55 protein-coding genes and 1 riboswitch (2 of these 56 cut by a window edge) are annotated in these 57,671 nt (G+C 53.5%); of the genes, 28 read left to right on the top strand and 27 right to left on the bottom strand.

What is annotated here, in order from left to right; genetic code table 11:
* Nucleotides 1–69, top strand: the end of a protein-coding gene (gene ldtB, locus C2U41_RS04945) for a L,D-transpeptidase (protein ID WP_103848342.1). It extends 852 nt beyond the left edge of the window; 69 of the gene's 921 nt are visible here — the last part of the coding sequence; its start codon lies beyond the left edge, outside the window; its stop codon occupies nt 67–69.
* A 94-nt stretch (nt 70–163) separates the two neighbouring features.
* On the opposite strand, the gene C2U41_RS04940 is transcribed toward ldtB, so the two are convergent.
* On the bottom strand, nt 164–1,273 hold the full coding sequence (locus tag C2U41_RS04940; RefSeq protein WP_103848335.1) for an anion transporter: 1,110 nt from the start codon (nt 1,271–1,273) through the stop codon (nt 164–166).
* Nucleotides 1,270–1,743 carry a manganese-binding transcriptional regulator MntR gene (mntR, locus tag C2U41_RS04935; RefSeq protein WP_103848334.1) on the bottom strand — a complete coding sequence of 158 codons (474 nt, stop codon included), beginning with the start codon at nt 1,741–1,743 and terminating at the stop codon, nt 1,270–1,272. Before mntR ends, C2U41_RS04940 begins: the two co-directional genes overlap by 4 nt.
* 186 nt (nt 1,744–1,929) lie before the next feature.
* On the opposite strand from mntR, the gene mntS reads away from it, so the two are divergent.
* Both mntS and C2U41_RS04925 read left to right on the top strand, forming a co-directional pair.
* Nucleotides 1,930–2,058, top strand: coding sequence for a manganase accumulation protein MntS (gene mntS / locus C2U41_RS04930; RefSeq protein WP_003035262.1), 129 nt, complete (start codon nt 1,930–1,932; stop codon nt 2,056–2,058).
* A 276-nt stretch (nt 2,059–2,334) separates the two neighbouring features.
* Nucleotides 2,335–3,921, top strand: a complete 1,587-nt coding sequence (locus C2U41_RS04925; RefSeq protein ID WP_103848333.1) for a phosphoethanolamine transferase — start codon at nt 2,335–2,337, stop codon at nt 3,919–3,921.
* Between the two features lie 64 nt (nt 3,922–3,985).
* On the opposite strand, the gene ompX is transcribed toward C2U41_RS04925, so the two are convergent.
* On the bottom strand, nt 3,986–4,501 hold the full coding sequence (ompX, locus tag C2U41_RS04915; protein WP_003035257.1) for an outer membrane protein OmpX: 516 nt from the start codon (nt 4,499–4,501) through the stop codon (nt 3,986–3,988).
* A 353-nt stretch (nt 4,502–4,854) separates the two neighbouring features.
* Here ompX and rhtA point away from each other — a divergent pair, with 353 nt between their 5' ends.
* The 6 genes from rhtA (at nt 4,855) to ybiO (ending at nt 11,532) form a co-directional block, all read left to right on the top strand.
* Nucleotides 4,855–5,742 (top strand): threonine/homoserine exporter RhtA, encoded by an 888-nt coding sequence (gene rhtA / locus C2U41_RS04910; RefSeq protein ID WP_003845428.1) that lies wholly within the window; start codon nt 4,855–4,857, stop codon nt 5,740–5,742.
* Between the two features lie 302 nt (nt 5,743–6,044).
* Complete coding sequence (gene dps / locus C2U41_RS04905) at nt 6,045–6,548, top strand: DNA starvation/stationary phase protection protein Dps (RefSeq protein WP_003035253.1); 504 nt, start codon at nt 6,045–6,047, stop codon at nt 6,546–6,548.
* A 365-nt stretch (nt 6,549–6,913) separates the two neighbouring features.
* A complete protein-coding gene (gene glnH, locus C2U41_RS04900) occupies nt 6,914–7,660 on the top strand; it encodes a glutamine ABC transporter substrate-binding protein GlnH (RefSeq protein WP_003837002.1) in 747 nt (248 codons plus the stop codon).
* A gap of 137 nt (nt 7,661–7,797) precedes the next feature.
* Complete coding sequence (gene glnP, locus C2U41_RS04895; RefSeq protein ID WP_003035248.1) at nt 7,798–8,457, top strand: glutamine ABC transporter permease GlnP; 660 nt, start codon at nt 7,798–7,800, stop codon at nt 8,455–8,457.
* Nucleotides 8,454–9,176, top strand: a complete 723-nt coding sequence (gene glnQ / locus C2U41_RS04890; RefSeq protein ID WP_003035246.1) for a glutamine ABC transporter ATP-binding protein GlnQ — start codon at nt 8,454–8,456, stop codon at nt 9,174–9,176. The genes glnP and glnQ overlap by 4 nt, the downstream gene beginning before the upstream one ends.
* A 118-nt stretch (nt 9,177–9,294) precedes the next feature.
* On the top strand, nt 9,295–11,532 hold the full coding sequence (ybiO, locus tag C2U41_RS04885; RefSeq protein WP_103848332.1) for a mechanosensitive channel protein: 2,238 nt from the start codon (nt 9,295–9,297) through the stop codon (nt 11,530–11,532).
* Here the strand turns inward: ybiO and rlmF are convergent.
* The gene (gene rlmF, locus C2U41_RS04880; protein WP_003035241.1) at nt 11,529–12,455 is read right to left on the bottom strand and encodes a 23S rRNA (adenine(1618)-N(6))-methyltransferase RlmF; all 927 of its coding nucleotides are present in this window, start codon (nt 12,453–12,455) and stop codon (nt 11,529–11,531) included. The genes ybiO and rlmF overlap by 4 nt on opposite strands.
* A 210-nt stretch (nt 12,456–12,665) precedes the next feature.
* Here rlmF and mcbA point away from each other — a divergent pair, with 210 nt between their 5' ends.
* From mcbA to ybiJ, 5 genes are all read left to right on the top strand, one after another.
* Nucleotides 12,666–12,926 carry a DUF1471 family periplasmic protein McbA gene (mcbA, locus tag C2U41_RS04875; protein WP_003035239.1) on the top strand — a complete coding sequence of 87 codons (261 nt, stop codon included), beginning with the start codon at nt 12,666–12,668 and terminating at the stop codon, nt 12,924–12,926.
* 292 nt (nt 12,927–13,218) lie between these two features.
* A complete protein-coding gene (locus C2U41_RS04870; RefSeq protein ID WP_103848341.1) occupies nt 13,219–15,504 on the top strand; it encodes a catecholate siderophore receptor Fiu in 2,286 nt (761 codons plus the stop codon).
* Nucleotides 15,505–15,547: 43 nt separating this feature from the next.
* Nucleotides 15,548–16,225, top strand: a complete 678-nt coding sequence (gene ybiX / locus C2U41_RS04865; RefSeq protein WP_049016245.1) for a PKHD-type hydroxylase YbiX — start codon at nt 15,548–15,550, stop codon at nt 16,223–16,225.
* 75 nt (nt 16,226–16,300) lie between these two features.
* Complete coding sequence (locus C2U41_RS04860; RefSeq protein WP_003035233.1) at nt 16,301–16,567, top strand: DksA/TraR family C4-type zinc finger protein; 267 nt, start codon at nt 16,301–16,303, stop codon at nt 16,565–16,567.
* A 303-nt stretch (nt 16,568–16,870) separates the two neighbouring features.
* Nucleotides 16,871–17,131, top strand: a complete 261-nt coding sequence (gene ybiJ, locus C2U41_RS04855) for a DUF1471 family protein YbiJ (protein WP_003035231.1) — start codon at nt 16,871–16,873, stop codon at nt 17,129–17,131.
* 98 nt (nt 17,132–17,229) lie between these two features.
* Here ybiJ and C2U41_RS04850 read toward each other — a convergent pair whose 3' ends face one another.
* From C2U41_RS04850 to C2U41_RS04830, 5 genes are all read right to left on the bottom strand, one after another.
* Nucleotides 17,230–18,315: a malate/lactate/ureidoglycolate dehydrogenase gene (locus tag C2U41_RS04850; protein WP_103848331.1), complete on the bottom strand. Its 1,086-nt coding sequence runs from the start codon at nt 18,313–18,315 to the stop codon at nt 17,230–17,232.
* 162 nt (nt 18,316–18,477) lie between these two features.
* Nucleotides 18,478–19,446, bottom strand: coding sequence for a DNA-binding protein YbiB (gene ybiB, locus C2U41_RS04845; protein WP_003035227.1), 969 nt, complete (start codon nt 19,444–19,446; stop codon nt 18,478–18,480).
* A 29-nt stretch (nt 19,447–19,475) separates the two neighbouring features.
* Nucleotides 19,476–21,626: an ATP-dependent DNA helicase DinG gene (gene dinG, locus C2U41_RS04840; protein ID WP_103848330.1), complete on the bottom strand. Its 2,151-nt coding sequence runs from the start codon at nt 21,624–21,626 to the stop codon at nt 19,476–19,478.
* A gap of 154 nt (nt 21,627–21,780) precedes the next feature.
* Nucleotides 21,781–23,202 (bottom strand): DASS family sodium-coupled anion symporter, encoded by a 1,422-nt coding sequence (locus C2U41_RS04835; protein WP_003837022.1) that lies wholly within the window; start codon nt 23,200–23,202, stop codon nt 21,781–21,783.
* 33 nt (nt 23,203–23,235) lie between these two features.
* Nucleotides 23,236–24,588: a class-II fumarase/aspartase family protein gene (locus C2U41_RS04830; protein ID WP_103848329.1), complete on the bottom strand. Its 1,353-nt coding sequence runs from the start codon at nt 24,586–24,588 to the stop codon at nt 23,236–23,238.
* Nucleotides 24,589–24,790: 202 nt separating this feature from the next.
* Between C2U41_RS04830 and C2U41_RS04825 the strand changes: the two genes are divergently transcribed.
* Nucleotides 24,791–25,525, top strand: a complete 735-nt coding sequence (locus tag C2U41_RS04825) for a GntR family transcriptional regulator (protein ID WP_032938550.1) — start codon at nt 24,791–24,793, stop codon at nt 25,523–25,525.
* 67 nt (nt 25,526–25,592) lie between these two features.
* Here the strand turns inward: C2U41_RS04825 and rhlE are convergent, their stop codons facing one another.
* Complete coding sequence (gene rhlE, locus C2U41_RS04820) at nt 25,593–26,939, bottom strand: ATP-dependent RNA helicase RhlE (RefSeq protein WP_003845409.1); 1,347 nt, start codon at nt 26,937–26,939, stop codon at nt 25,593–25,595.
* Nucleotides 26,940–27,160: 221 nt separating this feature from the next.
* Here rhlE and cecR point away from each other — a divergent pair, with 221 nt between their 5' ends.
* The 5 genes from cecR to C2U41_RS04795 are packed head-to-tail and all read left to right on the top strand — an operon-like array spanning nt 27,161 to nt 32,802.
* Complete coding sequence (gene cecR / locus C2U41_RS04815) at nt 27,161–27,838, top strand: transcriptional regulator CecR (protein ID WP_003035216.1); 678 nt, start codon at nt 27,161–27,163, stop codon at nt 27,836–27,838.
* Entirely contained in the window at nt 27,835–28,830 is a 996-nt protein-coding gene (gene hlyD, locus C2U41_RS04810; RefSeq protein ID WP_032938552.1) for a secretion protein HlyD, read from the top strand. Before cecR ends, hlyD begins: the two co-directional genes overlap by 4 nt.
* Nucleotides 28,823–30,559 carry an ATP-binding cassette domain-containing protein gene (locus C2U41_RS04805; RefSeq protein WP_003845404.1) on the top strand — a complete coding sequence of 579 codons (1,737 nt, stop codon included), beginning with the start codon at nt 28,823–28,825 and terminating at the stop codon, nt 30,557–30,559. The genes hlyD and C2U41_RS04805 overlap by 8 nt, the downstream gene beginning before the upstream one ends.
* Nucleotides 30,552–31,685, top strand: coding sequence for an ABC transporter permease (locus C2U41_RS04800; RefSeq protein ID WP_103848328.1), 1,134 nt, complete (start codon nt 30,552–30,554; stop codon nt 31,683–31,685). Before C2U41_RS04805 ends, C2U41_RS04800 begins: the two co-directional genes overlap by 8 nt.
* 10 nt (nt 31,686–31,695) lie before the next feature.
* Nucleotides 31,696–32,802 (top strand): ABC transporter permease, encoded by a 1,107-nt coding sequence (locus C2U41_RS04795; RefSeq protein WP_003035205.1) that lies wholly within the window; start codon nt 31,696–31,698, stop codon nt 32,800–32,802.
* Here the strand turns inward: C2U41_RS04795 and C2U41_RS04790 are convergent.
* Nucleotides 32,764–33,174 (bottom strand): YbhQ family protein, encoded by a 411-nt coding sequence (locus C2U41_RS04790; protein ID WP_003035203.1) that lies wholly within the window; start codon nt 33,172–33,174, stop codon nt 32,764–32,766. The two genes, C2U41_RS04795 and C2U41_RS04790, sit on opposite strands and share 39 nt — an antisense overlap.
* 131 nt (nt 33,175–33,305) lie before the next feature.
* Here C2U41_RS04790 and C2U41_RS04785 point away from each other — a divergent pair, with 131 nt between their 5' ends.
* The 3 genes from C2U41_RS04785 to C2U41_RS04775 are packed head-to-tail and all read left to right on the top strand — an operon-like array spanning nt 33,306 to nt 36,267.
* On the top strand, nt 33,306–34,067 hold the full coding sequence (locus tag C2U41_RS04785) for an endonuclease/exonuclease/phosphatase family protein (protein ID WP_003035201.1): 762 nt from the start codon (nt 33,306–33,308) through the stop codon (nt 34,065–34,067).
* Entirely contained in the window at nt 34,064–35,305 is a 1,242-nt protein-coding gene (clsB, locus tag C2U41_RS04780; RefSeq protein ID WP_003845400.1) for a cardiolipin synthase ClsB, read from the top strand. Before C2U41_RS04785 ends, clsB begins: the two co-directional genes overlap by 4 nt.
* Nucleotides 35,305–36,267 (top strand): lysylphosphatidylglycerol synthase domain-containing protein, encoded by a 963-nt coding sequence (locus C2U41_RS04775; RefSeq protein ID WP_046669897.1) that lies wholly within the window; start codon nt 35,305–35,307, stop codon nt 36,265–36,267. The genes clsB and C2U41_RS04775 overlap by 1 nt, the downstream gene beginning before the upstream one ends.
* Nucleotides 36,268–36,306: 39 nt before the next feature.
* Here the strand turns inward: C2U41_RS04775 and C2U41_RS04770 are convergent, their stop codons facing one another.
* From C2U41_RS04770 to moaA, 6 genes are all read right to left on the bottom strand, one after another.
* Complete coding sequence (locus tag C2U41_RS04770) at nt 36,307–37,011, bottom strand: Bax inhibitor-1/YccA family protein (protein ID WP_003831536.1); 705 nt, start codon at nt 37,009–37,011, stop codon at nt 36,307–36,309.
* A 41-nt stretch (nt 37,012–37,052) separates the two neighbouring features.
* A complete protein-coding gene (gene moaE / locus C2U41_RS04765; protein ID WP_032938561.1) occupies nt 37,053–37,505 on the bottom strand; it encodes a molybdopterin synthase catalytic subunit MoaE in 453 nt (150 codons plus the stop codon).
* A 1-nt stretch (nt 37,506) separates the two neighbouring features.
* Nucleotides 37,507–37,752: a molybdopterin synthase sulfur carrier subunit gene (gene moaD, locus C2U41_RS04760; RefSeq protein WP_032948888.1), complete on the bottom strand. Its 246-nt coding sequence runs from the start codon at nt 37,750–37,752 to the stop codon at nt 37,507–37,509.
* Nucleotides 37,745–38,230, bottom strand: a complete 486-nt coding sequence (moaC, locus tag C2U41_RS04755) for a cyclic pyranopterin monophosphate synthase MoaC (protein ID WP_003035188.1) — start codon at nt 38,228–38,230, stop codon at nt 37,745–37,747. Before moaC ends, moaD begins: the two co-directional genes overlap by 8 nt.
* A gap of 2 nt (nt 38,231–38,232) precedes the next feature.
* Nucleotides 38,233–38,745: a molybdenum cofactor biosynthesis protein B gene (gene moaB / locus C2U41_RS04750; protein ID WP_003035187.1), complete on the bottom strand. Its 513-nt coding sequence runs from the start codon at nt 38,743–38,745 to the stop codon at nt 38,233–38,235.
* A 19-nt stretch (nt 38,746–38,764) separates the two neighbouring features.
* A complete protein-coding gene (gene moaA / locus C2U41_RS04745) occupies nt 38,765–39,754 on the bottom strand; it encodes a GTP 3',8-cyclase MoaA (RefSeq protein ID WP_103848327.1) in 990 nt (329 codons plus the stop codon).
* Nucleotides 39,742–39,887, bottom strand: a riboswitch (molybdenum cofactor riboswitch). (Overlaps the previous gene by 13 nt.)
* 329 nt (nt 39,888–40,216) lie before the next feature.
* On the opposite strand from moaA, the gene yvcK reads away from it, so the two are divergent.
* Entirely contained in the window at nt 40,217–41,125 is a 909-nt protein-coding gene (gene yvcK, locus C2U41_RS04735; RefSeq protein WP_103848326.1) for a uridine diphosphate-N-acetylglucosamine-binding protein YvcK, read from the top strand.
* A 122-nt stretch (nt 41,126–41,247) separates the two neighbouring features.
* On the opposite strand, the gene uvrB is transcribed toward yvcK, so the two are convergent.
* On the bottom strand, nt 41,248–43,269 hold the full coding sequence (uvrB, locus tag C2U41_RS04730; RefSeq protein ID WP_003837055.1) for an excinuclease ABC subunit UvrB: 2,022 nt from the start codon (nt 43,267–43,269) through the stop codon (nt 41,248–41,250).
* A 768-nt stretch (nt 43,270–44,037) separates the two neighbouring features.
* On the opposite strand from uvrB, the gene C2U41_RS04715 reads away from it, so the two are divergent.
* Nucleotides 44,038–44,760 carry an ABC transporter ATP-binding protein gene (locus C2U41_RS04715; RefSeq protein WP_003035181.1) on the top strand — a complete coding sequence of 241 codons (723 nt, stop codon included), beginning with the start codon at nt 44,038–44,040 and terminating at the stop codon, nt 44,758–44,760.
* Here the strand turns inward: C2U41_RS04715 and bioD are convergent.
* The 4 genes from bioD to bioB are packed head-to-tail and all read right to left on the bottom strand — an operon-like array spanning nt 44,726 to nt 48,350.
* On the bottom strand, nt 44,726–45,424 hold the full coding sequence (gene bioD, locus C2U41_RS04710; RefSeq protein WP_032948884.1) for a dethiobiotin synthase: 699 nt from the start codon (nt 45,422–45,424) through the stop codon (nt 44,726–44,728). The genes C2U41_RS04715 and bioD overlap by 35 nt on opposite strands.
* Nucleotides 45,417–46,172: a malonyl-ACP O-methyltransferase BioC gene (gene bioC / locus C2U41_RS04705; RefSeq protein WP_103848325.1), complete on the bottom strand. Its 756-nt coding sequence runs from the start codon at nt 46,170–46,172 to the stop codon at nt 45,417–45,419. Before bioC ends, bioD begins: the two co-directional genes overlap by 8 nt.
* Complete coding sequence (gene bioF / locus C2U41_RS04700) at nt 46,156–47,313, bottom strand: 8-amino-7-oxononanoate synthase (protein WP_003845388.1); 1,158 nt, start codon at nt 47,311–47,313, stop codon at nt 46,156–46,158. Before bioF ends, bioC begins: the two co-directional genes overlap by 17 nt.
* Nucleotides 47,310–48,350, bottom strand: a complete 1,041-nt coding sequence (gene bioB, locus C2U41_RS04695) for a biotin synthase BioB (protein WP_103848324.1) — start codon at nt 48,348–48,350, stop codon at nt 47,310–47,312. The genes bioF and bioB overlap by 4 nt, the downstream gene beginning before the upstream one ends.
* Before the next feature lie 76 nt (nt 48,351–48,426).
* Between bioB and bioA the strand changes: the two genes are divergently transcribed.
* Nucleotides 48,427–49,716: an adenosylmethionine--8-amino-7-oxononanoate transaminase gene (gene bioA, locus C2U41_RS04690; RefSeq protein ID WP_003837064.1), complete on the top strand. Its 1,290-nt coding sequence runs from the start codon at nt 48,427–48,429 to the stop codon at nt 49,714–49,716.
* Between the two features lie 57 nt (nt 49,717–49,773).
* Nucleotides 49,774–50,250 (top strand): kinase inhibitor, encoded by a 477-nt coding sequence (locus tag C2U41_RS04685; protein WP_003837066.1) that lies wholly within the window; start codon nt 49,774–49,776, stop codon nt 50,248–50,250.
* Nucleotides 50,251–50,345: 95 nt separating this feature from the next.
* Here the strand turns inward: C2U41_RS04685 and hutH are convergent, their stop codons facing one another.
* From hutH to hutI, 5 genes are all read right to left on the bottom strand, one after another.
* Nucleotides 50,346–51,866, bottom strand: coding sequence for a histidine ammonia-lyase (gene hutH, locus C2U41_RS04680; protein ID WP_003837068.1), 1,521 nt, complete (start codon nt 51,864–51,866; stop codon nt 50,346–50,348).
* A gap of 1 nt (nt 51,867) precedes the next feature.
* Nucleotides 51,868–53,553: a urocanate hydratase gene (gene hutU / locus C2U41_RS04675; RefSeq protein ID WP_003837071.1), complete on the bottom strand. Its 1,686-nt coding sequence runs from the start codon at nt 53,551–53,553 to the stop codon at nt 51,868–51,870.
* 136 nt (nt 53,554–53,689) lie between these two features.
* Complete coding sequence (locus tag C2U41_RS04670; protein WP_003837073.1) at nt 53,690–54,409, bottom strand: histidine utilization repressor; 720 nt, start codon at nt 54,407–54,409, stop codon at nt 53,690–53,692.
* A gap of 87 nt (nt 54,410–54,496) precedes the next feature.
* Complete coding sequence (hutG, locus tag C2U41_RS04665) at nt 54,497–55,438, bottom strand: formimidoylglutamase (RefSeq protein ID WP_003837074.1); 942 nt, start codon at nt 55,436–55,438, stop codon at nt 54,497–54,499.
* Complete coding sequence (gene hutI / locus C2U41_RS04660; RefSeq protein WP_044701082.1) at nt 55,435–56,658, bottom strand: imidazolonepropionase; 1,224 nt, start codon at nt 56,656–56,658, stop codon at nt 55,435–55,437. Before hutI ends, hutG begins: the two co-directional genes overlap by 4 nt.
* Before the next feature lie 224 nt (nt 56,659–56,882).
* On the opposite strand from hutI, the gene C2U41_RS04655 reads away from it, so the two are divergent.
* A protein-coding gene (locus tag C2U41_RS04655) for a putative acyl-CoA thioester hydrolase (protein WP_003837077.1) crosses the window boundary here: on the top strand, nt 56,883–57,671 show its 5' portion. The gene runs 495 nt beyond the window's last position; the window shows 789 of its 1,284 coding nt (coding positions 1–789); the start codon lies at nt 56,883–56,885; the stop codon falls past the right edge of the window.

Raw genomic sequence — 57,671 nt, 5'->3', positions numbered from 1 at the left:
GACGTCGATCAGGCCGTCGTTGAGCAGGCAGTACAGAACCGTTCTGGTATGCCGGTTCGCCTGAACTAATCTGCTATATATGCCCGATGGCGCTACGCTTATCGGGCCTACCAACACTGTAGGCCGGATTAGGCGCCAGCCGCCATCCGGCACACCACATCAATTACATCATTAGCAACAAACCATAACCCACCAGCGCCGCCCATATCAGCATCGGTACCGAATACCAATGAAAACGCCACCAGATCCGGCGGTCGTTTGCCATCCGTAACGCAATGAGATTCGCCAGCGATCCTGGCAACAGCCCAAAGCCGCCCACATTGACCGCCCAGGCCAGAAGCAGCGTTGGCGGGACGTAGTTCAGCAGCAAAATCGTACTGGGCACATTACTTATAAACTGCGACAGGCCAATGGCGGTCAGCCAAAGTCCCGGCGCTGAAAGCGCGCCAATCTGGTGGGTTGTCCCCTGCAGGGCCGGAAGCTGCGTCAGCAAGTGCACATCAATGAACATCGCCATAAACACCAACAGCAGCGTCCAGTCTACGCTGAGGATCACGCGGCGAGCCAGCACCATGAACCCTGCCGCCACAATCGCCAGACCCCACAGCTCTTGTTTTAACTCCAGCGCTGCAAGGAAGATGATATACAACACCAGACAGCCCCACACCAGACGCGGTTGCCAGTCAGGTGCGCGCGTACCGGTATGATAATGCAACGCTTTATTCGGGAAACTGAACCAGCACAGCACCACCAGCGTCAGCATCATGGCCCCCGCAAGCGGCGCCATTTGCCAGGTAAACGCGGTAAACGATAAGCCTGAGCGTCCCCACATCAGAATGTTTTGTGGATTGCCTATTGGCGTTAGCAACGATCCGGCGTTAACCGCCAGCGCCTCAAAGATAATCAGGCGATTCACCGGAATAGCGCACAATTTTTTCAGAGTGATGGTCAGCGGAACAACAATAAACAGCGCAACATCGTTGGTCAGAAACGTCGACAACAACGCCGCTGCCAGCACCATAAATATCGCCAGCTGACGCTCTGTTTTGAAACGGCGGGTCATCTTGCGCCCTAACACATCGAAGTAACCGCTTAGCTCCACGCCTTTGGTCAGTAACATCAGGCCACTGAGCGTGATAATTGTGTGCCAGTCAATCGCTCCCGGCCACGACCGGGGTGTAAATGGCGTGAACAGGCTCAGTACAACCCCAACGATGATTAACAGCTGGAAAAAACGATCGCGCTGTAAGGCGCGTAATAAAGGAAAACTCATTCAGAGCCTGTTCCTTGCTGTTGCGTAAACCGGCTAAAAGCCTCCAGCGTTTCCTCACTGACGTGATGCTCCATCCCCTCCGCGTCGCGACGGGCAATTTCCGGACTGATACCTAACATCAACAGGAAATTCTCCACAATCTGATGACGCTCCCGACTTTCCTGAGCCAGTCGTTCACCTTCTGCGGTTAAAAACACGCCTCGCCAGGGGATCATTTCAATCAATCCGACTGAAGCAAGACGCTTAAGCATTTTAGCAACCGTCGGCTGGGAAACCCCAAGCCGTGCGGCCATATCCACCTGGCGCGCTTCACCTACCTCAATAATGAGATCGGAAATCAGCTCTACGTAGTCATCAATCAGCTCACGGCGATGCGCCTCCCGGACCTGACGAAATCCTTCAACGTGTTCTTCGACATTCACCAATTGCGTCACTTTTTTTGTTGTTGGCGTACCTGCGCGACGACTCATTCTGCTTCCTCGTTACTGTGACGCGTTAACGGCATCTGATTAGAGAGCACTCATTGTAAACCAGAGTTGCGCGGGCACAAAAAATTAACGTTTTAGCAATAGCTATATAATATAGCCTGTGCTATATCTGTATATAATAAAGACATCCCTCAAGGATTGATGGGATCGTGAAGTCAGGAGGTTTACATGAATGAATTTAAGAGGTGTATACGCGTGTTTAGCCACTCTCCCTTTAAAGTACGGTTGATGCTGATCTCTATGCTGTGTGACATGATTAACAGCAAACCAGAGAAGGATAAACCTTCAGAAAAATAATGCGGCGTCGCGGTACGCCGCTTCATTTTCCTGCCGTCATCCGGGTACGGTGGTGGTTTTCGTCCCAATAACCCTTCTTTTTGTCAGTTTTGCCACGTCCCTCGCAAAACAATTTCTTTGTAGTAGTTGACCTTCTCTTGCGCACACTCTATCTTTTCGCAGCCCTGCGTATATTGCGGCTCGCGGATGCGGACCCTATCCCTCTTCTCGCTCTCTCAGGCAGGCAATGACCCTTAGCGCCAGGGTAAGCACATGGCGTTTTTGTAACAGTGGCATATGAATTTAACCCTCAAAGATTCAATCATTGCTCGTAGCCGGGCGATTAGTCCGTGGACTGGCCTCTATTTCTTACAGTCTCTGCTGATCAACCTTGCGCTGGGCTATCCGCTTAGCCTGCTCTATAGCGTTGCTTTCACCTGTATATTGATGCTGCTGTGGCGCAGTGCGCCGCGCGCGCAGAAAGTGCTGATTGGCCTTTGCTCGCTGATTGCGGCAATGTACTTTCCGTTCGGCCAGGCTTACGGCTCACCGAACTTCAATACCTTGCTGGCGCTGCACTCAACCAATATGGAAGAGTCCACCGAAATCCTGACCATCTTCCCCTGGTACAGTTATCTGGTTGGGGTATTTATTTTCGCCCTCGGCGTTATCGCCGTACGTCGTAAAAAAGATGAACAAAAGCGTGGCTGGAACAAGTTCGACAGCGTTTGTTTGCTGTTCAGCGTTGTCGCATTCTTTGTTACCCCGGTACAAAACCTGGCCTGGGGCGGCGTGTTCAAGCTGAAAGACACTGGCTATCCGGTTTTCCGGTTTGCCAAGGACGTGATCGTCAATAACAACGAAGTGCTCGACGAACAAGAGCGTATGGCGAAGCTGTCGAGCGTGAAAGACAGTTGGACCGTAACCGCCGTGAAGCCGAAGTATCACACCTACGTCGTGGTGATCGGCGAAAGCGCCCGCCGCGATGCGTTAGGCGCGTTTGGCGGTCACTGGGATAACACCCCGTTTGCCAGCTCCGTTAACGGCTACATCTTTGCGGATTACATTGCTGCCAGCGGTTCAACGCAAAAATCACTCGGCCTGACGCTGAATCGGGTGGTCGACAATAAGCCCCAGTTCCAGGATAACTTTGTCACCCTGGCCAACCGAGCAGGTTTCCAGACATGGTGGTTTTCCAATCAGGGACAAATTGGTGAATACGACACGGCCATCGCCAGCATTGCAAAACGCGCTGATGAAGTTCAGTTCCTCAAGAACGGTGACTTCGAAGCGGATAAAAATACCCGTGACGAAGCGCTGTTGAAGATGACCGCTCAGGTGCTGGCAACCGAGCGCACTCAGCCGCAGCTTATTGTACTGCATTTAATGGGCTCACATCCGCAGGCCTGCGACCGTACGCAGGGTAGGTACGAGACTTTCGTCCAGTCAAAAGAGACGTCTTGCTACCTGTACACCATGACGCAAACGGATGACCTACTGCGCCAGCTATACGATCAGCTACGTAATAGCGGTACCAGCTTCTCGATGGTCTATTTCTCCGATCATGGCCTCGCGTTTAAAGAGCGTGGAAAAGAGGTGCAGTACCTGGCGCATGACGATCAGTTCCAGCAGAATTTCCAGGTACCTTTCATGGTGCTGTCGAGCGATGATAAAGCGCATCGGGTGATTAAGGCCCGCCGATCCGCCAATGATTTCCTCAGCTTTTTCTCGCAGTGGACAGGGATTAGCGCAAAAGAAATAACCAACAGCTACCGCTTTATCTCAGAGAAAAAAGCCGGGCCGGTGTACATCACCAACTTTAAGCTGCAGAAGGTGGACTACAACCACCTTGGTACCGACATCTTCGAGACCAAATCTCGTTAACAGCTCATGTTGCAGGCAAAAAAAATCCGCCCCGAGAGGCGGATTTTTCATATCACCGAAGTGATTAGAAGCGGTAACCCACGCCAGCGATCCAGGTGCCAACGTCAACGCTACGAATACGGCTCTGCTCGTAGGAGAAGTCCAGAGCAACGTTTTCGATCGGGTTGAACTGCAGACCAGCACCGTAAGAGAAACCGTAGTCGCTGGTGGTGTGGTTGTCAGCCGGGGATGCTGCGTTCTGGAATTTACCGTAACCAACACCCACTACACCGTAGATGCTTGCCCAGTCGTTCAGACGGTAAGCCGGACCAGCAGTGATGCCGTAGTACTGGGTTTTGTTGTAGTCGCCAGAAGCATCGGTACGATCTTTTTCAGTGTAAGTGAAGGAACCGATAACACCCAGCGGGTTGTTGTCCTGCTCGTAGCGATACTTCAGGTTGAAACCGTTCATTTTGTTCGCTGCGCCCTGAGCATCGCTCTGAGCGTAACCACCGGTAACGGTAGAAGTAGCAGCTACAGCAGTACCTGCGGAGAAAGCCAGAACAGCGGCCAGTGCTGAAAGACATGCAATTTTTTTCATAACCACCTCAAATGTGCTTCAAGTAAATCTTAAGTTTTAAATATACCAAAAATTGATGGGAAACTCTTTGCGATTAGCGATGTCTAACGGGGTCTTTCATGTAACAGAACATTTCAGAAATCCGCTATCTCTTTCAATTAACATCACTTTTCTAACGTAAAATGCCATTATTGCGCGCACAATATGGCACATTCATCCAGATTATTCCTAATCACACAGATTATTAATCCATCATTTTCATGCCATTGTACGGAACTGAGCAATTTTTTTTTCAACGAATACTCAACCACATGTGTGTATTTCCATTACACTCGCTGTTTTACTTCTATTGACATAATTTGACAGGAGAAAGGATGCCGGGGTCGTCACGTAAAGCGCCAGTCTGGTTGCCTATTTTGGTTTTGCTAATTGCTATGTCCTCCATTCAAAGCGGAGCATCTCTGGCGAAATCGCTGTTCCCGCTCGTCGGCGCGCCGGGCGTTACCGCGTTGCGCCTTGCGTTGGGCACCCTCATCCTTATCGTCTTCTTTAAACCCTGGCGTTTGCGATTCGCCAAAGAACAGCGCCTGCCCCTTCTGTTTTATGGCCTGTCTCTGGGCGGGATGAACTATCTCTTCTATCTGTCAATCCAGACCGTGCCACTGGGAATTGCCGTGGCGCTGGAATTTACCGGCCCGCTGGCGGTAGCGCTGTTTTCATCCCGGCGCCCGGTGGATTTCATTTGGGTTGCACTGGCTGTACTCGGACTGTGGTTCCTGCTGCCATTAGGTCAGGACGTTTCTCACGTCGATTTAACCGGTGCTGCGCTAGCGCTGGGGGCTGGTGCCTGCTGGGCCATCTATATTCTTACCGGGCAGCGAGCCGGGGCGGAACACGGTCCGGCAACCGTCGCAGTAGGGTCATTAATTGCAGCACTGGTATTTGTGCCAATCGGCGCGATCCAGGCTGGTGATGCCCTGTGGCATTGGTCCATTCTGCCGTTAGGCCTGGCCATTGCAGTCCTCTCTACTGCACTTCCCTATTCACTGGAGATGATTGCATTGACGCGCCTGCCGACGCGTACTTTCGGTACATTGATGAGTATGGAACCTGCCCTGGCAGCGGTTTCCGGAATGATCTTCCTCGGTGAAACGCTGACGCTTATCCAGACACTCGCTCTGGGTGCCATTATCGTCGCATCAATGGGCTCTACGCTCACTATTCGTAAAGAGCCACAAATAAAACAAGTCGACGTGAATTAACCACGTAATATTCTGCATGGTTTGCATAATCATGCAGAATATCCAATTGTAAATCTGCGTGATAATAATTCTAAAAAATATAATTTTCTCATCCGCATATTTCATTTAATCTCAAAATTAACATAAAAATAACACCACGCAAGAAACACAACAATCAATGCATTGATTTTACTAGGTATTTTATATTTATCCTTTCTTCACTATTAAAGTAATAGGCAACACCGGAAAAAAAAATCCAAATTTAGCGCTATACTTAATTCCGTTGAAGAGTTGGGACATAACTATCAAGAGGATATGAAAATATGAGTACCGCGAAACTGGTAAAAACAAAAGCATCCGCTCTCCTTTATACCCGCAACGATGTGTCTGATAGTGAAAAGAAAGCGACCGTAGAACTGCTGAATCAGCAAGTAATCCAGTTTATTGACCTGTCATTGATCACCAAACAGGCTCACTGGAACATGCGCGGCGCAAACTTCATTGCGGTACATGAAATGCTGGATGGCTTCCGTACAGCCCTGACCGATCACCTCGACACAATGGCTGAACGCGCCGTACAGTTGGGCGGTGTGGCACTGGGCACAACTCAGGTTATTAATAGCAAAACGCCTCTGAAAAGTTACCCGCTGGATATCCATAGCGTACAGGACCACTTAAAAGAACTGGCTGAACGTTATGCCGTAGTTGCAAACAGCGTACGTAAGGCTATTAGCGAAGCAAAAGACGAAGATACCGCAGATATCTTTACCGCAGCGTCTCGCGACCTCGATAAATTCCTGTGGTTTATCGAAGCCAACATTGAGTAACAGCAGACATAAGAATTACCTATATAACCCTCGCTCCGGCGGGGGTTTTGCACATCTATGGTGCATAACATTGATCGTTCGTCACTCCAAAGTAAATTATTTGTAATAATCACCTCACACAATCGTTAACGAAAGATTGTTTTATCAACAATTTTTACGCTAAATAGTCATACCGTTTGCACCGTGGCTGGTTCGCACCAAATGAGTGCCCCAAAACAGTGCAAATTACTCGCTTTGCCCTACTTATTGTGCAGAGAAACGAGATACCCTCTTGTTAAAACAATGAGTTGCAAAATTGGCACGATTCTTTCATTAAGCCATATGTTCTCGCAGGGGATCGCCCCGTGGATATAAAAGGAAATCCTATGAAGTCTGTATTAAAAGTTTCACTGGCTGCACTTACCCTGGCTTTTGCGGTGTCCTCCCATGCCGCAGATAAGAAACTGGTTGTCGCAACCGACACCGCGTTTGTACCGTTTGAATTCAAACAGGGTGACAAATACGTTGGTTTTGATGTGGATCTGTGGGCTGCCGTCGCCAAAGAATTGAAACTGGATTATGAACTGAAACCAATGGATTTCAGCGGCATCATCCCGGCACTGCAAACCAAAAACGTCGACCTGGCGCTGGCGGGTATCACCATCACAGATGAGCGTAAAAAAGCGATCGACTTCTCCGATGGCTACTACAAAAGCGGTCTATTAGTGATGGTGAAAGCAAATAACAACGACGTCAAAAGCGTAAAAGATCTGGATGGTAAAGTCGTTGCAGTTAAGAGCGGCACCGGTTCCGTTGATTACGCGAAAGCGAATATCAAAACCAAAGACCTGCGTCAGTTCCCGAACATCGATAACGCCTATATGGAACTGGGCACCAACCGCGCAGACGCCGTGCTGCACGACACACCAAACATTCTTTACTTCATCAAAACAGCTGGCAATGGTCAGTTCAAAGCTGTAGGCGAATCACTGGAAGCCCAGCAGTACGGCATCGCCTTCCCGAAAGGCAGCGACGACCTGCGTGAGAAAGTGAACGGCGCGCTGAAAACGCTGAAAGAGAACGGTACTTACAACGAAATCTACAAAAAATGGTTCGGTACTGAACCTAAATAATAACCGGTAGCGTTGCCCGGTGGCGTGATGCTTACCGGGCCTACGCCTGGATTTTTGAGACCTGTAAGCCGGATAAGCCCAGCGCATCCGGCAAAACGGGCATTTGAATATTTACACCACGGTAACAGGAACGACATATGCAGTTTGACTGGAGTGCCATCTGGCCCGCCATCCCGCTTTTGATTGAAGGCGCCAAAATGACCCTGTGGATCTCGGTCCTCGGTCTGGCTGGCGGTCTGATAATCGGACTTGCAGCAGGGTTTGCGCGCACTTTCGGCGGTTGGATCGCCAACCACGTAGCGCTGGTGTTTATCGAAGTCATTCGCGGTACGCCAATCGTTGTGCAAGTAATGTTTATTTACTTCGCTCTACCAATGGCATTTAACGATTTACGCATTGACCCCTTTAGCGCCGCCGTTGTCACCATCATGATCAACTCCGGTGCCTATATTGCGGAAATCACCCGCGGTGCGGTGCTCTCAATCCATAAAGGATTCAGCGAAGCCGGACTTGCCCTTGGACTTTCACGCACAGAGACTATTCGCCACGTTATTTTGCCTCTCGCGCTGCGTCGTATGCTGCCGCCGCTGGGCAACCAGTGGATCATCAGCATTAAAGATACCTCGCTGTTTATTGTCATTGGCGTCGCTGAACTGACCCGTCAGGGCCAGGAAATCATTGCCGGTAACTTCCGCGCACTGGAAATCTGGAGCGCCGTTGCGGTGTTCTATCTGATCATAACGCTGGTGCTGAGCTTCATTCTGCGTCGTCTGGAAAGAAGGATGAAAATCCTGTGATTGAATTTAAAAACGTTTCTAAGCACTTTGGTCCAACCCAGGTGCTGCACAATATTGACCTGAACATTCAACAGGGTGAAGTAGTGGTGATTATCGGGCCGTCAGGATCCGGTAAATCTACCCTGCTACGCTGCATTAACAAACTGGAAGAGATAACCTCTGGCGATCTGATCGTCGACGGTCTGAAAGTGAACGATCCGAAGGTAGACGAACGGTTAATCCGCCAGGAAGCCGGGATGGTGTTTCAGCAGTTCTATCTGTTCCCGCATCTGACGGCGCTGGAAAACGTCATGTTCGGGCCGCAGCGCGTACGCGGGGCGAATAAAGAACAGGCCGAGAAACTGGCGAAAGAACTGCTGGCGAAAGTGGGTCTGGCCGAGCGCGCCCATCACTACCCTTCTGAGCTGTCCGGTGGTCAACAACAGCGTGTGGCTATCGCCCGAGCGCTGGCGGTGAAGCCGAAAATGATGCTGTTTGATGAGCCAACCTCTGCGCTTGACCCGGAACTGCGTCATGAGGTTTTGAAAGTTATGCAGGATCTGGCGGAAGAAGGGATGACCATGGTGATTGTGACCCACGAAATCGGTTTTGCCGAGAAAGTGGCTTCACGCCTGATTTTCATTGATAAGGGAAGAATTGCCGAAGACGGTAATCCGCAGGCCCTGATTGAAAATCCGCCCAGCCAACGCTTACAGGAATTCTTGCAGCACGTATCCTGATAGCTCTGCCTCCCTTCGCCCGAAGGGAGGTTTTTCACCAGAATCCTCTCATTTCAATTCTCTCCCGCCCTGACATCTATACTTATCCTTTTGAATTTATTTTCTCATGGGAGGAGTCATGCGCGGGATCCTGTTCATTTTTGTTTGTCTGTTGAGTTTCCCGACTCAGGCGGTGACGATACCTGGCGTCACCACGCCAACATCAACCAACGCGCAAACCACAGCGGCGAAAGAGCCGGATATTGAACAGAAAAAAGCGGCTTACGGCGCACTGGCCGATGTGTTGGAAAATGACGCCTCGCGTCAGGAGCTGATCGGTCAGTTACGCAAAGTGGCCACTGCCCCTCCTGCCGAGCCGGTGCCAACCATTGTCCCGCCCACGTTAACGGAAGAAAAAACGGTACTGGAAAACGTCACGGACGTCACCCGCCACTACGGTGAGGCGCTCTCCAGCCACTTTGCCCAGCTTTATCGCAATATTACCGATGCCCCGCATAAGACCTTTAATCCGCAAACGTTCACCAATGCTCTGACGCATTTTTTAATGCTGGCGGTGTCAGTGTTCGGTTTTTTCTGGCTGGTTCGCCTGTGCGCGCTACCGTTGTATCGCAAAATGGGACAATGGGCGCGGCGGAAAAACCGCGAACGCAGCAACTGGCTTCAGCTTCCGGCGATGATCGTTGGCGCATTCATTATTGATTTGCTTCTGCTGGCGCTGACATTATTTGTCGGGCAGATACTGAGCGACAAAATGAACGCTGGCAGTCGCACGATCGCCTTTCAGCAAAGTCTGTTTCTCAATGCCTTCGCCCTGATTGAATTCTTCAAGGCCATTTTGCGCCTGATATTTTGCCCAACGGTGGCCGAGCTGCGCCCGTTTAACATTCAGGATGCTGGCGCACGCTACTGGAATCGCCGTTTGAGTTCATTGAGCAGCCTGATTGGCTACGGGCTTATCGTTGCCGTACCCATTATCTCTAATCAGGTCAACGTGCAGGTCGGCGCGATGGCCAACGTCATCATCATGTTGTGTATCACGCTATGGGCGCTGTACCTGATTTTCAGAAACAAGAAAGAGATAACGCAGCATTTGCTGAATCTGGCGGAAAGATCCCTCGCTTTTTTCAGTCTGTTTATTCGTGCTTTTGCGTTGGTATGGCATTGGCTGGCCAGCGCTTATTTCATTGTGCTGTTTTTCTTTTCGCTGTTTGATCCGGGCAACAGCCTGAAATTCATGATGGGCGCTACGCTGCGCAGCCTGGTAATCATTGGAATTGCCGCCTTTGTTTCCGGCATGTTTTCCCGCTGGATAGCCAAAACTATTACCCTTTCGCCACACACCCAGCGCAGCTATCCGGAACTACAAAAGCGGCTGAATGGCTGGCTGTCGACAGCGTTAAGCATAGCCAGGATCCTGACGGTGTGCGTTGCGGTGATGCTGCTACTGAGTGCTTGGGGACTGTTCGACTTCTGGAACTGGCTGCATTACGGCGCAGGAGAAAAAACAGTGGATATCCTGATCCGTATCGCGCTGATTTTATTCTTCTCCGCCATCGGCTGGACAATCCTTGCCAGTCTGATTGAAAATCGTCTGGCTTCCGATATCCACGGTCGTCCGCTACCCAGCGCGCGTACCCGCACCCTGCTGACACTGTTTCGCAACGCACTGGCGGTGATTATCAGCACGATCACCATCATGATTGTGTTGTCGGAAATCGGCGTCAATATCGCCCCCTTACTGGCCGGGGCCGGGGCGCTGGGGCTGGCTATCTCTTTCGGCTCGCAAACGCTGGTAAAAGATATTATTACCGGGATTTTTATTCAGTTTGAAAATGGCATGAACACCGGCGACCTGGTGACCATTGGCCCACTCACCGGTACGGTTGAACGGATGTCCATCCGTTCTGTGGGCGTGCGTCAGGACACCGGGGCGTACCATATCATTCCCTGGTCATCGATAACGACCTTCGCCAACTTTGTGCGGGGAATTGGATCGGTCGTCGCCAATTACGACGTAGACCGCCATGAGGATGCGGATAAAGCGAATCAGGCGTTGAAAGATGCGGTTGCTGCGGTGATGGAAAAAGATGATATTCGCGGGCTGATTATTGGCGAGCCGTCGTTTGCCGGGATTGTAGGATTAACCAATACGGCATTCACACTACGGGTCTCGTTTACCACCTTGCCGCTGAAGCAGTGGACGGTACGTTTTGCGCTCGACAGCCAGGTGAAGAAATACTTCGATCTGGCCAACATACGCGCCCCGGTACAGACCTATCAAGTGTTGCCTGCACCAGGGTATGGCCCAACGTCTGCGGCAAGCGAACCGCTGCCGCCAACCGAGCCAACGCTTTAGCGTTTACGCGCCATAAAACGACGACGCTGATCGTTATCCATAAAGGTCCAGGCAATAAAGCGACTCTGCTTTTGCCCCTGGGCCATCTCTTTCTTGACCACTTTCACCGCGCCCGCATCCGTTAATGCGTGGTACAGCGGAGGCAAGTTCTCGCCGCGAGAAACCAGCGTGGTAAACCACATAACCTGACGGCCAAAAGCCTGGCTTTCGACGATCATTTTTTTGATGAACGCTACTTCGCCGCCTTCACACCACAGCTCCTGCTGTTGTCCGCCAAAGTTCAGCGCATCATCTTTATCTTGCCCCAGATTACGACGTTTACGCTCGCTTCCTGCGCGGGCTGAGGCCGCAGAATCATGGAATGGCGGGTTACACAATGTGGCTTCATACTGCTCATTTTTGTGAATGATACCGTTGAAGATTGCCGAAGCATCTTTCTGACGACGCAGACGAATAGCACGGGTTAACCCCGGATTGCCGTTTATGATCGCCTGAGCGCTGTTAAACGCTTCGCTACTGCTCTCACTGCCCGTGAATCGCCAGCCGTATTCATGCACGCCGATCAGCGGATAAATACAGTTTGCCCCTACGCCTATGTCCAGGATGCTCGCATTTGCCGGAATGGTTCCGCTGGTTTCCCCCAACAGGTCGGCCAGGTGGTGAATGTAGTCAGCACGACCAGGCACCGGCGGGCACAGAAAACCGTCCGGAATATCCCAGTTTTTCACCGCATAAAAATGCGCCAGCAGTGCTTTATTGAGCGCCTTTACTGCCTGCGGATTGGCGAAATCAACACTCTGCTCCCCGCCGGGCGTGAGGGTGAGAAATTGCGTCAGCTCTGGGGTAACCTGGCATAAAGTCGCAAGATCATAACGGCCATTGTGGCGGTTGCGTGGGTGTAATCCCGGTTTCTGGGCGGACATAGCATTCTCCTTTTAACAGCGGCGTAAGATACCCGCATAACGCCACGCGGTAAACACACACAACAAGGAAATTTGATTTTTTACGCCTGTTTGACGCTTTGCTGATTGTTCGAAAAACAGACAGTTCATCACCAGTTTTTTGCGGTAAATGTCATCCGCTGACGACCTAAACTTATCAGGCACACCTGTTGTTTTTCAGAGGATATCACCATGAAGAAATGCCTCACATTACTTGCCGCTACCGTACTTACCGGCATGACATTTGCCTCCTTTGCTGCACAGCCCTACACCAGCCCAGCTACCGGTCAGCTACAAGCTTCCGGCACAGTATCCGCTACCGGCGCCTCTAACCTGAGCGACCTCGAAGACAAGCTGGCAGAGAAAGCGAAAGAGCAAGGGGCAAAAGGCTTTGTTGTTAATTCTGCTGGCGGTAAAAATCAGATGTACGGCACCGCAACTATCTATAAGTAGCCCCTACCTTCTCCCAACTGCATTCGCCCCGAATGCAGTTTTCTGCGCGCTGTTCACTTCATTTTCGGCTCAATTTGTAATCAATGTGTTGGCATTTTGAATCCAATGTAAATAAATGTATTTATTTTTGAATTAATGAATGCTAAAACGTCGTACTGATTGGAAATGATTATTAAAATCATTATCAATTACACATTCATTTTCGCGAGACCTGCAGGGTACAACATCCACAGAGATGTCCCTTCGCGTGAGTGAAACCGTCTACTCAAAAAATAATAAGTCATTAATTAAAATGGATAAAAATCGCAACTTGCCGTCCAGTAGTTTTCATTCACTGACTTTTTTTGCCGGTCTGTGCATTGGCCTGTCTCCGGTAGCCCAGGCTGTCGCAGCAGGCGATCAGGATAAAAAACAAGAAGATACGTTGGTCGTTGAAGCGGCCAAACCTTCGCTGTACGCCCCAACACAGTCTGCCGACCCTAAATTCTCCCGCCCGGTGGCGGATACCACCCGCACCATGACGGTGATTTCTGAGCAGGTGATTAAGGATCAAGGCGCAACAAATTTGACCGATGCGCTGAAAAACGTACCGGGCGTTGGCGCGTTTTTCGCTGGCGAAAACGGCAACTCCACTACCGGTGATGCGGTTTATATGCGTGGCGCGGATACTTCGAACAGTATTTATATCGACGGTGTTCGTGATATCGGCAGCGTCACGCGCGATACCTTCAATACCGAACAGGTCGAAGTGATTAAAGGTCCTTCCGGTACCGACTATGGACGTAGCGCACCGACTGGCTCTATCAATATGATCAGCAAACAGCCGCGTACCGACTCAGGAATCGATGCGTCGGCCAGCGTCGGTAGCGCCTGGTTCCGCCGTGGTACGCTGGACATCAACCAGGTTATCGGCGAGACCACCGCCGCACGTTTAAACCTGATGGGTGAAAAAACACATGATGCCGGTCGCGATAATGTTAAGAATGAACGTTACGGCGTGGCCCCCTCACTTGCTTTTGGCTTAGGCACCGAGAACCGACTGTATCTGAACTATCTGCACGTTACTCAACACAACACACCGGATGGAGGCATTCCCACCATCGGCCTGCCGGGTTACTCCGCGCCTTCCGCAGGGACGTCTGCACTGAATCATTCAGGAAAAGTTGATACGCAAAACTTCTACGGCACCAACTCGGATTACGACGATTCGACGACCGATACCGCGACGATGCGTTTTGAACATGACCTGAGCGACAGCACCACGATTCGCAACACCACCCGCTGGTCGCGCATTAAACAGGATTATCTGATGACGGCGGTGATGGGCGGTGCGTCTAATATTACGCAACCCACCAGCAGCGTCGACACCTGGACATGGTCACGCCTGGCAAATACCAAAGATGTCAGTAACAAAATCCTGACCAACCAGACCAACCTGACCTCAAAGTTTTACACGGGATCCATCGGTCACGACATCAGCACCGGCGTGGAGTTGACGCGCGAAACACAAACCAACTATGGCGTAGCCCCGATTACCCCGCCGCCGGTTAATATTTATCATCCCAACAGCGACGTGAATATCGGCGGATTATCGCGTAACGGCGCCAACGCTAACGGGCAAACCGATACCTTTGGCATATACGCTTTTGATACGCTACAAATTACCCGTGAGTTTGAGCTGAACGGTGGTATTCGCCTCGACAATTACCGCACTGAATATGACAGCGCCACCGCTTGCGGCGCTTCTGGCCGTGGTGCAGTGGCATGTCCGACAGGCGTCGCCAAAGGTTCCCCGGTCACCACTGTGGATACTGCCAAATCAGGCAATCTGGTGAACTGGAAAGCGGGCGCGCTGTATCACCTGACCGATAACGGCAATGTCTACATTAACTATGCCGTTTCTCAGCAACCGCCGGGCGGCAGCAACTTTGCCCTTGCTCAGGGCGGAAGCGGTAACAGCGCAAACCGTACCGACTTCAAACCGCAGAAAGCGAAAACCAGCGAGATTGGCACCAAATGGGAGGTGCTGGATAAGCGCCTGCTGTTAACCGCCGCAATTTTCCGCACGGATATTGAGAATGAGGTTGAGCAGAACGACGACGGAACCTGGTCCCAGTACGGGAAGAAACGCGTTGAAGGCTACGAGCTCTCGGTAGCAGGCAACATCACCCCCGCATGGCAGATTATTGGGGGTTACACCCAGCAACGCGCCACCATCCACAGCGGTAAAAATGTTGCTCAGGATGGCTCCTCATCCCTGCCGTATACACCGGAACATGCGTTCACGCTGTGGAGCCAGTATCAGGCAACCGACGATGTTTCCGTTGGCGCGGGCGCTCGCTACGTGGGCAGTATGCATCGCGGTTCGGACGGCGCCGTGGGTACGCCATCCTACACTGAAGGTTACTGGGTCGCCGACGCCAAACTGGGCTATCGCGTGAATCGCAATCTCGATTTCCAGCTAAACGTCTATAACCTGTTCGACACCGATTATGTATCCTCCATAAACAAGAGTGGATACCGTTATCATCCAGGCGAGCCAAGAACTTTCCTGCTCACAGCCAATATGCATTTCTGATCCATCGCGTGGGGCGAAAGCCCCACTTTCAGGAGAAACACTGATGATGTACCACATTCCCGGCATTCTGTCGGCGCAGGATGTCGCCTGGTTTCGCGAACAACTGGACGCTGCCGACTGGGTTGATGGCCGCGCAACCACCGGCGCTCAGGGGGCGCAGGTTAAAAACAACCAGCAGGTGAATACGCAAAGTGAACGCTACGACGTTTTACAACAGGCGGTACAGACTGCGGTAAATAACAGCGCGCTTTTCTTCGCCGCAGCACTACCGAAAACGCTCTCCACGCCGCTGTTTAATCGCTACCAGGACAACGAGACCTACGGTTTTCACGTCGACGGTGCGGTGCGTAGCCATCCGGAGAACGGCTGGATGCGCACAGATCTTTCCGCAACCTTATTCCTGAGTAATCCGGATGATTATGAAGGCGGAGAGCTGCTGGTTAATGACACCTACGGCCAGCATGCGGTGAAGCTTCCGGCAGGCGATCTGGTGCTTTACCCTTCCAGCAGCCTGCACTGCGTCACGCCAGTAACCCATGGCGTTCGTGTGGCATCCTTTATGTGGATCCAGTCGATGATCCGTGACGACAAAAATCGCGCCATGCTTTTTGAACTGGATAAAAACATTCAGTCCCTGAAGGCACGTCATGGGGAGAGCAACGAAATCCTGTCATTACTCAATCTCTACCATAACCTGCTGCGCGAATGGTCTGAAATCTGATACTGCTGGCGCATGGTCGTTTTTCAGCCATCATCTTCGCTATACTTAGTCTGTAGACACCTGCAGGAGGTACATATGGCATCTGGATGGGCAAATGACGACGCAGTTAACGAACAGATCAACAATACTATTGAAGATGCTGTTGCCCGCGCCCGCGGTGAGTTACCGACCGGGGAAAGTCTGTATGAATGCGAAGAATGTGGCAATCCTATCCCTCAGGCCAGACGTGAGGCCGTGCCTGGTGTACGCTTGTGCATCACTTGCCAACAGGATAAAGATTCACATAGCGCGGCATTTTCAGGATATAATCGCAGAGGTTCGAAAGACAGCCAGCTACGTTGACTCATCTTTACCAAAAGTTTCAGCGCATACGATTTCCTTTACGAGCACGCTTTTTCGCACTCTGTGTGGCAAAATGTGCCGTTGTTGGTTTCTCTGTAAAGCGCAATGACAAGAACTGTAAATCCCTCGCCTGAATTTATTAATATTCAATAAGTTATTTGTCATTCAATTTTTTTGATTGATGTCGTCAATTCTATTCGATTTTCTCTCACCAAAAAAAACGTGATACTTATCACATCGACGGAACAACGTCTTCTTAAAGAACACTGACTACTAACAGAACAACCCTGCGAGAGATTAATCATGAAAAATATCAAATTTGCTGTTGCTGCCATCGCCCTGTCTACCCTGTCATTTGGCGTTTTCGCTGCCGAGCCAGTTTCCTCCACTCAGGCACAAAGCATGAATAAAATTGGTGTAGTTTCTGCTGATGGCGCCACCACACTGGATGGCCTGGAAGCCAAACTGGCTGAGAAAGCGGCTGCTGCTGGCGCAACTGGTTACAGCATCACTTCCGCTGTCGGTAAAGACAAAATGAGCGGCACCGCGGTTATCTATAAATAACCGAAAGATTACCTGTACGACCCAATGCTCCAACCCTCATTGACCCTGTTTGTTACCCTTTGTTTGCCCGTCCGCCACTGGACGGGCTTTTTTTTTGCTTAGTGTTCCAGTCGTTGACGGAATTCCTGCAACACGGTGTCCGGCATGCCTATTTGCAGCGCCGCCTCGCAAATCGCCTGCCAGCTTCCGGCATCCAGCGGAATACCGTGTTCCAGCCGTTCCTCGCGAGTATTCACTTCCCACTCACCTGGCAACAGGATCGGGACATCTTCAGCATGCGGGGACGCTTTCACCCACTCAGCAAATGCTGCGACCTGGTTGTCGCAGTCCGGCGCGCCGAACAGTTCCGGATTCATAATAATAGTGGTCATACAGTTGATGATGGCGTCCGGGCTGGTCTGCAGGCTCTCTTCATGTGTGGTTTTACCCCCTGAAAGCGCACCACCCATAATTTCGCACATCGCCGCCAGCGCATAACCTTTGTGCTGGGCAAAGGTGAGCAACGACCCCAGCGGAGAAACCTGCATTACCGCAGGATCCGTTGTAGGCACCCCCGCCACATCAATCAGACATCCAGGAGCTACCGGCTCGCCCTTATGCCATGCCACACGGGTTTTACCAAACGCGATGGCGCTGGTTGCATAGTCCAGCAATAGCGGGAAGGTATTTTTACGCGGAAAAACAACGCAGAAGGGGTTAGTGCCAAAACGACTATCGCGGCCATGAAACGGTGCAACCATCGGGATCCCGACCACGCTCACAAAATGCACTGAGACAAAACCTGCCGCCGCACATTGCTCCGCCCAGTAGCCAATACGTCCGATATGATGCGAATTATGTAATGCCACGGCGGCGATACCGTGCTGGCGAGCTTTTTCAATCCCCAGCGTGATGGCTTCGTGAGCCGCCACCTGACCAAAGGCACAATCGCCATCAAGCGTAATCACCGCCCCTGCATCTTTTACCACTTTGGCATGACGGTTGATTTGTAGATGCCCCTGCGAGAATGAACGAATATAGCTTGGGATCATACCGATGCCGTGGGAGTCGTGACCGGCGAGGTTAGAGGCTATCAGATGATCGGCCACCAGCCGCGCCTCCTGATCATTGCTTCCCATCTGATGAAAAACGGCCTGGATAAAAGCGTGTAGCGTTGGCACATGGAAGCGATGTCCACTGTTCATTGTTATCTCCTGTTGTGTCGCGTGTTTGTTGTGTTTCTTATTTTTCAACAAACTATGCTGCGCCACGGCGCTCAGGAGGTCAATAAACGTGCAGAAATTTCACGTTGCCGAAAAGAGAAAACCGACAGACCAGGTAAAAGGCCCGTCGGGATAACAAATGAATCAGAAGCTTTGCTCGACGCGGGCAAGTCCTTCGGCAAGCGAGGCGGATTCACCGGTTGCCACCAGGCAGCAGGCCATCTGAATTTTCAACGATGCCGGGACCGGCTCACTGCCAGCCAGACAACGCTCAATCCAGCGCGCGGTGGTTTCCGGATCTTTTGCCACCGGCAGCGGTACTGGCTCGTCAGGCATCTCGCTCTGTCGGTCCTGTAACACTCGCACACCGGATGAATCTATCAGGCTTATCTGCGGGCAGCGCTGCGGGTTGGCATACACTTCGCCCTCGGTACCATGCATCAACAGGCCGCGCCCACCAATATCGCCGAAGAACTTCGCCACACGCGAGACGTATTCCGGGTGGGACACGCTGGAAAGACGCAGCGCCGCATCTTCAGCAAACGGCGTGGCTAATTTAGCCAGCGTGTGCGCACTGTTACGCACGCCCATGCGCCAGCGCATCGCCAGCTGTTTCTCCAGCGGAGGGCACAGCGCACTCACCGGGATAAACACCGGCTGATGACCATCCAGCTTTGCCTGCGCCTGCCCGGCATGCAGCGTTGGCGTAATCCCCATCAGTTCAAAAATGGTTTCTGTCAGCACGCGGGTTGGATCCTCGCTGACACCGTGCACTACTACCGGGAAACCGAGCTTATGCAGTAAAATCGCCAGCAGCGGCGTCAAATTCGCCTGCTTGCGTGCACCATTGTAGCTGGGAATGACAATCGGCATGGGTTTGGCTACTGGCGGAGTCAGGCGAATGGTGTGGTTTTGCATCGCTTCGTAAAAGCCCAGCATCTCCGCTTCGCCTTCGCCTTTAATACGTAGCGCAATCAGCACCCCGCCCATCTCAAGGTCAGGTACGTCGCCGTTCATCATATGGGTATACAGTCCGCGAGCAGTATCCTTGTCCAGGTCACGCGCGTGATTTTTTCCTCGCCCAATCTCTTTAATGATTTTGCGGTAATCCATCGATAACTCCTTGCCTGTTGCTCGCATCGTTAACGCCGACGGCGGCGCGTGGGTTTCGCTTTTTCTTTTGGTTTTACTATAACGTCTGGCACAGCAGGTTGCTCTATCGGAAATATGGGTAACGCGTTCAGTAAACGCTTGCCATAGTTTTTGGTCAATAAACGTTTGTCATAAATAACCACTTCTCCCCAGCAGCCATGGCTACGGATGAGTCGCCCAACCTGCTGGATCAAATTGAACGACGCCGCGGGCAGGCTCTGCACCTCGAAGGGGTAGCGGTTCAGGCTTTTCAACCACTCGCCCTCGGTGATCACCACCGGGCTGTCGATCGGTGGAAAAGCAATTTTGTGAATATGCACCTGGGTCAGCAGGTCGCCTTTCAAGTCCAGACCTTCAGCGAAAGATTGCAGCCCAACCAGTACGCTGCGCTCGCCGTTGGTCACCCGTTTGCGGTGCAACTCTACCAGACGATAGCGCGGCTGATCGCCCTGCACCAACAACAGCAGGCGCAGATCGGTAACATGCTCAAGAAAACGCTGCATCGCCCGACCGCTGGCAAAGAGTACCAGCATCCCCTGATGCTTTTTGCTTTCCAGTTGTTCGCGAAAATAGGCGGCCATTTCCGCGATATGCTGCTCTTCGTTATCAATTAACGGTTCGTAGCGCATCTGCGGAATGACGATTTTTCCCTGTTCAACGTGATTAAACGGTGAATCCAGCGCAACAAACCGATCCCCTGCTTTTTCCTTCAGACCACTCATCTCCTGCAAACGCGAGAAGCTGTTGAGCGAGCGCAGCGTTGCGGAAGTGACAATAATATGCGGGACGCTACGCCACAGCAGTCGTTCGAGCTGATCGCTCACACGGATCCCCACGCAGTGGAACCAGATGTGGATTTGCCCGTCACGCACCTCGCGCGTCGCCCATTTACTCACCGGCGCGCCTGACGACTGCGCGAGCGATGCCAGCCGCCACAGTTTGCTTTGCGCCTCAAACATGCCCAGCGCCCGGTTCATCTGCAAAATAACCCGATGCAGACGCACAATATCGTGAGTGCCGGTTTTTTCGCTGAGATCGTTGAGGAACAGTTCCGCCAGCCCGCGTAGCATTTCCGTAAGCTTTGCCAGACGCTGACAAATCTCCATCACTTCTGCAGGCAGTTCGCCCATCGCAAAGCGGTGTTCCGCCTCCTGAGTAGCAGGCATATACAGATTAAGAATGTTATTGAGCGATGAAATCAGTTCATACAGCTCTTCACAGTGACCGTTCAGACGCTCGGCATTCGCCAGCGGCGGCGTGGTTTTCGGGCGAAACTGTTCCAGACAGGTCGCCACTAATTTGCAAAACAGATCCAACTGGAGCCGATACCAGGGGGCGCTGATTTCCGCGCTCATCTCCAGCGCATCGCGCGCGACATCCGGCAAATGGTGGCCTTCATCAAGTACCAGCAACAAGTTTTTCGGCTCCGGCAAAACGGCTTCGCTTTCCATCGCCGCCATCACCAGCGCATGATTAGCCACCACCACTTCAGCTTCCTGAATCTCCCGACGGGCGACAAAAAAAGGGCACTCACGGTAGTAGTGACAGTTGCGATTCAGACAGCTAGCTTTATCGGTGCTCAGACGCTGCCAGAGTCCGTCGTCAATGGCGATATCCGTGTGATCGCGCAGCCCGTCCCACTTGTAGCTGTCGAGATCGCCTTTTAACCTGGCGCAGCGCTTTTGTTCTTCCTGGTTGTTGGGCGTCAGGTCATCGTCGAGAAAAGCCAGCAGATCCTGCTGATTGGGTTCAGTACTGGCCAGCGCTGCTAAATTACGCGGGCAGACATAGCGTCCGCGACCAAACGCGGCGGTAAAACGCAGGTCAGTGATAATTTTGCGCAGCAGCGGTAAATCTTTGCTGTAGATCTGATCCTGCAAAGCGACGTTGGCGGTGCTGACCACCAGCGTTTTTTGCTCTTCACGCGCAATGGCAATACCGGGAATCAGATACGACAGAGTTTTCCCCACCCCGGTCGGCGCTTCAATCGCCAGATGCCGCCCTTCTTCACCTGCCAGCGTTTTCGCGACGTCAGCAATCATCTGCCGCTGCGGTGCACGAGGGATAAAGTCGGGGATCTGTTCCTGAAGCGCCTTATACCAGGCGGCGATTTGCGCTTTTAACGCGGCCGTTAGTGCCATGAGAAAACCTGAAATACTGTATAAACAGCCACTATTGTGGCACATTTCAGGCCCTGGATGTACCTTTTTCCCCCATTCTGGAAAGCGTTTCGCAATTCATTTTTCCTGGCCGGACGGCTGTTCGAGTCCTGTCCGGCCAATAATTCACTGACGTTTAATAGTATCCCAACAGCTTCCACCACAGCATGCCCACGGCAAAAATGATGATCACATTTGCCGTCACCACACAGAGGTTAATTTTGTAAAAGCGCGGTCGTTCAAAATAGCCCTGGGCAAAATAAATGGGGCCAGGTCCACCACCATACTCGGTATTCCCCCACATCAGGTTACTAAAGATACCGAAGCAAATAGCCACCATCATCGGCGGTGCTCCCGCAGCGATCGCCGTGGCCGCGAAAGGGGCATACAGCGCAGCCACATGCCCGGTCGCCGTAGCGAAGAGATAATGGACGTAAATGTAAAGGATCCCCAACACAATAAAGGACTCGATCGCGCCAAAACCCTGAATACCGCTGCCTAACTTTATGGTCATCCATTTAATAAAACCCAGATCGGCAAGCCCTGTCGCCAGACTAATAATGACGCTAAACCAGATCACCGTATCCCAGGCGGCGTGGTCATTAAGCAAACTTTTCCAGCTAACAGCGCCCGAGGCAAACAGATACGCAGCCAATCCCAGCCCGACAGATGTGGCAGACAATCCCGTAATCAAGCTGGTCCCCCAACCAACCAATGCCAGCACAAAACCAAATGCGACCTTTTTCTCATTGCTGCTCATCGAACCGAGCTCACCGAGGGCCTGTTTGCCCATCGCTTTCGCCTCCGGCGTACGCTTAAGCTCGGGATCCAATAATTTATAAACCAATAGCGGCATCAGGCAGAAACAGACCATCGCAGGAACCACTGCGGAAATAAACCATCCGCCCCAGGTTATCTCTATTCCTAATGACGATTTCGCCAGACTCGCTACCAGCGGATTCGCCGCCATCCCGGTGAGAAATATTGCCCCGGTAATCGGCGTAAACTGGAAGCACACCATGGTTAAGAAATCGCCGATACGCTTGCCCGTTGCCCCCGGCGCTGAGCCCAATACATCATTGATGGAACGAGTGATAGGGAAAATAATCCCCCCGGAACGCGCGGTTACTGATGGCATTGCCGGGGCCATAATCAGATCGGAAACCCCCAGTGAGTAAGCGATACCCAGGCTGCTGCCACCAAAGAGCGATAACATTTTATACGCAATACGTTTCCCCAATCCCGAGGTTACAAAACCCAGAGACAAGACGTAGGCACAGAAAATGAGCCATACTGTACCGGATGCAAAACCTGACAATGCTTTTGCCTCTGGCAACGTTTTGGTGAAAATTACCACGCAAAGTGCAATCAACATCACCGCCCCCGAAGGGAGCGGCTGGGTAAGAATCGCGGCTATGGTCGCGGCAAATATCGCGAACATATGCCAGGCCTGAGGCGTCAGACCAGCAGGTACGGGATAAAACCAAATGATCGCGCCTATCGCCAGCGGTATCAGGAACGAGAGAATGGATTTTCCCGTGGCAGAATTTTTTGACATAAAAATATCCTTATTCCGTTAGCCCAAGAGCGTTCATTTCCGCGACATATATCTTGCTAATACCTGATCCACCATCGCCGGTGCCATTCCAAGGTAATTTGCCGGGTCGGTCAGTTTTTCAATCAACTGTGGGTCCAGTCGTTCCGAGACAGAGGGCATCGCATTCAGCACATCAGCCAATCGCCCACCCTGTTCGTTGACGATACGGCAGGCGTCGTACACCACGTCATGTGCATCCTGACGACCAATGTACGGGGCCAATCCCATCATGACTGCCTCAGCCACAATCAATCCGTTGGTCATACCGAGGTTACGTTTCATCGCCGCTTCATCGACCACCAGCCCCGCCAGCATAAAATTGGCCTGATGCAACGCCCCCGCGCTGAGAACGAAACTTTCCGGGATAGCAATCCATTCGGCATGCCACGGCCCGGTTGCACGCTCCAGATCTTGTACCATCGCATCAAGCATCAACCCTGCCTGTTGGCGAACACCTTTGGCACACGCCAGCATCAGCTCGCTGGAAATAGGGTTGCGTTTCTGCGGCATGGTACTGCTGGCGCCACGCCCTTTAACAAACGGCTCATACAGCTCACCAAACTCGTTAGCTGCCAGCAGCATTATGTCGTAGGCAATCTTACCCAGCGACCCGGTTATCACCGCTAACAGGTTCACCGCTTCGGCAAAACCATCACGCGCGACGTGCCAGGTGGAGGTTGGAACATTCAGACCAAGCTCTTCCATCATCGCTTTTTGTACCGCCAGCCCTTTATCCCCCAGCGATGCCAGCGTACCGGCCGCCCCCGCAAATTCGCCAACCAATACACGAGGACGCGCCTGGGTAAGACGTTCCGCGTGGCGTTCAAACATATCCAGCCAGATGGCCGCTTTGTAACCGAATGTCACCGGCAAAGCCTGTTGTAAATGGGTTCTCCCGGCCATCGGCGTATCACGGTAGCGGCGTGAAAGATCGGCCAGCGTGGCGCGGAGTTTGTCCATATCGGATTCAATGAGCGCAAAAGCATCACGAATTTGCAGGACCACTGCGGTGTCCATAATGTCCTGAGTGGTTGCCCCCCAGTGCACATAACCGCCGGACTCGCCAGCCTGTTTAGAAATCTGGTGGACCAGCGGTAGGATCGGATAACCCACAATTTCGGTTTCATGGCGCAATAAATCAAAATCGAGCGTGTCGGCATTACATTTTTCAGCAATTTCCACCGCAGCAGCCTCGGGTATCACACCGCAGCGTGCCTGGGCTTTGGCTAATGCCACTTCCACTTCCACGTATTTGCGCACCAGTTCGCGATCGTCAAACACCGCGCGCATCGCCGGTGTACCGAAAGAATCCCTGAATAGAACAGAATCAAGTACATTCGAAGCCATAAATCCCCCTGGAAAATCTGATAATGATAAGATGCGTGTTTACGGCAGTTTGTTGAATGCCCAAACGCCGCCACAATGTCCAGACATAACAAAATGTCCGTACATTTAAATGTACGGACATTTATAGTATTCATAAGAAATGTAGGGAATAGTCCGTACAAATTTTCGTGATAAAGATCACTAATATTTTGATGAAACTGCGATGAAAGAATCTCTGTACAAGCGAATAGCACGTGAACTGGCGCAGCAAATTGCGGTGGGAACCTTCGCCCCCGGCTCGCTGTTTCCTACGGAAATGGAACTGTGCGAAACATGGCAGGTCAGCCGCCACACCATGCGTGAGGCGTTAAGGGAATTAACAGAGCAAGGTCTGATTTCACGGCGTAAAGGTGCGGGTACTCGCGTTTGCGAACCTAAGGCGAACGGCGTCAATCACCCGCTATCGCATCTTGAGGATCTGTTGCTGCTGGCCAAAAACAATCTGCGCGTCATCAAGAAAATCGATGAGATTGTGGCGGACATAGAGTTGTCCCAGATGATTGGCTGCCCGCCAGGTTCTCGATGGCTGCACATTGCCAGCACTCGCGAAGATGCGCACAACCCCGACGCGCCAATCTGCTGGACGGACAGCTATGCCAGCACGGATTACGCCAAGTTGCGCACGTACATCCGTGACGATCCACACTCATTAATCAGCGATTTGATCGAAACGCATTACGGTATCAAAAGTCATGAGGTGCATCAGACCATTACGGCTGTCGGAGTGCCCAAAAAGGTGGCAAAGATTCTCAATGTAGCGCCTGATTCGCCAGCGATGAGAATTGTGCGTCGTTATCTGGACAGGGACGGGAAAGTATTTGAGACGACGATTTCGATTCACCCGGCAGGACGATATACCTGCTCGATCGTGCTGAAATCGCAAAGTTCGGGGGAGTGATTGACCTATCCGGCCTACACAGTGTGTAGACCGGATAGCGTGTTTATACAGCCATACAGTAAGGGAATTACTGCGCTGTAGACGGTTTGCGCGGACGGCGCGGCGGACGAGGCTTATCGCCTGCCGGTTTGCCTTCGCCATTACGCGGCTTCGCTTTTGGCGCACCGCCATCCTGACGACGCGGCTGCTGGCCACGCCCTGCTCCGCCCTGCCCGCGACCACCACCGCCGCCACGCTGCTGGCGACCATTCTGGATCGGCTCAGCTTTAATGGAGGGATCTGGCTCATAGCCCGGCGTTGCAATACGCGGGATCTCTTTTTTCAGCAGCTTCTCGATGTCACGCAACAACTTGTGTTCATCGACGCACACCAGAGACAACGCTTCGCCGGTGGCAGCGGCACGCCCGGTACGACCAATACGGTGCACATAATCTTCTGGGACGTTTGGCAGCTCGTAGTTCACCACGTGCGGTAACTCTTCAATGTCCAGACCACGCGCGGCAATATCGGTCGCTACCAGCACGCGTATATCACCGGATTTAAAATCAGCCAGCGCACGTGTACGTGCCCCCTGAGATTTATTACCGTGGATTGCCGCACTGCGGATGCCGTCTTTATTCAGCTGTTCTGCCAGATGGTTCGCGCCATGTTTGGTACGGGTAAACACCAGCACCTGCTGCCAGTTGCCCTGACCAATCATCTGTGACAACAGTTCACGTTTACGTTTTTTATCGACGAAATGAACATGCTGAGTTACCTGCTCTGACGCGGTATTACGACGTGCCACTTCGATTTCCAGCGGGTTATGCAGCAGTTTTTCGGCCAGCGACTTAATGTCATCAGAGAACGTTGCCGAGAACAGCAGGTTCTGACGTTTTGCCGGCAGTTTTGCCAGAACGCGACGAATATCGTGAATAAAGCCCATATCCAGCATGCGGTCAGCTTCATCCAGTACCAGGATCTCCACCTGATCCAGTTTTACCGCATTCTGATGCTCCAGATCGAGCAAACGACCCGGGGTGGCAATCAGTACATCCACACCGCCACGCAGTTTCATCATCTGCGGGTTAATGCTGACGCCGCCGAAGACCACCAGCGAGCGAATATTCAGATACTTACTGTAATCACGGACGTTTTCGCCAATCTGGGCCGCCAGTTCACGGGTTGGCGTGAGGATCAGCGCACGAACCGGACGACGGCTTTTACCATGCGGCTGATTGGTAATCAGGTGCTGCAACAGCGGCAGGGTAAAACCTGCCGTTTTCCCCGTACCGGTCTGGGCGCTGGCCATCAGATCGCGGCCTTCCAGCACGGCAGGAATAGCCTGCTGCTGAATAGGGGTAGGTTCACGGTAACCCTGCTCGGCAACGGCACGTAAAATTTCAGGGTTTAAACCAAGGGAATCAAAAGACATAACAACTCCGAACCGCCCTGACCGTTACCGGTGTCGTTTTCAGGGAGATACATACAATAGAGATGACAAAAACCACAATGTCATGAAGGGGCGGAGTGTAGCAGTTTTTGTGATGTGCCGCATAAATTATCCCTTCACTGGAAAATAACCGTCCGGACTGGACAAGGCTGCACATCAGTCATAATCTTAATCAATCGATTGATTAAGATTAGAGTCGTGCCATGAATACACCCACCATGACAACCAAAGGTGAACAGGCGAAGAACCAGCTCATTGCCGCCGCATTGGCACAATTCGGCGAGTATGGTCTGCACGCCACGACGCGCGATATCGCTGCACAGGCCGGGCAAAACATTGCGGCTATCACCTACTATTTTGGCTCAAAAGAGGATTTATATCTCGCCTGCGCCCAGTGGATTGCAGATTTTATCGGCTCACAGTTTCGTCCGCACGCTGAAGAGGCCGAGCGTTTATTCGCTCAGCCAGAACCGGATCGTGGCGCGATGCGTGAACTGATCCTGCGCGCCTGCAAAAATATGATCATGCTGTTAACCCAGGACGACACTGTTAACCTGAGCAAATTTATCTCGCGTGAACAGCTTTCCCCCACTGCGGCTTATCAACTGGTGCACGACCAGGTTATCAATCCGCTGCATACACACCTGACGCGCCTAATTGCCGCCTATACCGGCGGCGATGCCAACGATACCCAAATGATTCTGCATACCCACGCCATACTCGGCGAGGTACTGGCTTTTCGTCTGGGGAAAGAAACCATTCTGTTGCGTACGGGCTGGTCACAATTTGATGAGGATAAAACCGCGCTGATTGACCAAACGATCACCTGTCACATCGATCTTATTCTGCAAGGTTTAACGCAAAGGAGTCTGGAGTCATGAAAAAACCTGTCGTTCTCGGGCTGGTTATCGCGGCCCTCGTTGCCGTGATTGCCGGTGGAACGTGGTGGTATCAGAGTCGGCAAGATAACAGCCTGACGCTATACGGCAATGTCGATATCCGTAGCGTCAACCTGAGTTTTCGCGTCGGCGGCAGACTGGCCTCGCTGGCGGTTGATGAAGGCGATGCGATTACCGCCGGTCAGGTGCTGGGTAAACTGGACCGCGCACCGTATGAAAACGCATTGATGCAGGCAAAAGCCAACGTTGCCGCCGCGCAGGCGCAATACGATCTGATGCTGGCAGGGTATCGCGAAGAAGAGATCGCGCAAACCGCGGCGGCAGTCAAACAGGCGCAGGCCGCCTATGATTACGCGCAGAATTTTTACAATCGGCAGGTAGGATTGTGGAAAAGCCGTACCATTTCTGCCAACGATCTGGAAAATGCGCGTTCATCTCGCGATCAGGCGTTAGCTTCATTGAAATCCGCACAGGATAAACTCACGCAATATCGCAGCGGTAATCGTGTGCAGGACATCGAACAGGCAAAAGCCACGCTCGAACAAGCTCAGGCAGAGCTGGCACAGGCAGAACTTAATTTGCATGATACCACGCTGACCTCGCCATCTGACGGCACGCTTCTCACCCGCGCGGTTGAACCCGGCAGCATGCTGAACGAAGGGAGCACGGTACTGACGCTGTCGCTCACGCGTCCGGTATGGGTCCGCGCCTACGTTGACGAACGCAATCTGAGCCAGGCGCAGCCAGGACGTGAGATCCTGCTCTATACCGACGGTCGCCCGGACAAACCGTATCACGGCAAAATCGGCTTTGTGTCACCAACCGCCGAATTTACGCCGAAAACGGTCGAGACTCCTGATCTGCGCACCGATCTGGTGTATCGCCTGCGAATTGTCGTAACCGACGCGGACGATGCGCTACGTCAGGGAATGCCGGTAACGATAAAATTTGGCGATGAGGCACGGCATGAATGACGCCGTCATTACGCTTAAAGGGCTGACGAAAAACTTTGCTGGAATGGAAAAACCGGCCGTCGCCCCGCTCGACTGTATCGTGCATGCGGGCTACGTGACCGGGCTTGTCGGGCCGGACGGTGCGGGCAAAACCACGTTGATGCGCATGCTGGCGGGATTATTAAAACCTGATGCCGGAAGTGCTGCGGTAATTGGTTTTGACCCCATCAAAGACGACAGCGCGCTGCACGCGGTGCTGGGCTATATGCCGCAGAAATTTGGTCTGTATGAAGATTTGACCGTCATGGAGAACCTCAATCTCTATGCCGATTTGCGCAGCGTCACCGGTGAGGCGCGAGAAAAAACCTTTGCCCGACTACTGGAGTTTACCTCGCTGGGGCCATTTACCGGACGACTGGCCGGCAAACTTTCCGGCGGCATGAAGCAGAAGCTCGGGCTAGCCTGTACGCTGGTCGGCGAACCCAAAGTGTTGCTGCTGGATGAGCCAGGTGTGGGTGTCGACCCAATTTCCCGTCGCGAACTGTGGCAAATGGTCCACGAACTGGCCGGAGACGGCATGCTGATCCTCTGGAGTACGTCGTATCTGGATGAAGCAGAGCAATGCCGTGATGTGCTGCTGATGAACGAAGGCGAATTGTTATACCAGGGCGATCCTACTCAGCTTACGCAAACCATGGCTGGTCGCAGCTTCCTGATGAGCAGTCCGCAGGAAAATAACCGCCGACTGCTACAACGCGCGTTAAAACTACCGCTGGTCAGCGACGGAATGATTCAGGGGAAATCCGTCCGTTTAATCCTGAAAAAAGAGGCGACAGCTCAGCAGATCCAAAACGCTGACGGCATGCCGCAGATAACCATCAATGAAACTGCACCCCGCTTCGAAGATGCCTTTATCGATTTACTCGGCGGAGCCGGAACATCGGAATCCCCGCTGGGCGCTATCCTGCATACCGTAGAAGGCACGCCTGGCGAAACGGTGATCGAAGCCAAAGCGCTGACCAAGAAGTTTGGCGATTTTGCCGCGACCGACCACGTAGACTTTTCCGTACAGCGCGGCGAGATTTTTGGTCTGTTAGGACCCAACGGTGCCGGCAAATCCACCACCTTTAAAATGATGTGCGGCCTGCTGGTCCCCACTTCCGGCAAAGCGCTGGTGCTGGATATGGACCTGAAAGTCAGCTCCGGCAAAGCGCGTCAGCATCTGGGTTATATGGCGCAGAAATTCTCCCTGTACGGTAACCTGACGGTTGAACAAAATCTGCGCTTTTTCTCCGGCGTCTACGGCCTGCGTGGTCGGGCGCAGAAGGAGAAAATCGATCGAATGAGCGAGGCATTTGGCCTGAAGAGTATCGCTTCCCACGCCACCGACGAACTGCCGCTGGGGTTTAAGCAGCGTCTGGCGCTGGCCTGCTCGCTGATGCATGAACCCGACATTCTGTTCCTTGATGAACCCACTTCCGGGGTCGATCCCCTCACCCGTCGTGAGTTCTGGTTGCATATCAACAGCATGGTGGAAAAAGGCGTCACGGTGATGGTGACCACCCACTTTATGGACGAGGCGGAATACTGCGATCGCATCGGGTTGGTGTATCGCGGCAAACTGATTGCCAGCGGAACACCGGACGACCTGAAAGCTCAGGCTGCCGACAGCGACACTCCGGACCCGACCATGGAGCAGGCATTCATTACGCTAATCAATGACTGGGATAAGGAGCATACGCATGAGTAACTCCGCTCTCTCCTGGCGTCGCGTACGTGCGCTGTGCGTGAAAGAGACGCGCCAGATCGTTCGCGATCCCAGCAGTTGGCTGATTGCGGTGGTGATCCCGCTGCTGCTGCTGTTTATCTTCGGCTACGGGATAAACCTCGACTCCAGCAAGCTGCGGGTCGGGATTTTGCTCGAACAGCAAAGCGAAGAGGCGTTGGATTTTACCCATACCATGACCGGCTCGCCGTATATTGACGCCACCATCAGCGATAACCGGCAGGAATTGATTGAAAAAATGCAGGCCGGGCGCATTCGTGGGCTGGTGGTGATCCCTGTGGATTTTGCCCAGCAGATGGCGCGACCTAATGACGTGGCACCGATCCAGGTGATCACCGATGGCAGCGAACCCAATACCGCCAACTTTGTGCAGGGTTATGTCGAAGGCATCTGGCAGATTTGGCAGCAACAGCGGGCGGAAGATCGTGGGGAATCGTTCGAGCCTTTGATCGACGTGCAAACACGCTACTGGTTTAACCCGGCGGCCATCAGCCAGCACTTTATTATTCCCGGGGCGGTAACCATCATCATGACGGTGATTGGCGCGATCCTCACCTCATTAGTGGTGGCGCGCGAATGGGAACGCGGAACCATGGAGGCACTGCTTTCTACCGAAGTCACCCGCGTCGAATTACTGCTGTGTAAACTGATCCCCTATTATTTCCTCGGCATGCTGGCGATGCTGCTGTGTACGCTGGTGTCGGTATTTATTCTTGGCGTGCCCTATCGCGGCTCGTTGCTGATCCTGTTTTTCATTACCAGCCTGTTTCTGCTCAGTACGCTTGGCATGGGGTTGCTTATTTCCACCATCACCCGCAACCAGTTTAACGCCGCGCAGGTCGCGCTGAACGCCGCTTTCCTGCCCTCGATTATGCTGTCAGGTTTTATCTTCCAGATAGACAGCATGCCCGCGATTATCCGGGCGGTAACCTACATTATTCCGGCGCGTTATTTCGTCAGTACCCTGCAAAGCCTGTTTCTGGCGGGAAATATTCCGGTGGTGCTGATTATTAACGTGCTGTTTTTAATCGCTTCGGCGGTGATGTTTATTGGCCTGACGTGGCTTAAAACCAAACGTCGGCTGGATTAAGGGGACGGGCATGTTTCATCGCTTATGGACATTAATTCGCAAAGAGCTGCAATCGCTATTACGCGAACCGCAGACGCGAGCCATTCTGATTTTACCGGTGCTGATTCAGGTGATCCTGTTCCCGTTCGCGGCAACGCTGGAAGTCACCAACGCCACGATCGCTATCTATAACGAAGACAACGGTAAACATTCGGTTGAGCTTACCCAGCGCTTCGCCCGCGCCAGCGCTTTTACGCATGTTCTGCTGCTGAAAAGCCCGCAGGAGATTAAGCCTACCATCGATACGCAAAAAGCCCTGCTGCTGGTGCGCTTCCCGGCCAATTTTTCGCGCAACCTGGACACCTTCCAGCAAGCTCCTATGCAGATTATCCTCGACGGGCGTAACTCCAACAGCGCGCAAATTGCCGCCAATTACCTGCAGCAAATCGTTAAGACGTATCAGCAGGAGCTGATGGACGGCAAGCTGAAACCAAACAACAGCGAGCTGGTCGTGCGTAACTGGTACAACCCGAATCTGGATTATAAATGGTTCGTGGTGCCGTCGCTGATCGCCATGATCACCACTATCGGCGTAATGATCGTCACCTCGCTTTCGGTTGCTCGCGAGCGCGAGCAAGGTACGCTGGATCAGCTGCTGGTCTCCCCACTTACCACCTGGCAGATTTTCATCGGTAAAGCTGTGCCCGCGCTGATTGTGGCTACTTTTCAGGCCACCATTGTGCTGGCAATTGGTATCTGGGCTTATGACATTCCATTTGCCGGTTCACTGGGGTTGTTCTATTTCACAATGGTAATTTACGGGCTGTCGCTGGTCGGCTTTGGTCTGCTGATTTCATCGCTGTGCGCCACCCAGCAGCAAGCGTTTATCGGCGTGTTTGTGTTTATGATGCCGGCGATTTTACTCTCGGGCTACGTCTCACCGGTCGAAAACATGCCGGTCTGGTTGCAGAATCTGACGTGGATAAACCCGATCCGCCATTTTACGGACATCACGAAACAGATTTACCTGAAGGATGCGAGTCTGCAGATTGTCTGGGGAAGTTTGTGGCCGCTGTTGGTGATAGCGGCCACAACCGGCTCAGCGGCGTATGCGATGTTTCGACGTAAGGTGATGTAGCTTTTTGTCTTTCGCCAGCAGCGAGACCACGGCGGGTCCGGCCAGGATCACCAGACCCGCCAGTGCCAGCAAGACGTTGTTTTGCAGCACGCGCGACAGCAACCACAGCACGATCATTGCGGCACCGAAATACCACGTGGTGGTCAGCTCTTCCAGCACATCAGCGACGTCACGCCAGCGTTGTTCATGGTGACGTTGCAAGGCCAGCATTAATAAAACCGTTACGCCGTAAACGACGCATAATCCCAGGCCGACGCGCACCAGCGTGCCGCTCATCCAGCCCATTACCAGCAACGCCACTACCAGTAAATGCAACACAATCTGCCAGCAACTTAGACCCGTTGCGACACGAACACGTTGTTGCCACCTCATGGCTTTTCTCCTGAAGGATTTTCAACTAATTGTTCAGAGTACCGGACTTTACGGAAAATTCCGCAACACTGCATCTTTTTGTGACGATGACTACACTATTTTATTTAGGAAGTGACGCCAACGGGAGGCTCATGAGCGGATCGGGAGTTCAATTTTCATTCAATGTGCTCACCATTAATACTCACAAAGGGTTCACCGCCTTCAACCGGCGTTTTATTTTACCTGAGCTAAGGGAGGCCGTCAGAACGGTCGGTGCAGACATTGTATGCCTACAGGAAGTGATGGGTGCGCACGAAGCTCATTCGCTGCACATTGAGAACTGGCCGGATACCAGCCACTACGAATTTCTGGCGGACACTATGTGGAGCGACTTCGCCTATGGGCGTAACGCCGTGTACCCGCAGGGACATCACGGTAATGCTGTGCTGTCGCGGTATCCCATTGAGCATTATGAAAATCGTGATGTGTCGGTCGGCGCGAGTGAAAAGCGCGGAGTCCTTTACTGCCGAATCGTACCGCCAATGCTCTCCCACCCCATCCATGTGATGTGTGTGCACCTCGGCCTGCGTGAAGCTCACCGCCAGGCCCAGCTCGCGATGCTGGCAGACTGGGTTAACGCCCTGCCCGACGCGGAGCCGGTGGTGATTGCCGGGGATTTTAACGACTGGCGGCAAACGGCCAATCGCCCGTTGAAAGCCAAAGCTGGCCTTGACGAGATTTTTACCCGCGCCCACGGCCGCCCAGCGCGAACATTTCCGGTGCAGTTTCCCCTGCTGCGTCTGGACAGGATCTATGTGAAAAACGCGAATGCCAGTACCCCAACGACGCTGGCGCTGCGTCACTGGCGACATTTGTCCGATCATGCCCCTCTGAGTGCGGAGATTCATTTATGAAATATGGCTGGCGTGAAGGCAATCAAATTCAACTGCTGGAAAACGGCGATCAATTCTACCCCGCCGTCTTTGACGCCATTGAACAGGCACAGCAAAAAATAATCCTCGAGACCTTTATCTGGTTTGAAGATGCGGTAGGAAAACAGCTGCATGCCGCGTTGCTCGAAGCCGCCCGGCGAGGAATCAAAGCAGAGGTGCTGCTGGATGGCTACGGCTCGCCGGATCTTAGCGACAGTTTTGTCGAAGAGCTCACCGTAGCCGGCGTTGTTTTCCGCTACTACGATCCGCGTCCGCGTCTGTTCGGGATGCGCACTAATCTCTTTCGCCGTATGCATCGCAAAATTGTGGTCATTGATGATCGTGTTGCCTTTGTTGGCGGCATCAATTACTCCGCTGAACACATGTCTGATTACGGTCCGGAGGCCAAGCAGGATTACGCCGTGCGCGTTGAAGGTCCAGTCGTTGCTGACATTCTGAAATTCGTGCTGGAAAACTTGCCCGGACAGAGCGCTGTACGACGCTGGTGGCGACGTCATCACCGGGCAATCGACAATCATCGACCCGGCGAAGCGCAGGCGCTGTTTGTCTGGCGCGATAACGAAGAACATCGTGATGATATTGAACGCCACTATCTGAAAATGCTGACCCAGGCACGGCGGGAAGTGATCATCGCCAATGCCTACTTCTTTCCCGGCTATCGCTTTCTGCATGCCATGCGTAAAGCGGCCCGACGGGGCGTGCGGGTAAAACTCATCGTGCAAGGTGAACCGGATATGCCGATTGTGAAAGTGGGCGCCCGCCTGCTGTACAACTATCTGGTAAAAGGCGGCGTCCATGTCTATGAATACCGCCGTAAACCTCTGCATGGCAAAGTGGCGCTGATGGACGATCACTGGGCGACGGTGGGTTCCAGCAATCTTGATCCACTGAGCCTGTCACTGAATCTGGAGGCAAATCTGATTATTCATGACCGTACGTTTAATCAGACCCTGCGTGACAACCTGAACCCTATTATTGCGCAGGACTGCAAGCGGGTTGATGAATCCATGCTGCCAAAACGCACCTGGTGGAACCTGACCAAGAGCGTACTGGCCTTCCACTTTTTACGCCACTTCCCGGCGCTGGTCGGCTGGCTGCCGGCGCATACCCCGCATCTGGCCGAGGTAGAGCCGCCCGCGCAGCCTGCTCTGGAAACTCAAGACCGTATACAAACTGAGGATGCAGGAGGGAAAACCTGATGGCAAAAAGCCACCGACGCTGGCGGTTAGCGAAAAAGATCCTCACATGGCTGTTTTTTATTGCGGTGATCGTGCTGCTGGTTGTTTATGCCAGCAAGGTCAACTGGCAGGAAGTGTGGACGGTAATTCGCGATTACAATCGGATCGCCCTGCTCAGCGCCGTGGGGTTGGTGATCGTCAGTTATTTACTTTACGGCTGTTATGATCTGCTCGGGCGCTACTACTGCGGCCACAAACTGGCAAAACGCCAGGTCATGCTGGTGTCGTTTATCTGTTACGCCTTCAACCTGACATTGAGCACCTGGGTGGGTGGTATAGGGATGCGTTATCGCCTTTACTCGCGCCTCGGATTGCCGGGGGGCACAATAACGCGGATTTTTTCGCTGAGTATTACCACTAACTGGCTGGGCTATATTCTGCTGGGCGGTTTTATATTTACCTTCGGCGTCGTCGAACTGCCCGCACACTGGTATATCGATGAAGGCACATTGCGCATCTTAGGCATTGCGCTGCTGCTGATTATTGTTGTTTATCTGTGGTTTTGCGCCTTCGCTAAACATCGTCACATCACCATCAAGGGCCAAAGACTGGTGCTGCCCTCCTGGAAATTTGCCCTCGCGCAAATGACGATATCCAGTGCGAACTGGATGGTAATGGGGGCGATTATCTGGCTGTTGCTCGGTCAGAATATCGATTATTTCTTCGTGCTGGGCGTGCTGCTGGTGAGCAGTATTGCCGGCGTAATCGTGCATATTCCGGCGGGGATCGGCGTGCTGGAAGCGGTGTTTATGGCGCTGCTGGCAGGAGAGGACACGTCTCAGGGAACGATCATTGCTGCCCTACTCGCGTATCGCGTGTTGTACTATTTTATTCCGCTGCTGCTGGCACTGGTGTGTTATTTGCTGCTGGAGAGTCGGGCAAAAAAGTTGCGGGTAAAAAACGAGAAGGCGATGGCGAAATAATTCACCGGATGGCGGCTTACGCCATCCGGTGACGGAAAATTAACGACGATTGCCGAAGATACGCAGCAGCATCAGGAACAGGTTAATGAAGTCCAGATACAGCGTTAACGCCCCAAGAATAGCGTATTTACGCAAGTTGGAACTGTCGCGCAGATCGATCTGCTCACCGATATTTTTCAGCTTCTGCGTGTCATAGGCGGTCAGGCCGACAAACACAATCACCCCTATGTACGTCACCGCCCACATCAACGCTTCACTCTTCAGCCAGAAGTTAACCAGCGAGGCCAGCACAATACCAATCAGCGCCATAAACAGCATATTGCCGAAGCCGCTCAGATCACGTTTGGTGGTGTAGCCATACAAGCTCATGATCCCGAACATCCCTCCGGTAACCACAAAGGTGCTGGCGATAGACGAGTAGGTATAGACGATAAAAATGCTTGATAGCGTCAGCCCGGTTAATGCCGAATAGAGCATAAACAGCGTGGTCGCCATACCCGCGCTCAGCCTTTGCACCATGCCGGACAGGACGAACACCAGCGCCAGTTGAGCGATGATCAGGCCAAAGAAGGTGATTTTGCTGGAGAAGACAAACATCATCACTGCGGGCGTATTTGCCGCATACCAGGCGATAAACGCCGTCAGCAACAGTCCGCAGGTCATCCAGCCGTATACCTGCGCCATATACGTTTGCAGGCCGGAACGGGCCTGTACAATAGAATCGGATCGTGGGAATCGGTCCATGACAATCTCCTGAATCAGTATGAGCCTACAACAATTGTACTCTACCAGCGTTTTGCTGCTAGCTTATCGCTGTCTCGGGCATCAACCCAGCGCTCACCTTCCGGCGTGGCCTCGCGCTTCCAGAACGGCGCGCGGGTTTTCAGGTAATCCATAATGAACTGCCCGGCATCAAACGCGCTGCTGCGATGCGCACTGGTCACGCCAACAAACACGATTTCGTCACCCGGCCACAGTTCGCCAATGCGATGAATCACCGTCACCCGACCCAGCGGCCAGCGCAAACGCGCTTCGTCGACAATCTCCGCCAGCGCTTTTTCGGTCATTCCCGGATAGTGTTCCAGCGTTAACGCCTTAACGCTGTCACCGAGATTGTGATTGCGCACTTTACCGGTGAAAGTGACTACCGCGCCATCTTCATCGCGCTCTGCCAGCCAGGGATACTCATCCCCGACGCGAAACGGCGCAGGGCCAACAACAATTCGCGTTTCAGTCATTTTAGCCTCCGGTTACGGGCGGGAAGAAAGCGACTTCATCACCCGCGTTAAGAGGATGATCAAAACTGACCAACGTCTGATTTACCGCCGCCAGCAGCTTGCCGTCTTCCAGCGCCAACGCCCAGCGATCGCTTTTTGCCGCAAGATGCTTGCGCAGCGCTTCTACCGTTGCAAACTCGGCGGCAACCTCTAACGCATCGGTGTTTACCAGTTCGCGTACCTGAGCAAAGAAGAGAACCTTAATCATGCGCATCTACCTTAAAATCTCCGGACTTGCCGCCGCTTTTTGCCAGCAGACGCACCGGACCAATCACCATATCCTTTTGCACCGCTTTGCACATATCGTAGATGGTCAACGCCGCCACGGAGGCCGCCGTTAACGCTTCCATTTCAACGCCGGTTTTACCGGTCAGGCGACACAGCGTTTCAATCCGTACGCGGTTGTGCTCCGGTTCAGCGTGAAGATTGACTTCCACCTTACTCAGCATCAGCGGATGGCACAGCGGGATAAGATCCCAGGTACGTTTGGCGGCCTGAATACCCGCAATACGCGCCGTGGCGAATACATCACCTTTATGGTGGCTGCCATCGATAATCATCGCCAGCGTTTCGCTACGCATAGTCACGAATGCTTCAGCACGCGCCTCGCGTACAGTTTCCGCTTTGGCGGAGACATCCACCATATGCGCTTCGCCAGCGGCGTTAATATGAGTCAGTTGCGACATACTTATTTCTTCAAATGTGGGTGGAAATTACACGGACGCGTACGGGCATCAAGCTGCGGCGCAATGATATTTTCCCAGGCGGTACGACACGCTTTGGTCGAACCCGGCATGGCGAAAATCAGCGTTTTATTGGCCACTCCGGCAATCGCGCGGGATTGCAGCGTCGCGGTGCCAATCTCTTCAAACGACAGCATACGGAAGACTTCGCCAAACCCTTCAACTTCTCTGTCAAACAGCGGTTGCAGCGCTTCCGGCGCCTGGTCCCCTTCGGTTAACCCGGTACCGCCGGTAATGAGCACTACCTGTACATCATCACTGGCAATCCAGGCAGAAACCTGGGCGCGAATGGCGTAACGGTTTTCTTTGACAATCGCCTTATCAACAATCTGATGACCCGCTTCTTGCGCCGAGTCACGCAGATAATGGCCGGAGGTGTCATCTTCTTCGCCGCGACGGTTGGAAACAGTAAGAATAGCAATGCGTGTCGGGATAAATTCAGCGCTTACCTGACTCATGAAAAACTCCTTTTAGCGATCAGCCGCCAATGTAAGATAAGTTTTGCGTAATACCGGTATTGTTCTGATGCAGGAAATGGGTCTGCTTTTTCTCCAGCAGCGCGGCTGAAATACGTTCTTCCAGCGCCGGCTGCTGAGCGTCATCTTCCAGCAAATCACGCAGGCTTACGCCGCCTTCACCAAATAAACACAGATGAAGCTTGCCAACAGAGGAAACGCGCAGACGATTACAGGTGGCGCAGAAGTCTTTCTCATAAGGCATGATCAGACCAATTTCACCAACATAATCAGGATGACAGAAAACCTGAGCCGGGCCGTCGCTGCGCTGTCGGATCTGGTGGATCCAGCCGCGACGCAGCAGCTCATCGCGAAGTACCTGTCCGGAGATATGGTGTTTACGGAAGAGAGAGCTGCCCTCGCCCGTTTCCATCAGTTCAATAAAACGCAGTTGGATTGGCCGAGGTTGGATCCACGCAAGGAAGGTGTCCAGTAGATGATGGTTTACGTCGCGCATCAGCACGGTGTTGACTTTCACTTTTTCAAAACCCGCATCAAAGGCGGCGTCAATGCCTGCCATCACCTGTTGAAACTTGTCCTGCCCGGTAATGGCATGAAACTGACGGGCATCCAGGCTGTCGACGCTGACGTTGAGCGCGGTCAGTCCGGCATCGCGCCAGGCAGCAGCATCGCGCGCCAGACGATAACCATTGGTGGTTACCGCAATCTGACGGATGGCGTCGTTTTCGCGCACGGCGGCGATAATGTCCGTAAAGTCGCGACGCAGTGAAGGTTCGCCCCCTGTCAGACGCACTTTTTCCGTTCCCAGACTGGCGAACGCGCGCGTGACACGGCGAATTTCATCAACGGTCAGAAAGCCGTTATTGGTGACCCCACCGGGCTTATAGCCATCCGGCAGGCAGTAGGTGCAACGAAAGTTACACACATCGGTAATCGACAAACGTAAGTAGTAAAACTTACGTGCGAAAGCATCGGTAAGTTGAGAGCCCATGTACACCTTTCCAAATACGGGAGACGTAGTCATTTCTTCCTGCGCCCTGGTGACAAACTTTTTCAAGTCTTGTCACGGCCAAAGCACCGTATCATTTGACCCAGGTGCAGAGGCTAGAGTGTTTATACTCGTCATACTTCGTGTTGCAGATGCGTTGGCTTCCGGCAACTCAAATTATTAAGAGTACTTAGTGGTTATGCCGATACTAGCGTGTAAATGACGCTTTTGCCATGTACACTTTCGCTGTATAAATACATACATAACGACATGATCGTGCAATTTCGCTACAGAATAAGCAAAAACCACAGTTTTGCATTGATATACATCATCTTGCCATCAGGTGGATCTCGTCAGAAAGGAGTAGATTGCAGAAAAAAATTACGGCTGATGCCGACTGGATAATTGCTGAAAACACGCTATTTACGTTACTGTAACGCCGATCAATTGATATCAGGAAAATATATGCGCACTCGCACGCTGGCAGATCTGGACCGCGTTGTCGCTCTCGGCGGAGGGCATGGATTAGGACGCGTTCTCTCCTCACTTTCCCCTCTAGGCTCACGCCTGACGGGTATCGTCACCACCACGGATAACGGCGGCTCGACAGGCCGTATTCGTCGCTCTGAAGGCGGGATAGCCTGGGGAGACATGCGTAACTGTCTCAACCAGTTAATAACCCAGCCCAGCGTCGCATCCGCTATGTTTGAGTATCGTTTTGGCGGGAATGGCGAACTTTCCGGGCATAACCTCGGAAATCTGATGTTAAAAGCGCTCGATCACCTCAGCGTGCGGCCTCTGGAAGCCATCAATTTAATTCGAAGCCTGTTGAAGGTCGATGCGCATTTAATTCCGATGTCGGAGCTGCCGGTGGATTTGATGGCTATCGACGATCAGGGACATGAAGTTTATGGCGAAGTGAATATCGATCAGCTCACCATCCCGCCTCAGGAGCTGATGCTGTCGCCAAAAGTCCCCACCACGCGGGAGGCGGTTGAGGCTATCGCCGAAGCGGATTTGATTCTGATAGGACCAGGCAGTTTTTACACCAGCCTGATGCCGATCCTGCTGCTCGACGAAATGGCGCAGGCGTTACGTCGCACACCGGCCCCAATGGTCTATATAGGCAATCTTGGGCGCGAATTAAGCCTGCCAGCAGCCAGCCTGACGCTTAACGACAAGCTGGCCATTATTGAACAGTACGTCGGGAAGAAAGTGATTGATGCGGTAGTTGTGGGGCCGAAAGTGGATGCTTCCGCCGTTACCGACCGCGTTGTCATTCAGGAAGTGCTGGAAGCCAGCGATATTCCCTACCGCCATGACCGCCAGCTATTGCATAGTGCGCTGGAGAAAGCGGTGCAGGCGCTAGGCTAAACGGATTTGCCTGATGCGCGGCGCTTATCAGGCCTACAAAACGCTCTGCTCCGGCATCCGACCTACGAACGCGATCTTTGCCGTAGGCCGGATAAGGGGTTTACCCCGCATCCGGCACACTCTTACGATGCGGCGATAAACAACTCGCGCAGTTGATGCAACTGGTCGCGGATCGTCGCTGCCTCTTCAAATTCAAGATTCTGCGCATGCTGCATCATCTGCCCTTCCAGCTCGTGAATCTTCTGCTGCAGCGCTTTTGGCGTCATATCCAGTTCCACAACTTCAGACTTCGCGCCTGCGCGTGACTTCCCTTTGCCTTTCGCCTTGGTCTTCGCAATATTCTGACCCAGCGCCAGAATATCGACCACTTTCTTATTCAGGCCCTGCGGCGTAATACCGTGCTCTTCGTTGTAGAGTTGCTGTTTCTCACGACGACGTTCGGTTTCACCAATCGCTTTAGCCATTGAGGCGGTAATTTTATCGCCGTAGAGAATAGCCTTACCGTTGATGTTACGCGCCGCACGACCGATGGTCTGGATAAGCGAACGTTCAGAACGCAGGAACCCTTCTTTGTCTGCGTCCAGAATCGCCACCAGGGAGACCTCAGGCATGTCCAGACCTTCACGTAAAAGGTTGATACCCACCAGCACGTCAAACTCGCCCAGACGCAGGTCACGAATGATTTCCATGCGTTCCACAGTATCGATGTCAGAGTGCAGATAACGCACCCGCTCGCCATGTTCTTCGAGGTATTCTGTGAGGTCTTCTGCCATCCGTTTGGTCAGCGTGGTGACCAGCACACGTTCGTTAATCGCCGCACGAGTGCGGATCTCCGACAGCAGATCGTCAACCTGCGTCGCCACCGGACGCACCTCAATGACCGGATCCAGCAGGCCGGTCGGTCGTACCACCTGATCGACCACTTCATCACCGGATTTCTCCAGCTCATAGTTGCCCGGCGTAGCCGAAACGTAGATAGTTTGCGGAGCCAGCGCCTCGAACTCTTCAAATTTGAGCGGACGGTTATCCAGCGCCGACGGCAGACGGAATCCGTATTCAACCAGGGTTTCTTTACGCGCCCGATCGCCGCGATACATGCCGCCAATTTGCGGGATAGTCACGTGGGATTCATCCACCACCAGCAGGCCATCGGCAGGCAGGTAATCAAACAGCGTCGGCGGCGGCTCGCCGGGGCCGCGCCCGGACAGATAGCGGGAGTAGTTTTCAATCCCCGAGCAGTAACCCAGCTCATTCATCATTTCCAAATCGAACTGGGTACGCTGACTTAAGCGCTGTTCTTCCAGCAGTTTGTTATTTGCCAACAGGACTTTACGCCGCTCTGCCAGCTCAACTTTGATTTCTTCCATCGCCTGCACGATACGTTCTCGCGGCGTCACGTAGTGCGTTTTAGGATAGATGGTGTAGCGCGAAATTGTGGATTCGACCTGCCCGGTCAGCGGGTCAAACAGCGATAAACGTTCGACCTCTTCATCAAACAGTTCCACGCGCAGCGCGATGTCGTCTGATTCTGCCGGGAAAATGTCGATCACTTCACCACGCACGCGGAAGGTCCCGCGCTGGAATGCCTGATCGTTGCGGGTATATTGCAGCTCCGCCAGACGACGCAGGATCGCACGCTGGTCGATAATCATCCCCACCGTCAGGTGCAGCATCATTTTCAGGTACAGATCCGGGTCACCCAGACCATAAATCGCGGAAACCGACGCCACGACAACGACATCGCGACGTTCCAGCAGCGCTTTGGTTGCCGACAGGCGCATCTGCTCAATATGTTCGTTGACCGAAGCATCTTTCTCGATGAAGGTGTCAGAACTGGGTACGTAGGCTTCCGGCTGATAATAGTCGTAGTAAGAGACAAAATACTCCACCGCGTTATCCGGGAAGAACTCTTTCATCTCACCGTACAGCTGAGCAGCAAGTGTCTTATTGGGGGCCAGCACCATGGTAGGACGCTGCAAGTCCGCAATCACGTTAGCGATGGTGAATGTTTTCCCCGACCCCGTCACCCCCAGTAACGTCTGATGCGCCAGACCATCCTCCAGACCTTCTTCCAGGCGACGAATCGCCTCAGGCTGATCGCCAGAGGGTTTAAAAGCGGAATTTAGTTTGAACGGTTTACTCATGAGCAGCTACCTGAAGCAATGGGCGGGCAGGTGTGTAATTTTACTCGCAGCCGTATATTTTGCCAGTAAAATATACTGGATGAAAAAACAGTAACGCGCCAGAATATTTCTGTTACCCCAGCAAAATGGCCGTGACTACAGGCTAAAATTTGTCCGCAGGCAAGATAAAACACCAGCAAAAATGTGTTATCCCCAAACCAATGACTTTTTTAACATTTGTCAAGCTACTCGATGAAAGTTTTGTGGCAACGCATGACACTTCTGCGACAGCCATTGCATTTATCTAACATCCTGTAATTTAATGATTATTATCTCGAGCCGTCTTTCGCATCAATTTAGTCGCAGGCCGCGTCTTCTCTCGCTTACATTGTGTTTTCTAACCCTAATACACAAGGTTATCCACAGGAATAGTGGATAACTGCCTCCAGCCCGTATGGACTGTAGCCTGGCAAAAACGTCCTGATAGTCTTTTCTGGTGGGATAAAAAAAATTATCGCTATTTTTTGATATTTATCAGCTAACGAAGCGACCTCGGATGGCCGAGATCTTGCTCGCATTTTCATCATTTTCCTGCCTGCACCATCACGACACCACCAGGCACTGCCAATGTGCACAAAAGAACGTCAGGAATGCGGTCAGTAAGAATTTAGCGCCAGCGTTGCACGCCATCCTGCTGTATTTTTCCCCAATTCCGCTTCTGGCAAGAGATTTGCAGTTTTCTCCCGACCACCATTCCGCGAGGCGGATATCATCATGAGGGAGAAATCTATGTTGAGTCTTCGTGCAGTGAATCACTATTACGGTAATCAACACTCGCTTTGGGATGTCGATCTCGACCTGTTGCCCGGTAAATGTACCGCCGTGCTGGGTCTTCCAGGGATGGGAAAGACTACGCTTGCCAATTGCATCATCGGCAATTTACCGATTGAGAGCGGAACCATGTTCTGGCATCAGGCTGGCGCACCACCTTGCGATCTGCTTCAGATTCCGGCGGCAAAGCGCATTGCACTAGGTATTAACTGTGTATCACAGGAGCGGCGAATTTTTTCGCAGTTGACGGTAGAGGAAAATCTGCACATTGCGCGCCAGGCGGTTGAGGAAAGCGAAGCAATGAACAGCAGCGATATTTACCGCCTGTTTCCACAGCTGTTTGTACTGCGTCAGGCCAAAGGGGTGGCATTGTCGGAGGAAAATCAGCACCAGCTTGCACTCGCCAGCGCGTTGGTCACTCGCCCGCGTCTGCTGATCCTCGATGAGCCCACACGAGGAACAGGCCAGGCGTATATCCACAAACTGGGGAATCTGATTGTGAGGCTAAGCCAGGAGCTTGGCATCACCATTATGCTCGCGGAGCAGAGCCTGCCGTTCATTCGTCGGGTCGCCGACTGCTATTGCTTGTTACATCGTGGCCGCAACGTGGCTCAAGGGCAAATAACACAATTCAGCGACCCGCTAATCAACGACTGGTGGATGCCAGAGACAAAACGCTAAGATCGATATAACGACCTGTCGATGCTTGCTCCGGCTCTTCTGCCAGCCAGGGAATTTCCCCCAGCAGCGGAGCCGCAAGCGCACGCTTTAGCGTCGCCATATATTCAGCATGACGCTTGCCGGGGGGCGTCACATCATTGGCAACCCATCCGGCGAGCGTCAGCCCAGCCTGCTGCACCGCCTGGGCGGTCAAAATGGCATGATTGATACAACCGAGCTTAACGCCAACCACCAGAATCACCGGCAGTTGTTCCTCTTTTACCCAGTCAGAAAAACTCAGCGTTGGCGAAAGCGGCGTAAACCATCCGCCTGCACCTTCCACCAATACCCAGTCAGCCTGTTCTTCAAGCAAGCGTAAACCCGCAGACATCACGGAGGCCTGAATGGGGCGCCCTTCGTCAGCACTGATGATATGCGGTGAGGTAGGTTCCGCGAAGGTATACGGATTGATGGCTGCATAATCCACTGCTACAACGCTGTTGCGCTGTAGAGCCAGCGCATCGCTGTTTCGCAGACCTTCATCCGTCATTTCACTGCCTGACGCCACCGGCTTATAGCCGACGGTTCGCAATCCCAACTGTCCCGCCGCCTGAAGCAACGCACAGCTGGCGATAGTTTTACCTACTTCAGTGTCCGTCCCGGTGACAAAATACGTGTTAGTCACGTTGAATCACTCCCAAAAAAAGATGATAAGTCAGCGGATATTTCCCCTGCTGACAGGGCCAGGCGAGCTGTAGCTGACGCAGTTGCGAGCGGGTCAGCACACGCTGCTCGCGTCCATCATGCAAATGCGTCGCACCAATACCCTTCAACGAGCGCATGGCGCTCAGCGCATCGTCAAACCACAGCGTGACGGCTTGAGACTGGTATTCAACGTCCCAGCCGCACAGCGCGTTTTCCAGTTGCTCCACGGGCAAAAAACGGTTGGCGTGCTCCCGGTCATCAACTGTTCGCCACGCCTGACGAAGTTCCGGCATCGAACCTTGCGCCAGGGTACTAAACGCCACCGTTCCGCCAGGACGCACCACCCGGTATAGCTCGCTTAACGCACCGCGTAGGTCGCTGCACCACTGCACGGCCAGATTGCTCCAGGCCAGGTCGAAAGTGGCAGCGGCCTGCGGAATGGCTTCGATATCCGCCAGCAGATAGTGATGGGCAACATCGTGACGCTGCGCTTCAGCCAGCATTTGCGCCGACAGATCCAGCGCGCAGACCTCGCTCCCCTGCTCCCGCCAGTAGCGACTCATACGCCCAGGCCCACAGCCCGCGTCCAAAACCCTTGAGAACGCCCCGCCATCAAGTTGTGCCAGTAACGCATCGGCACTCTGACGTTGCAGCTCTGCGTGTTGCTCATAGTAGGTGGCAGCGCGGCCAAACGCGGCGGCAATCGCCTGTTTATTGACCTGCACCATGCAACACCTCCAGTAGACGATCGATATCCTGCACCTCATGCGCCTGGGTCAAAGTCAGCCGTAATCTGGCCGTACCGGTGGGCACCGTTGGTGGGCGAATTGCCGTCACCCAGCATCCCTGTTGCCGTAACGTCTGTGCCAGTTGCAGGGCTTTATGATTGTCGCCAACGATCAGCGGTTGAATAGCGCTATCTGAATGCGCCAGCGTCAAATCCGTAGTATTCACCCCAGCGCGAAAACGCTGGATCAGCATCGCTAACTTTTCCCTGCGTTCATCGCCTTCACGGCTGCGGATCACCGCCAGCGCGGCGCGTAAGGCCTGCGCCTGCGCCGGAGGCATACTGGTGCTGTAGATCAGATGGCGGGCAAACTGCAACAGATAGTCGGCCACGCTATCAGAACACAGGATCGCCGCACCGCTGACGCCAAACCCTTTGCCAAACGTCACTACGAGCAGCTCAGGTTTCACCTGTTGTCGAGAGCACGAACCGCGCCCTTCCTCACCGCTTACGCCAATCCCATGCGCATCATCCACCAGCAGCCACGCGCCCTGCCGTTTCGCCACCGCGTGGATTTCTGCCAGCGGCGCACTATCGCCATCCATGCTGAATACGCCTTCAGTGACCACCAGCTGCTGCCCCGGACAGGGGGAAGTCAGCAGACGCTCCAGATGTTGCGGATCGTTATGGGTAAAGCGACGTAAAACAGCAGGGCTAAGGCTGGCGGCCTCCAACAGCGAGGCATGGCTAAGCCTGTCGGCGACAATGCGATCGTCTTTTTCCATCAATGCGGCTATCACTGCCTGATTAGCGGCAAAACCGGAGATGAACAACAGCGCCCGGGAATAGCCGAGCCACTGCGCCAGCTCTTCTTCCAGCGCCTGATGCGCAACGGAATAACCGCTGACATGGCCCGAGCCGCCACTGCCGACGCCAAAACGCTCAGCACCCTGCTGCCACGCGCAGATAATTTGCGGATGGTGGCTTAAGCCGAGATAGTCGTTGCTGGAGAAATTCAGATACTGACGACCGCCAGCCTGTAACCAGCGACCAGCACCCTGTGTCACTGCATAGCGCCGACGCCACGCATCAGCACGACGACGCGCCGTTAGCGCATCGTCGATTTTTTGCTGCCAGGTCATACGATTGCCGCGTTGTAGTAATCGTCGGTATCCGGGGTACGCAGCGCCTGCTCCAGACGTTGTTGCTGTTCGTTATCACCCGCCAGTACCGCCGTTTGCTGCGGGTTAAGACCCAGCTTACGGAACAACAATAAATCTTTATCTTCGTTCGGGTTCGGCGTGGTCAGCAGTTTGCAGCCGTAGAAAATCGAGTTGGCCCCGGCCATAAAGCACATTGCCTGGGTTTGTTCGTTCATCTGCTCGCGCCCGGCGGAAAGACGTACGTATGAGGTCGGCATCATGATGCGCGCGACGGCGATAGTACGAATAAAATCAAAAGCATCTACGTCGTCGTTATCGGCAAGCGGCGTGCCCTTCACTTTCACCAGCATGTTGATCGGCACGCTTTCCGGCGGCGTCGGCAGATTCGCTAATTGCAGCAGCAGACCCGCGCGGTCGGTCACCGTTTCACCCAGCCCCACAATCCCGCCGGAGCAAACTTTAATGCCCGCCTCACGCACTTTATCCAGCGTATCCAGGCGCTCCTGATACGAACGGGTGGTAATGATATTGCCGTAAAATTCCGGCGAGGTGTCGAGGTTGTGGTTGTAGTAGTCCAGACCCGCATTGGCCAGGCGCTGGGCCTGAGATTCGTCCAGCGTGCCCAGCGTCATACAGGCTTCCAGCCCCAGTTCTTTCACGCCCTGAACCATTTGTTCCAGGTACGGCATATCGCGTTCGTGAGGGTTCTTCCACGCCGCGCCCATGCAAAACCGCGTTGAACCGGCTTGTTTCGCCTTACGGGCAGAGTCCAGAACCTGTTCAACTTCCATCAAACGTTCCGTTTCCAGTCCGGTTTTATAGCGGGAACTTTGCGGGCAGTATTTGCAGTCTTCCGGGCAAGCACCGGTCTTAATCGACAACAGCGTACTAACTTGTACCTGCCGCGGATCGAAATGCTGACGATGAACCTGCTGCGCTTCAAACAACAGATCCAGCAGCGGTTTTTCAAATAATTCGGTGACTTGCGACATTGTCCAGCGAGAAGAATGAGCCATATTGGTATACGTTTCGTTGTTAGTTTGGTGTAGACTCGTAAACCTAAATCTTTTTAATTTGGTTTACAAGTCGATTATGACAACGGACGATCTTGCGTTTGACCAACGCCATATCTGGCACCCTTACACCTCCATGACCTCCCCGCTACCGGTTTATCCGGTGGCCAGTGCCGAAGGTTGTGAACTGATATTAGCCAGCGGTGAGAAGCTGGTTGACGGCATGTCATCCTGGTGGGCGGCGATCCACGGTTACAATCACCCGCAGCTGAATGCCGCGATGAAAACGCAGATTGATGCCATGTCGCACGTGATGTTTGGCGGCATTACCCATGCCCCGGCTATTGCGCTGTGTCGCCAGTTGGTGGCGATGACGCCCGAGGCGCTGGAGTGCGTTTTTCTCGCTGATTCTGGTTCGGTCGCCGTGGAAGTCGCGATGAAAATGGCGCTGCAATACTGGCAGGCCAAAGGTGAATCCCGTCAGCGTTTCCTGACATTTCGTAACGGTTATCACGGCGATACTTTCGGCGCGATGTCGGTCTGCGATCCTGACAACTCGATGCACAGTCTGTGGAAGGGTTATCTGCCTGATAACCTGTTTGCGCCCGCTCCGCAAAGCCGGATGGGCGGCGAATGGGACGAACTGGATATGGTGCCTTTTGCCCGTCTGATGGCCGCACATCGCCACGAAATTGCGGCGGTGATCCTTGAGCCGATTGTGCAGGGCGCTGGCGGCATGCGCATGTATCATCCTGAGTGGTTAAAGCGCATCCGTAAGATGTGTGACCGGGAAGGCATTTTGTTGATTGCCGATGAAATCGCCACCGGATTTGGTCGCACGGGCAAGCTGTTTGCGTGTGAGCATGCCGATATCACTCCGGACATTTTGTGCCTTGGCAAAGCGTTAACCGGCGGAACGATGACCCTTTCCGCCACCCTGACCACGCGCCTGGTTGCGGAAACCATCAGCAACGGTGAAGCCGGATGTTTTATGCACGGCCCGACTTTCATGGGTAATCCACTGGCCTGCGCCGTCGCCTCTGCCAGCCTGTCGCTGCTCGAAACCGGCGAATGGCGCTCGCAGGTCGCGGCCATTGAAGCGCAGTTGCGTGAAGAACTCGCCCCAGCGGCAGATTCCCGTTGGGTTGCCGACGTGCGCGTGCTTGGTGCCATCGGCGTGATAGAAACCACGCATCCGGTGAATATGGCCGCGTTACAGAAGTTCTTTGTCGAACAGGGCGTGTGGGTAAGACCGTTTGGTAAGCTCATTTATCTGATGCCGCCGTACATCATCAAGCCCGAACAACTGCGCAGCCTGACGCAGGCCGTCAACGAGGCTGTGCGCAATGCAACATTTTTTAGCGATTAATCAGCGGTAAGCTCTACGGTTTCTGGCTACACTTTTTGGCTAACGAGAGGAGTCAGCATGAAACTAATCAGTAACGATCTGCGCGATGGCGAAAAGCTTCCTCATCGCCACGTCTTTAACGGCATGGGATATGACGGGGATAATATTTCCCCGCACCTGGCATGGGATGATGTGCCCGCCGGGACTAAAAGCTTTGTCGTGACCTGTTACGATCCTGATGCGCCAACTGGCTCCGGCTGGTGGCACTGGGTGGTGGTTAACCTGCCTGCAGATACCCGGGTTTTACCACAAGGTTACGGCTCGGGGCTGGTTGCGTTGCCGGAAGGCGTGCTGCAAACACGCACGGATTTTGGTAAAGCCGGTTATGGTGGCGCTGCGCCGCCGAAGGGGGAAAACCACCGTTATATCTTTACAGTTCACGCACTGAATGTGGAGCGTATTGATGTCAATGAGGACGCCAGCGGCGCGATGGTTGGATTTAACGTCCATTTCCACTCGCTCGCCAGCGCTTCTATTACCGCAATATTTAGCTAAGTTCTGTTGTGCCGGATGTCGGCTTAGCCTCATCCGGCCTACAAAGCAGACCGTAAGCCTGATAAGACGCGTCAGCGTCGTCATCAGGCAATTTTCTACAGAAATTCAGGCAGCAATTTCAGCAACGTTCCTTGCGCTAACAGTTCAGTCGCGCACTCGATATCCGGGGCGAAAAAGCGATCCTGCGTGTAATGGGCAACCTGCTCGCGTAAAGCCTGGCGCGCCTGCTCCAGCAGCGGGCTTGAGGTTAACCCTTCACGCAGGTCAATCCCCTGACACGCCGCCAGCCACTCTACGGCAATCACGCCGCGCGTATTTGCTGCCATCTCCCACAGTCTGCGCCCCGCCGCCGGAGCCATAGATACGTGATCTTCCTGGTTGGCGGACGTCGGTAAACTGTCTACGCTATGCGGATGCGCCAGCGCTTTGTTCTCACTCGCCAGCGCGGCAGCCGTGACTTGAGCAATCATAAAGCCGGAGTTCACCCCACCGTTTTTCACCAAAAACGGCGGCAGTTGCGACATGTGTTTATCCATCATTAACGCAATGCGTCGCTCCGATAACGAGCCGATTTCCGCAATCGCCAGCGCCAGATTATCTGCCGCCATCGCCACCGGTTCAGCATGGAAGTTGCCGCCAGAAATGACATCCCCCTCTTCGGCAAATACCAGCGGGTTGTCGGAAACCGCATTGGCTTCCACCAGCAGAACATCCATCACCTGGCGCATTTGCGTCAGACATGCCCCCATCACCTGTGGCTGACAGCGCAGAGAATACGGATCCTGCACTTTCTCACAGTTATGATGCGACTGCGAAAGCGCGCTGGTGTCGGTCAATACGTGACGATACAGCGTTGCGGCATCAATCTGCCCACGCTGCCCTCGCGCGGCGTGAATACGGGCATCAAACGGACGACGGGAACCCAGCACGGCTTCGGTGGTCAGCGCCCCGCACACCGTTGCAGACGCAAACAGTTCCTGAGCTTCAATTAGCCCACGCAGCGCAAAGGCCGTCGAAGCCTGGGTACCGTTGAGCAACGCCAGCCCTTCTTTTGCCTCCAGCGTTATCGGCTCCAGCCCGGCCTTTTTCAGCGCTTCGGTCGCCGGGAGCCATTCACCCTGCCAGCGCGCCTTCCCTTCTCCCAACAGCGTCAAAGACATATGCGCCAGCGGCGCCAGGTCACCCGATGCCCCCACGGAGCCTTTCGCCGGGATCAGCGGATACACCTCGGCATTCACCAGCGCAATCAGCGCTTCAATCACGCTCAGGCGAATACCGGAAAAACCGCGCGCCAGGCTGTTGATTTTCAGCACCATAATCAGACGCACCATCGCGTCGTCCAGCGCCTCGCCGACACCTGCCGCATGGGAAAGCACCAGCGAACGCTGCAAATTCTGCAAATCTTCCGTGGCGATACGGGTCTGGGCCAGCAGGCCAAAGCCGGTATTAATGCCATACGCCGTACGGCCTTCAGCGACAATATTATTGACGCAGGCGACGCTGGCGTTAATAGCATCGATCGCCCCGGCATCCAGACTCAGTTTGACCGGCTGCTGCCAGATTTCACGTAGCTGGATAAAACTCAGATGGCCCGGCGTGAGTGTCATGGTGTTCATATCAGCGTTTCTCCTGCGTCGCGGCAACCATCGGCAAATTCAGCCCTTCTTCGACGGCGCATTCCACCGCAATGTCATATCCGGCGTCGGCGTGACGCATCACCCCGGTCGCCGGATCGTTATGTAAGACCCGGGCGATACGCGCCGCGGCTTCATCGGTGCCATCGCAAACAATCACCATCCCGGCATGCTGAGAGAAGCCCATACCGACCCCGCCACCGTGATGCAGCGACACCCAGGTCGCGCCGCTGGCGGTGTTAAGCAGCGCGTTCAGCAGCGGCCAGTCGGATACGGCGTCTGAACCGTCGCGCATAGCTTCAGTTTCGCGGTTCGGGCTGGCAACAGAACCGGAGTCCAGATGGTCACGGCCAATAACAATCGGCGCGGATACTTCACCGCTGCGCACCATTTCATTAAACGCCAGCCCTAGTTTCTGACGCCACTCCAGGCCGACCCAGCAGATACGCGCCGGTAAACCCTGAAAATTAATCCGCTCACGCGCCATATCCAGCCAGTGATGAAGGTGCTTATCATCTGCCACGATCTCTTTCACTTTGGCATCTGTTTTATAAATATCCTGCGGATCGCCGGACAGCGCCACCCAACGGAACGGGCCAATGCCGCGACAGAACAACGGTCGAATATAAGCAGGTACGAAGCCGGGGAAATCAAAGGCATTTTCCACGCCCATCTCTTTGGCCATCTGGCGAATGTTGTTGCCGTAATCAAACGTTGGCACGCCCATTTTGCTAAACGCCAGCATCGCCTCAACGTGCGTTGCCATTGAACGTTTCGCCGCCTGCACCGTGCCCTGCGGATCGGACACCGCTTTTGCCTGATACTCTTCCCAGCTCCAGCCAGACGGCAGATAACCATGCAGCGGATCGTGGGCGCTGGTCTGGTCGGTGACCATATCCGGGCGCACACCGCGCTTCACCAGTTCCGGCACAACGTCGGCGGCGTTCGCACACAGCGCAATGGAGACCGCTTTACCCTCGCGAGTGTATTTGTCGATACGCGCCAGCGCATCGTCAAGCGATGTCGCCTGCTCGTCCACGTAACGGGTACGCAGACGGAAATCGATTCGGCTTTGCTGGCATTCAATGTTCAGCGAACACGCCCCCGCAAGCGTAGCGGCTAACGGCTGCGCCCCGCCCATACCGCCCAGTCCGGCGGTCAGTACCCAGCGCCCGCTCAGGTTACCCTGATAATGCTGACGCCCGGCCTCAACGAAGGTTTCATAAGTCCCCTGCACGATGCCCTGGCTGCCGATGTAGATCCAGCTCCCGGCGGTCATCTGGCCGTACATCGCCAGCCCTTTGGCGTCCAGTTCGTTGAAGTGTTCCCAGGTAGCCCAATGTGGCACCAGGTTGGAGTTGGCAATCAGCACGCGCGGTGCGTTGTCGTGAGTTTTGAATACGCCTACCGGTTTTCCGGACTGGACCAGCAGCGTCTCATCGGTCTCCAGTTTGGTCAGCGCGTTGACGATGGCGTCATAGCATTCCCAGTCCCGTGCGGCGCGGCCAATCCCGCCGTAAACCACCAGCTCATGTGGATTTTCCGCCACATCGGGATCCAGATTATTCATTAACATGCGCAGCGGCGCTTCGGTCAGCCAGCTTTTGGCCGTTAAGGTGGTGCCGCGTGGGGCACGAATATCCTGCTGACGATATTTGCTATGGGACATGACAGAAAACTCCTCGCGAACGTCGGATAGATAAGTAATATATACTTGTCTATACAAGTCACTGCAAGGATGATTTTAACAATTAAGATACATTTTTATTATATTGCGTCAGCAATCACGGTTTTCATCTCCTGTATCAGGACATAAACCGCCCTTGCAGTCGATAGCGGGAACCAGGGAACAGCAAACGGGCATGAGAGACAATGGATGACGCGGACCAGGTCTTGCGGCGGATCAGCAGGCAGGGATCGTGTTCTTTGATGTTCAGCAGCGCGCACTCTTCGGCGCTGGCGCGAACGGCCTCAACAATATGCTCACCTTCGGTCAAGGGGGCTATCAGTGAAAGGTATGCGTGCGGCGTGGTCTGGCTGTAATCCTGCCCCAGATACTCGGGCACAATTTCGGCATTCACGCAGCGATCTTCAATCTGTACCGGCAGATCGTTCTCGTAGTGCACCATGACAGAGTGAAAAATAGAGGTGCCTTCTTTGACGTTTAATACCAAAGCCTGCTGCGCGTTTGCCCGGGTTCTTTCCAGCGTCAGCACTTCGCACCGGTGCTGATGCTGACGGGCGTTGATTTCATCCGCGATGCTGCGAATTTCAAACAGCGCGGACTGACCTTTTGGCTCGGCGACAAACGTCCCCACGCCCTGCAAACGCACCAGTAAACCTTCATCCGTTAACTCACGCAGCGCCCGGTTGATGGTCATGCGGCTGAAACCATACTGCGCCACCAGCTCTGCCTCAGACGGAATGCGATCGTGAGGCTGCCAGATTCCGCTGGCAATTTTTTCGCTGATCTCCTGTTTGACCTTTTCGTAAAAAGGAGCCGGAGCAGAACGGGATGGGAGCATGCGTGAGCCTTCCTTAAGCTGAAAATGTGAGTGGGTACAGTTTACAGGCATTACCCGAACCTGATAAGCGCAACGCCATCAGGTATGTCAGTGCCACCAGTGGGCGATTTGCCAGCCTAATCGCGCCGCAACCCGCGCCGCCCTGCCATCATCGTCAAAGCGTGGATTAAATTCAACCATATCCACCGCCTGTAGTTTACCGCTACGACACAGAGGCTCAATCAGTCTCAGCAGCGTCGCCAACGGTACGCCAAGCGCGGCGGGGGCCGACACACCGGGCATTTCCCACACCGGCAGCACGTCGAGGTCGATTGTCAGATAGATGACATCCAGATTGGCAATGAACTGCGCTAACTGCGCCTGCGCCGTATCACAATGCAGATCCTCCACTACGGTCACACCGAGCCGCTGGGCCTCATCCCAAAGCGCCTGGGTGTTTGCCGCCCGGCTGACGCCGATACAGGCATAGTGAAATTCACGCTGTTGTTCATCGCAAAGCTGCGCCAGCTGGCGAAACGGCGTACCGGATGTAGCCTGCCCGGCATGGCGCAAATCGAGATGCGCATCGAAGTTGACTATCCCCACTTTCGCCTGCGGGAACGCGTCCAGCACACCTGCGCCATGGGCATATGCGGTTTCGTGTCCGCCCCCCAGAACAAAGGTGCGCATATTTTCCTGCTGGCAACGCTGTACCGCATTGTGTAGCGCCTGCTGCGCGCCCTCAAGATCGGGGGCCTGCGCCACAATATTTCCCAGATCCACCAGTCGATGATGCCCATCGTGGCTGGCTAAATTCGCCAGCGCCTTGCGCAGCACATCGGGCGCTCCGGCAGCTCCCGTGCGCCCCTGATTACGTTTAACACCTTCGTCGCAAGCAAACCCGAGCAACGCTATCTGCTCGCGATACATTTCTGGGCTAAACGTCGGGCTCTGGGTGATAGTCTGAAACAGGCGCAGCGCATTCGGCGATTCGGCCCGGTCATCACGTCCCTGCCATAGCGCAGGTGAAGCAGGTTGCCAGTGAGTCATGCTATTTGTCCTTTGAATACGCGTTGGTAGAGCGGGTTGCGCCCGGGTTCATACAGGATCTCAACAGGAAGTGTTGCATCCCACACCACAAAATCGGCCACAAACCCGGCCTTCAATTGACCGTGGGTGTCGTGACGCCCCAGCGCCCGGGCCGCATGACGGGTTACGCCCGCCCATGCTTCTTCCGGCGTTAAGCCAAACTGAACGCAGGCGATATTCATCGCCCAGTGCAGGCTGATAAACGGGCTGGTACCGGGGTTAAAATCTGTCGCTACCGCCATCGGTACCTGATATTGACGCAGCAACGCTACCGGTGGGCGCTGCTGCTCTTTGAGGAAATAGAATGCGCCGGGCAGCAGCACGCCGACCGTACCGCTTTGGCTCATTGCCGCCACACCTGCTTCATCGAGGTATTCAATATGATCGGCGGATAGCCCGTGGTAGCGGCTTACCAACTGTGCGCCGCCAAGCAATGACAGTTGTTCGACATGGCCTTTAATCGGGATGCCCAGCGCCTGCGCAGCCTGAAACACCCGCTCACTCTGCGCCAACGAAAAACCAACGCTTTCACAGAACAGATCAACGGTCTCAAACAGCCCTTGTTCCCACAGCTGCGGCAAAATGGTCTCGCACACCAGCGTAATATAGCCGTCAGGATCATCCCTGAATTCCGTTGGCGTCGCATGCGCAGCCAACAGCGTCGGGCTGATTTCAACGATATTCTCTGCCGCCAGCGCTGCCACCACGCGCAATATTTTCTCTTCTGTCGGCAAATCCAGGCCGTAGCCGGATTTTATTTCCAACAGCGTAACACCTTCTTTGATCAGCTGTTCCATCCGCTGATGAGCTACGTGTAAGAGTTGTTCATCCGTGGCGCTGCGGGTCGCCGATACGGTGGCATTGATCCCCCCACCCTGAGCGCTTATCTGCTGGTAGGAGACACCATTTAACCGCTGCTCCCATTCACCTGCGCGGTTTCCGCCAAAGACGAGATGCGTATGGCAATCAATCAGGCCAGGCGTAATCAGCCGGCCCTGCATATCAAAAGTATTGTCATGTGTGAGATATAACGATGATTCTGGGACGATATCGCGAATCTTGCCCTGGCGGACGATCAGCGCGTGACCATCCACCAGCCCATATGGGGTACCACGTTCAGGATCCATAGTCGCCAGACGAACATTGCGCCAGATAACATCATCAGGGAAGAATTGCTGCATTCGACTCACCACTTGTCATAGGTTGTATAGACATTTATTTTTGATTATAGGGATGTTGTCAACCTGAAGAGCCATAATTGTTATCTATTTGTGATATAAAGACTCTCCGCGCCAGACATTGCTGCGATAAAAAACAACTTTTTACCTTTTCGCCTTCCCGTTTCGCTCAACTTAGTATAAAAAAGCAGGCTTTAATGGATAACTTTCAAAGCCCGGAGCAACCTGTGAACATATCATCAGTTTCCCGTCTGGCGCTGGCAATGGCTTTTGGCGTGACGCTGACCGCCTGTAGCTCTACGCCGCCCGATCAAATTCCTTCCGATCAGACCGCGCCAGGTACCTCTTCGCGCCCGATCTTGTCGGCCAATGAAGCGAAAAACTTCGTTGCTGCGCACTATTTTTCCGCGCTGACGCCAAACACCGCGCCATGGAGCCCTTCTTCAATTTCTCTGCCTGCACAACCTGACTTCGTCGTTGGCCCGGCAGGCACTCAGGGCGTAACCCATACCAGCATTCAGGCTGCGGTGGATGCGGCAATCATCAAACGTACGAACAAACGTCAGTACATCGCGATTATGCCGGGAGAGTATCAAGGCACGGTGTACATCCCGGCAGCAACGGGTAGCCTGACGCTGTACGGTATGGGCGAAAAACCGCTGGATGTAAAAATTGGCCAGGCCATTGACGGTGACATGAGCACCGCAGACTGGCGTCGTACGGTGAACCCAGGCGGTAAATATATGCCGGGTAAACCTGCGTGGTATATGTTTGATAATTGCCAGAACAAACGTGGCACAAATATTGGTGTGATGTGTTCTGCCGTCGTCTGGTCGCAAAACAACGGTCTGCAATTGCAGAACCTGACCATCGAAAACAACCTGGGTGATAGCGTTGATGCAGGCAACCACCCGGCCGTTGCACTGCGTACCGATGGTGATAAAGTGCAGATCAACAAGGTCAATATTCTGGGTCGTCAGAATACGTTCTTTGTAACCAACAGCGGCGTACAAAAC

The sequence above is a fragment of the Citrobacter freundii complex sp. CFNIH4 genome (assembly GCF_002934505.1).
GTDB lineage: Bacteria > Pseudomonadota > Gammaproteobacteria > Enterobacterales > Enterobacteriaceae > Citrobacter > Citrobacter freundii.
Note: the sequence above shows the minus strand (reverse complement) of the source record. Positions and strands in the feature narration are given on the sequence as shown.

Coding starts and splice junctions, on each gene's coding strand:
- C2U41_RS04850 (WP_103848331.1), bottom strand. CDS start 18,315: ATGAACAGTGGACATCGCTTCCATGTGCCAACGCTACACGCTTTTATC.
- moaD (WP_032948888.1), bottom strand. CDS start 37,752: ATGATTAAGGTTCTCTTCTTTGCTCAGGTACGCGAACTGGTAAACACC.
- ompX (WP_003035257.1), bottom strand. CDS start 4,501: ATGAAAAAAATTGCATGTCTTTCAGCACTGGCCGCTGTTCTGGCTTTC.
- moaE (WP_032938561.1), bottom strand. CDS start 37,505: ATGACTGAAACGCGAATTGTTGTTGGCCCTGCGCCGTTTCGCGTCGGG.
- ybiB (WP_003035227.1), bottom strand. CDS start 19,446: ATGGATTACCGCAAAATCATTAAAGAGATTGGGCGAGGAAAAAATCAC.
- rhlE (WP_003845409.1), bottom strand. CDS start 26,939: ATGTCTTTTGATTCCCTTGGTTTAAACCCTGAAATTTTACGTGCCGTT.
- C2U41_RS04860 (WP_003035233.1), top strand. CDS start 16,301: ATGGCATCTGGATGGGCAAATGACGACGCAGTTAACGAACAGATCAAC.
- C2U41_RS04835 (WP_003837022.1), bottom strand. CDS start 23,202: ATGTCAAAAAATTCTGCCACGGGAAAATCCATTCTCTCGTTCCTGATA.
- glnP (WP_003035248.1), top strand. CDS start 7,798: ATGCAGTTTGACTGGAGTGCCATCTGGCCCGCCATCCCGCTTTTGATT.
- mntR (WP_103848334.1), bottom strand. CDS start 1,743: ATGAGTCGTCGCGCAGGTACGCCAACAACAAAAAAAGTGACGCAATTG.
- rhtA (WP_003845428.1), top strand. CDS start 4,855: ATGCCGGGGTCGTCACGTAAAGCGCCAGTCTGGTTGCCTATTTTGGTT.
- ybiX (WP_049016245.1), top strand. CDS start 15,548: ATGATGTACCACATTCCCGGCATTCTGTCGGCGCAGGATGTCGCCTGG.
- bioB (WP_103848324.1), bottom strand. CDS start 48,350: ATGGCTCATTCTTCTCGCTGGACAATGTCGCAAGTCACCGAATTATTT.
- mntS (WP_003035262.1), top strand. CDS start 1,930: ATGAATGAATTTAAGAGGTGTATACGCGTGTTTAGCCACTCTCCCTTT.
- mcbA (WP_003035239.1), top strand. CDS start 12,666: ATGAAGAAATGCCTCACATTACTTGCCGCTACCGTACTTACCGGCATG.
- ybiO (WP_103848332.1), top strand. CDS start 9,295: ATGCGCGGGATCCTGTTCATTTTTGTTTGTCTGTTGAGTTTCCCGACT.
- moaB (WP_003035187.1), bottom strand. CDS start 38,745: ATGAGTCAGGTAAGCGCTGAATTTATCCCGACACGCATTGCTATTCTT.
- hutH (WP_003837068.1), bottom strand. CDS start 51,866: ATGAACACCATGACACTCACGCCGGGCCATCTGAGTTTTATCCAGCTA.
- yvcK (WP_103848326.1), top strand. CDS start 40,217: ATGCGCACTCGCACGCTGGCAGATCTGGACCGCGTTGTCGCTCTCGGC.
- C2U41_RS04685 (WP_003837066.1), top strand. CDS start 49,774: ATGAAACTAATCAGTAACGATCTGCGCGATGGCGAAAAGCTTCCTCAT.
- dps (WP_003035253.1), top strand. CDS start 6,045: ATGAGTACCGCGAAACTGGTAAAAACAAAAGCATCCGCTCTCCTTTAT.
- bioF (WP_003845388.1), bottom strand. CDS start 47,313: ATGACCTGGCAGCAAAAAATCGACGATGCGCTAACGGCGCGTCGTCGT.
- ybiJ (WP_003035231.1), top strand. CDS start 16,871: ATGAAAAATATCAAATTTGCTGTTGCTGCCATCGCCCTGTCTACCCTG.
- C2U41_RS04795 (WP_003035205.1), top strand. CDS start 31,696: ATGTTTCATCGCTTATGGACATTAATTCGCAAAGAGCTGCAATCGCTA.
- C2U41_RS04770 (WP_003831536.1), bottom strand. CDS start 37,011: ATGGACCGATTCCCACGATCCGATTCTATTGTACAGGCCCGTTCCGGC.
- bioC (WP_103848325.1), bottom strand. CDS start 46,172: ATGGTGCAGGTCAATAAACAGGCGATTGCCGCCGCGTTTGGCCGCGCT.
- C2U41_RS04670 (WP_003837073.1), bottom strand. CDS start 54,409: ATGCTCCCATCCCGTTCTGCTCCGGCTCCTTTTTACGAAAAGGTCAAA.
- C2U41_RS04775 (WP_046669897.1), top strand. CDS start 35,305: ATGGCAAAAAGCCACCGACGCTGGCGGTTAGCGAAAAAGATCCTCACA.
- bioA (WP_003837064.1), top strand. CDS start 48,427: ATGACAACGGACGATCTTGCGTTTGACCAACGCCATATCTGGCACCCT.
- moaC (WP_003035188.1), bottom strand. CDS start 38,230: ATGTCGCAACTGACTCATATTAACGCCGCTGGCGAAGCGCATATGGTG.
- hutG (WP_003837074.1), bottom strand. CDS start 55,438: ATGACTCACTGGCAACCTGCTTCACCTGCGCTATGGCAGGGACGTGAT.
- hutU (WP_003837071.1), bottom strand. CDS start 53,553: ATGTCCCATAGCAAATATCGTCAGCAGGATATTCGTGCCCCACGCGGC.
- clsB (WP_003845400.1), top strand. CDS start 34,064: ATGAAATATGGCTGGCGTGAAGGCAATCAAATTCAACTGCTGGAAAAC.
- hutI (WP_044701082.1), bottom strand. CDS start 56,658: ATGCAGCAATTCTTCCCTGATGATGTTATCTGGCGCAATGTTCGTCTG.
- C2U41_RS04925 (WP_103848333.1), top strand. CDS start 2,335: ATGAATTTAACCCTCAAAGATTCAATCATTGCTCGTAGCCGGGCGATT.
- uvrB (WP_003837055.1), bottom strand. CDS start 43,269: ATGAGTAAACCGTTCAAACTAAATTCCGCTTTTAAACCCTCTGGCGAT.
- C2U41_RS04715 (WP_003035181.1), top strand. CDS start 44,038: ATGTTGAGTCTTCGTGCAGTGAATCACTATTACGGTAATCAACACTCG.
- C2U41_RS04825 (WP_032938550.1), top strand. CDS start 24,791: ATGAAAGAATCTCTGTACAAGCGAATAGCACGTGAACTGGCGCAGCAA.
- C2U41_RS04940 (WP_103848335.1), bottom strand. CDS start 1,273: ATGAGTTTTCCTTTATTACGCGCCTTACAGCGCGATCGTTTTTTCCAG.
- C2U41_RS04805 (WP_003845404.1), top strand. CDS start 28,823: ATGAATGACGCCGTCATTACGCTTAAAGGGCTGACGAAAAACTTTGCT.
- C2U41_RS04790 (WP_003035203.1), bottom strand. CDS start 33,174: ATGAGGTGGCAACAACGTGTTCGTGTCGCAACGGGTCTAAGTTGCTGG.
- cecR (WP_003035216.1), top strand. CDS start 27,161: ATGAATACACCCACCATGACAACCAAAGGTGAACAGGCGAAGAACCAG.
- dinG (WP_103848330.1), bottom strand. CDS start 21,626: ATGGCACTAACGGCCGCGTTAAAAGCGCAAATCGCCGCCTGGTATAAG.
- C2U41_RS04870 (WP_103848341.1), top strand. CDS start 13,219: ATGGATAAAAATCGCAACTTGCCGTCCAGTAGTTTTCATTCACTGACT.
- C2U41_RS04830 (WP_103848329.1), bottom strand. CDS start 24,588: ATGGCTTCGAATGTACTTGATTCTGTTCTATTCAGGGATTCTTTCGGT.
- hlyD (WP_032938552.1), top strand. CDS start 27,835: ATGAAAAAACCTGTCGTTCTCGGGCTGGTTATCGCGGCCCTCGTTGCC.
- moaA (WP_103848327.1), bottom strand. CDS start 39,754: ATGGGCTCTCAACTTACCGATGCTTTCGCACGTAAGTTTTACTACTTA.
- rlmF (WP_003035241.1), bottom strand. CDS start 12,455: ATGTCCGCCCAGAAACCGGGATTACACCCACGCAACCGCCACAATGGC.
- C2U41_RS04800 (WP_103848328.1), top strand. CDS start 30,552: ATGAGTAACTCCGCTCTCTCCTGGCGTCGCGTACGTGCGCTGTGCGTG.
- C2U41_RS04785 (WP_003035201.1), top strand. CDS start 33,306: ATGAGCGGATCGGGAGTTCAATTTTCATTCAATGTGCTCACCATTAAT.
- glnH (WP_003837002.1), top strand. CDS start 6,914: ATGAAGTCTGTATTAAAAGTTTCACTGGCTGCACTTACCCTGGCTTTT.